This window comes from Streptomyces sp. PTL18 (assembly GCF_059510295.1).
Genome location: NZ_JCAJZO010000003.1, coordinates 1 through 57,671 on the forward strand (window position 1 = coordinate 1; position 57,671 = coordinate 57,671).

Annotated in this window: 41 protein-coding genes (1 of these 41 running past the window's edge); 19 read left to right on the forward strand and 22 right to left on the reverse strand. The window is 72.1% G+C overall.

What is annotated here, in order from left to right; translation table 11 throughout:
• Nucleotides 1–59: 59 nt before the first annotated feature.
• From AC5WS8_RS07045 to AC5WS8_RS07065, 5 genes are read right to left on the reverse strand one after another with little or no spacing between them, the layout of a single operon-like run.
• Nucleotides 60–1,370: a DUF58 domain-containing protein gene (locus AC5WS8_RS07045; RefSeq protein ID WP_496102428.1), complete on the reverse strand. Its 1,311-nt coding sequence runs from the start codon at nucleotides 1,368–1,370 to the stop codon at nucleotides 60–62.
• Complete coding sequence (locus AC5WS8_RS07050; protein WP_496102429.1) at nucleotides 1,370–2,359, reverse strand: AAA family ATPase; 990 nt, start codon at nucleotides 2,357–2,359, stop codon at nucleotides 1,370–1,372. Before AC5WS8_RS07050 ends, AC5WS8_RS07045 begins: the two co-directional genes overlap by 1 nt.
• Nucleotides 2,359–3,549 (reverse strand): DUF4350 domain-containing protein, encoded by a 1,191-nt coding sequence (locus AC5WS8_RS07055; protein ID WP_496102430.1) that lies wholly within the window; start codon nucleotides 3,547–3,549, stop codon nucleotides 2,359–2,361. Before AC5WS8_RS07055 ends, AC5WS8_RS07050 begins: the two co-directional genes overlap by 1 nt.
• Nucleotides 3,546–4,262: a DUF4129 domain-containing protein gene (locus tag AC5WS8_RS07060; protein WP_496102431.1), complete on the reverse strand. Its 717-nt coding sequence runs from the start codon at nucleotides 4,260–4,262 to the stop codon at nucleotides 3,546–3,548. The genes AC5WS8_RS07055 and AC5WS8_RS07060 overlap by 4 nt, the downstream gene beginning before the upstream one ends.
• A 4-nt stretch (nucleotides 4,263–4,266) precedes the next feature.
• On the reverse strand, nucleotides 4,267–5,589 hold the full coding sequence (locus tag AC5WS8_RS07065) for a glycerophosphoryl diester phosphodiesterase membrane domain-containing protein (protein ID WP_496102432.1): 1,323 nt from the start codon (nucleotides 5,587–5,589) through the stop codon (nucleotides 4,267–4,269).
• A gap of 137 nt (nucleotides 5,590–5,726) precedes the next feature.
• On the opposite strand from AC5WS8_RS07065, the gene mtnA reads away from it, so the two are divergent.
• The 7 genes from mtnA to AC5WS8_RS07100 all read left to right on the forward strand — a co-directional run bounded on the left by mtnA (nucleotide 5,727) and on the right by AC5WS8_RS07100 (nucleotide 14,378).
• Nucleotides 5,727–6,872 (forward strand): S-methyl-5-thioribose-1-phosphate isomerase, encoded by a 1,146-nt coding sequence (gene mtnA / locus AC5WS8_RS07070; protein ID WP_496102433.1) that lies wholly within the window; start codon nucleotides 5,727–5,729, stop codon nucleotides 6,870–6,872.
• A gap of 8 nt (nucleotides 6,873–6,880) precedes the next feature.
• Nucleotides 6,881–7,570, forward strand: coding sequence for a two-component system response regulator MtrA (gene mtrA, locus AC5WS8_RS07075; RefSeq protein ID WP_200417736.1), 690 nt, complete (start codon nucleotides 6,881–6,883; stop codon nucleotides 7,568–7,570).
• 1 nt (nucleotide 7,571) lies between these two features.
• Nucleotides 7,572–9,623, forward strand: coding sequence for an MtrAB system histidine kinase MtrB (gene mtrB / locus AC5WS8_RS07080; protein ID WP_496102434.1), 2,052 nt, complete (start codon nucleotides 7,572–7,574; stop codon nucleotides 9,621–9,623).
• Entirely contained in the window at nucleotides 9,613–11,439 is a 1,827-nt protein-coding gene (locus AC5WS8_RS07085; RefSeq protein ID WP_496102435.1) for an LpqB family beta-propeller domain-containing protein, read from the forward strand. Before mtrB ends, AC5WS8_RS07085 begins: the two co-directional genes overlap by 11 nt.
• 120 nt (nucleotides 11,440–11,559) lie before the next feature.
• The gene (locus AC5WS8_RS07090; RefSeq protein ID WP_496102436.1) at nucleotides 11,560–12,417 is read left to right on the forward strand and encodes a ComF family protein; all 858 of its coding nucleotides are present in this window, start codon (nucleotides 11,560–11,562) and stop codon (nucleotides 12,415–12,417) included.
• Between the two features lie 315 nt (nucleotides 12,418–12,732).
• Entirely contained in the window at nucleotides 12,733–13,425 is a 693-nt protein-coding gene (gene hpf, locus AC5WS8_RS07095) for a ribosome hibernation-promoting factor, HPF/YfiA family (RefSeq protein ID WP_496102437.1), read from the forward strand.
• A 206-nt stretch (nucleotides 13,426–13,631) separates the two neighbouring features.
• On the forward strand, nucleotides 13,632–14,378 hold the full coding sequence (locus AC5WS8_RS07100) for a response regulator (protein ID WP_496102438.1): 747 nt from the start codon (nucleotides 13,632–13,634) through the stop codon (nucleotides 14,376–14,378).
• A gap of 33 nt (nucleotides 14,379–14,411) precedes the next feature.
• On the opposite strand, the gene AC5WS8_RS07105 is transcribed toward AC5WS8_RS07100, so the two are convergent.
• On the reverse strand, nucleotides 14,412–15,614 hold the full coding sequence (locus AC5WS8_RS07105; RefSeq protein WP_496102439.1) for a winged helix-turn-helix domain-containing protein: 1,203 nt from the start codon (nucleotides 15,612–15,614) through the stop codon (nucleotides 14,412–14,414).
• 56 nt (nucleotides 15,615–15,670) lie between these two features.
• Complete coding sequence (locus AC5WS8_RS07110; protein ID WP_496102440.1) at nucleotides 15,671–16,249, reverse strand: GNAT family N-acetyltransferase; 579 nt, start codon at nucleotides 16,247–16,249, stop codon at nucleotides 15,671–15,673.
• A 319-nt stretch (nucleotides 16,250–16,568) separates the two neighbouring features.
• Here AC5WS8_RS07110 and secA point away from each other — a divergent pair, with 319 nt between their 5' ends.
• Nucleotides 16,569–19,379 carry a preprotein translocase subunit SecA gene (secA, locus tag AC5WS8_RS07115; RefSeq protein ID WP_496102441.1) on the forward strand — a complete coding sequence of 937 codons (2,811 nt, stop codon included), beginning with the start codon at nucleotides 16,569–16,571 and terminating at the stop codon, nucleotides 19,377–19,379.
• A gap of 59 nt (nucleotides 19,380–19,438) precedes the next feature.
• On the opposite strand, the gene AC5WS8_RS07120 is transcribed toward secA, so the two are convergent.
• Nucleotides 19,439–20,089 (reverse strand): Rv3235 family protein, encoded by a 651-nt coding sequence (locus tag AC5WS8_RS07120; protein ID WP_496102442.1) that lies wholly within the window; start codon nucleotides 20,087–20,089, stop codon nucleotides 19,439–19,441.
• Between the two features lie 298 nt (nucleotides 20,090–20,387).
• On the opposite strand from AC5WS8_RS07120, the gene AC5WS8_RS07125 reads away from it, so the two are divergent.
• Together AC5WS8_RS07125 and AC5WS8_RS07130 are read left to right on the forward strand one after the other, a co-directional pair.
• Nucleotides 20,388–20,903 carry a DUF6912 family protein gene (locus AC5WS8_RS07125; protein ID WP_496102778.1) on the forward strand — a complete coding sequence of 172 codons (516 nt, stop codon included), beginning with the start codon at nucleotides 20,388–20,390 and terminating at the stop codon, nucleotides 20,901–20,903.
• Nucleotides 20,904–21,025: 122 nt separating this feature from the next.
• Entirely contained in the window at nucleotides 21,026–21,691 is a 666-nt protein-coding gene (locus tag AC5WS8_RS07130) for an HAD family hydrolase (RefSeq protein WP_496102443.1), read from the forward strand.
• 51 nt (nucleotides 21,692–21,742) lie between these two features.
• On the opposite strand, the gene AC5WS8_RS07135 is transcribed toward AC5WS8_RS07130, so the two are convergent.
• Complete coding sequence (locus AC5WS8_RS07135) at nucleotides 21,743–22,309, reverse strand: DJ-1/PfpI family protein (protein ID WP_496102444.1); 567 nt, start codon at nucleotides 22,307–22,309, stop codon at nucleotides 21,743–21,745.
• A 625-nt stretch (nucleotides 22,310–22,934) separates the two neighbouring features.
• Here AC5WS8_RS07135 and AC5WS8_RS07140 point away from each other — a divergent pair.
• From AC5WS8_RS07140 to AC5WS8_RS07150, 3 genes are all read left to right on the forward strand, one after another.
• Nucleotides 22,935–27,875 (forward strand): NAD-glutamate dehydrogenase, encoded by a 4,941-nt coding sequence (locus AC5WS8_RS07140; RefSeq protein WP_496102445.1) that lies wholly within the window; start codon nucleotides 22,935–22,937, stop codon nucleotides 27,873–27,875.
• Between the two features lie 216 nt (nucleotides 27,876–28,091).
• Nucleotides 28,092–28,604, forward strand: coding sequence for a GtrA family protein (locus AC5WS8_RS07145; protein WP_496102446.1), 513 nt, complete (start codon nucleotides 28,092–28,094; stop codon nucleotides 28,602–28,604).
• Nucleotides 28,601–30,175 carry a putative glycosyltransferase family protein gene (locus tag AC5WS8_RS07150; RefSeq protein WP_496102447.1) on the forward strand — a complete coding sequence of 525 codons (1,575 nt, stop codon included), beginning with the start codon at nucleotides 28,601–28,603 and terminating at the stop codon, nucleotides 30,173–30,175. Before AC5WS8_RS07145 ends, AC5WS8_RS07150 begins: the two co-directional genes overlap by 4 nt.
• 152 nt (nucleotides 30,176–30,327) lie before the next feature.
• On the opposite strand, the gene AC5WS8_RS07155 is transcribed toward AC5WS8_RS07150, so the two are convergent.
• The 4 genes from AC5WS8_RS07155 to AC5WS8_RS07170 all read right to left on the reverse strand — a co-directional run bounded on the left by AC5WS8_RS07155 (nucleotide 30,328) and on the right by AC5WS8_RS07170 (nucleotide 36,176).
• On the reverse strand, nucleotides 30,328–32,004 hold the full coding sequence (locus AC5WS8_RS07155; protein WP_496102448.1) for a glycosyltransferase family 2 protein: 1,677 nt from the start codon (nucleotides 32,002–32,004) through the stop codon (nucleotides 30,328–30,330).
• On the reverse strand, nucleotides 32,001–34,232 hold the full coding sequence (locus AC5WS8_RS07160; RefSeq protein ID WP_496102449.1) for a CDP-glycerol glycerophosphotransferase family protein: 2,232 nt from the start codon (nucleotides 34,230–34,232) through the stop codon (nucleotides 32,001–32,003). Before AC5WS8_RS07160 ends, AC5WS8_RS07155 begins: the two co-directional genes overlap by 4 nt.
• Nucleotides 34,233–34,384: 152 nt before the next feature.
• Entirely contained in the window at nucleotides 34,385–35,269 is an 885-nt protein-coding gene (locus AC5WS8_RS07165; protein WP_496102450.1) for an ABC transporter ATP-binding protein, read from the reverse strand.
• Complete coding sequence (locus tag AC5WS8_RS07170) at nucleotides 35,262–36,176, reverse strand: ABC transporter permease (RefSeq protein WP_496102451.1); 915 nt, start codon at nucleotides 36,174–36,176, stop codon at nucleotides 35,262–35,264. Before AC5WS8_RS07170 ends, AC5WS8_RS07165 begins: the two co-directional genes overlap by 8 nt.
• Nucleotides 36,177–36,435: 259 nt before the next feature.
• Here AC5WS8_RS07170 and AC5WS8_RS07175 point away from each other — a divergent pair, with 259 nt between their 5' ends.
• The gene (locus AC5WS8_RS07175) at nucleotides 36,436–37,062 is read left to right on the forward strand and encodes a TetR/AcrR family transcriptional regulator (RefSeq protein ID WP_496102452.1); all 627 of its coding nucleotides are present in this window, start codon (nucleotides 36,436–36,438) and stop codon (nucleotides 37,060–37,062) included.
• 13 nt (nucleotides 37,063–37,075) lie between these two features.
• Here AC5WS8_RS07175 and AC5WS8_RS07180 read toward each other — a convergent pair whose 3' ends face one another.
• Nucleotides 37,076–37,702 carry a TetR/AcrR family transcriptional regulator gene (locus AC5WS8_RS07180; protein ID WP_496102453.1) on the reverse strand — a complete coding sequence of 209 codons (627 nt, stop codon included), beginning with the start codon at nucleotides 37,700–37,702 and terminating at the stop codon, nucleotides 37,076–37,078.
• Nucleotides 37,703–37,801: 99 nt separating this feature from the next.
• On the opposite strand from AC5WS8_RS07180, the gene AC5WS8_RS07185 reads away from it, so the two are divergent.
• Entirely contained in the window at nucleotides 37,802–38,755 is a 954-nt protein-coding gene (locus AC5WS8_RS07185) for an oxidoreductase (protein ID WP_496102454.1), read from the forward strand.
• A gap of 13 nt (nucleotides 38,756–38,768) precedes the next feature.
• Here AC5WS8_RS07185 and galE read toward each other — a convergent pair whose 3' ends face one another.
• From galE to AC5WS8_RS07200, 3 genes are all read right to left on the reverse strand, one after another.
• A complete protein-coding gene (galE, locus tag AC5WS8_RS07190) occupies nucleotides 38,769–39,749 on the reverse strand; it encodes a UDP-glucose 4-epimerase GalE (protein WP_496102455.1) in 981 nt (326 codons plus the stop codon).
• An 86-nt stretch (nucleotides 39,750–39,835) separates the two neighbouring features.
• Nucleotides 39,836–41,440, reverse strand: coding sequence for a glycosyltransferase family 2 protein (locus tag AC5WS8_RS07195; RefSeq protein WP_496102779.1), 1,605 nt, complete (start codon nucleotides 41,438–41,440; stop codon nucleotides 39,836–39,838).
• Between the two features lie 53 nt (nucleotides 41,441–41,493).
• Nucleotides 41,494–42,690 carry a glycosyltransferase 87 family protein gene (locus AC5WS8_RS07200; RefSeq protein WP_496102780.1) on the reverse strand — a complete coding sequence of 399 codons (1,197 nt, stop codon included), beginning with the start codon at nucleotides 42,688–42,690 and terminating at the stop codon, nucleotides 41,494–41,496.
• Between the two features lie 244 nt (nucleotides 42,691–42,934).
• On the opposite strand from AC5WS8_RS07200, the gene AC5WS8_RS07205 reads away from it, so the two are divergent.
• On the forward strand, nucleotides 42,935–44,443 hold the full coding sequence (locus AC5WS8_RS07205) for a glycosyltransferase family 39 protein (protein WP_496102456.1): 1,509 nt from the start codon (nucleotides 42,935–42,937) through the stop codon (nucleotides 44,441–44,443).
• Nucleotides 44,444–44,519: 76 nt separating this feature from the next.
• On the opposite strand, the gene AC5WS8_RS07210 is transcribed toward AC5WS8_RS07205, so the two are convergent.
• A complete protein-coding gene (locus AC5WS8_RS07210; RefSeq protein WP_496102457.1) occupies nucleotides 44,520–45,020 on the reverse strand; it encodes a MarR family winged helix-turn-helix transcriptional regulator in 501 nt (166 codons plus the stop codon).
• Nucleotides 45,021–45,151: 131 nt separating this feature from the next.
• On the opposite strand from AC5WS8_RS07210, the gene AC5WS8_RS07215 reads away from it, so the two are divergent.
• Entirely contained in the window at nucleotides 45,152–45,565 is a 414-nt protein-coding gene (locus tag AC5WS8_RS07215) for an organic hydroperoxide resistance protein (protein WP_496102458.1), read from the forward strand.
• A gap of 73 nt (nucleotides 45,566–45,638) precedes the next feature.
• Here AC5WS8_RS07215 and AC5WS8_RS07220 read toward each other — a convergent pair whose 3' ends face one another.
• From AC5WS8_RS07220 to AC5WS8_RS07230, 3 genes are all read right to left on the reverse strand, one after another.
• Entirely contained in the window at nucleotides 45,639–47,846 is a 2,208-nt protein-coding gene (locus tag AC5WS8_RS07220) for a bifunctional glycosyltransferase/CDP-glycerol:glycerophosphate glycerophosphotransferase (protein WP_496102459.1), read from the reverse strand.
• A gap of 5 nt (nucleotides 47,847–47,851) precedes the next feature.
• The gene (locus AC5WS8_RS07225) at nucleotides 47,852–50,044 is read right to left on the reverse strand and encodes a bifunctional glycosyltransferase/CDP-glycerol:glycerophosphate glycerophosphotransferase (RefSeq protein WP_496102460.1); all 2,193 of its coding nucleotides are present in this window, start codon (nucleotides 50,042–50,044) and stop codon (nucleotides 47,852–47,854) included.
• A gap of 186 nt (nucleotides 50,045–50,230) precedes the next feature.
• The gene (locus AC5WS8_RS07230; RefSeq protein WP_496102461.1) at nucleotides 50,231–52,495 is read right to left on the reverse strand and encodes a bifunctional glycosyltransferase/CDP-glycerol:glycerophosphate glycerophosphotransferase; all 2,265 of its coding nucleotides are present in this window, start codon (nucleotides 52,493–52,495) and stop codon (nucleotides 50,231–50,233) included.
• A gap of 180 nt (nucleotides 52,496–52,675) precedes the next feature.
• Between AC5WS8_RS07230 and AC5WS8_RS07235 the strand changes: the two genes are divergently transcribed.
• The gene (locus AC5WS8_RS07235; RefSeq protein ID WP_496102462.1) at nucleotides 52,676–52,801 is read left to right on the forward strand and encodes a hypothetical protein; all 126 of its coding nucleotides are present in this window, start codon (nucleotides 52,676–52,678) and stop codon (nucleotides 52,799–52,801) included.
• Nucleotides 52,802–52,808: 7 nt separating this feature from the next.
• Here AC5WS8_RS07235 and AC5WS8_RS07240 read toward each other — a convergent pair whose 3' ends face one another.
• Nucleotides 52,809–56,132 (reverse strand): FHA domain-containing protein, encoded by a 3,324-nt coding sequence (locus AC5WS8_RS07240; protein WP_496102781.1) that lies wholly within the window; start codon nucleotides 56,130–56,132, stop codon nucleotides 52,809–52,811.
• 588 nt (nucleotides 56,133–56,720) lie between these two features.
• Between AC5WS8_RS07240 and AC5WS8_RS07245 the strand changes: the two genes are divergently transcribed.
• Nucleotides 56,721–57,671, forward strand: partial view of a serine/threonine-protein kinase gene (locus AC5WS8_RS07245; protein ID WP_496102463.1) — the 5' portion only. Its footprint extends 723 nt past the window's final position; only the first 951 of its 1,674 coding nucleotides appear in the window; the start codon lies at nucleotides 56,721–56,723; its stop codon lies off the right edge, out of view.

Genomic DNA, 57,671 nt, shown 5'->3' on the forward strand with positions numbered 1-57,671 from the left:
CGCACGGGGGTTTTCTGCGTTTAGGGGCGGCCCGACGCCATGACTCAGAGCCGCGTGACTCAGAGCCGCCCCGCTGCCTTCAACGCCAAGTAGGCGTCCGCCAACGCCGGCGCCAGATCCTCCGGCGTCGCGTCCACAACCGTCACCCCATGACGCCGCAGCTTCTCCGCCATCTGTGTCCGCTCCGCATGGGCCTGGGCGGCTGCAGCGGCCTCGTACACCGCGTCCGTGCTGCCCCGCGCCGTCGCCATGCGGGCGACGTGCGGGTCGGCCACCGACGCCAGCAGCACCGTATGGCGCTGAGTGAGCTGGGGCAGCACCGGGAGGAGTCCCTCCTCGATGGGGGCCGTGTCCAGCGTGGTGAGCAGGACGACCAACGACCGTCGGGGCGCCGTACGGAGTGCCGTGGCCGTAAGACCGCGTGCATCCGTTTCCACCAGCACCGGCTCCAGCGCCGCCATCGCGCTGACCAGGGACGGCAGGACATCGCCGGCGGCGCGTCCCTGGACCAGAGCACGCACCCGGCGGTCGTAGGCGAGCAGATCCACGCGGTCTCCCGCACGGCTCGCCAGCGCGCCCAGCAGCAGCGCGGCGTCCATGGAGGCGTCCAGGCGCGGGGAGTCACCGACCCGGCCGGCGGAGGTGCGGCCCGTGTCCAGGACCAGGAGGATGTGGCGGTCGCGTTCCGGACGCCAGGTGCGTACGGCGACGGAGTTCTGCCGTGCCGTGGCGCGCCAGTCGATGGAGCGGGTGTCGTCTCCGGGGACGTACTCGCGCAGGCTGTCGAACTCCGTGCCCTCGCCGCGCGTCAGCACGCTGGTGCGGCCGTCGAGTTCCCGCAGCCGGGCCAGTTTGGCGGGAAGGTGCTTGCGGCTGGTGAAGGGAGGCAGAACCCGGACCGTCCAGGGGACCTTGTGAGTGCCTTGGCGGGAGAAGAGACCGAGCGGTCCGTACGAACGGATCGTGACGCGGTCGGCTCGGCGGTCCCCTCGGCGCGTGGGGCTCAGACGGGTCGTCATACGACGCCGCTCGCCCGGAGGAACCGTCAGGTCGTGGCGCGAGGCGGCCACTTCGGTTCCGGACTGCCAGCTGCTGGGCGGCCAGGCGTCGCGTAGGTGAGCGCGCAGCGGCCGGCCTGACGGGTTGGTGACCGTGAGCGTCACGTCGGCCGTTTCGCCCAGGCGTACGGATGTGTCGCCGGAACGGGTCAGGCCAAGTCGGCGCACCGGCGCGGCCAGTGCGAAGTCGCAGGCGCACGCCAGTGCGAGGGTGCCGTTGACGGCGAGGATTCCCGTCCAGCCGGGATCCCAGATGCCGACGGGGAGGCTGCCGAGTGCCGCGAGGAGCGCGGCGCGTCCGGTGAGCGCCATCAGCGGGGAACGGGGACGTGGGCGAGGATCGCGTTGATGACCGAGTCGGTGGTCACTCCTTCCATCTCCGCCTCGGGGCGGAGCTGGACCCGGTGACGGAGGGCCGGGAGGGCGAGTGCCTTCACGTCGTCGGGAATGACGTAGTCACGGCCCGTCAGCCAGGCCCATGCCCGGGAAGTGGCGAGCAGGGCCGTGGCACCGCGTGGTGACACACCGAGCGCCAGGGACGGAGATTCGCGGGTGGCCCGGCAGAGGTCCACGACGTAGGCGGTGATCTCGGGGGAAACGGTCGTCTTGGCGACGGCGGCGCGTGCGGCCTCGAGGTCCGCGGCGCTCGCCACGGGGCGTACGCCGGCGGCGCGCAGGTCGCGAGGGTCGAAGCCGGCGGCGTGGCGGGTGAGGACGTCGATCTCGTCCTGGCGGGACGGCAGAGGGATCGTCAGTTTGAGGAGGAAGCGGTCCAGTTGTGCCTCGGGGAGGGGGTACGTCCCCTCGTACTCGACCGGGTTCTGTGTCGCGGCGACCAGGAACGGCTCGGGGAGCGGGCGTGGACTGCCGTCGACCGTGACCTGGCGCTCCTCCATGGCCTCCAGGAGGGACGACTGGGTCTTGGGCGGGGTCCGGTTGATCTCGTCCGCGAGGAGGAGGTTGGTGAAGACCGGTCCGGGCTGGAAGGAGAACTCGGCTGTGCGGGCGTCGTAGACGAGAGAACCGGTCACGTCGCTCGGCATCAGGTCCGGCGTGAACTGGACGCGCTTGGTGTCGAGTTCGAGCGCCGAGGCGAGCGCCCGGACGAGCAGGGTCTTGGCGACGCCGGGGACCCCTTCCAGCAGGACGTGTCCACGGCACAGGAGGGCGACGACGAGACCGGTGACGGCGGGGTCCTGGCCGACCACGGCCTTGGCGATCTCGGCGCGCAGCGCCTCCAGGGAGGCGCGGGCTGCGCCCGGATCCCCGGCGGTCCCGGCGTTGTCAGTGGTCGGGTCCATCATGGACGGCGTACCTCTCTTTCGAGGGCGTCGAGTTGGTCGGCGAGGGCGATCAGGGCCGCGTCGTCGCCGGGCGGCGGGCCGAAGAGAAGAGAGTGCAGGGACTGTCCGTCGCCGTGGAGGTGGGCGGACAGCGCGGGGAGCAGGGCCTCGGGCGTGTGCGCCTGGGCGAGGGGGACGCCTGCGAGGGGGGCGAGACGGGTGCGGGTGGTGGAGCGCAGAGCGGCGGCCGCGCGATCGCGGGCGTCGGCCTTGCGGTAGAGGCGGGCGCGGCCTTCGACGGTTTCGGAGGCGCGGATCGCGACGGGGAGTTTTTCGGGGACGAGGGGGCCGAATCGGCGTGCCCGCCACAGGGCGGCCAGGGCCGCGGCGGCGAAAAGCTGGAGCGTACCCCACAGCCAGCCCGAGGGAAGCAGGTCGAGGAGGCTCTGGCCGCCCGAGCCGGTGGCCGAGGTGTCGGAGAGCGAGGGGAGGTACCAGACCAAGTGGGAGCGCGAACCGAGCAGTTGCAGAGCGAGCGAGGCGTTGCCCTGCTCGTCGAGACGGTTGTTGTAGAGGATGTCGGGCGCGCCGAGAACGAGGGTGTCGCCGGTCCCGGATGCGGCCGGGATGCGCACCAGCGTGGGCAGGCCGTCGCTGGGGTAGCAGCTGTCGGCGCGGGTGGCGCCCGTGCGGTAGCGGACCCCGCCGGTGTCGGCGGTGCCCGCCCGCCTGGCCGCGGGAAGTTCACAGACGGGGGCCAGTGTCGATGCGAAGCCGGGGTCGGGGTCGACGGAGACGCCGGGAGCGAGCGTTGCGGTGGACGTCTCGGGGGCGACGAGGATCGTGCGGCCCCCGGAGTTCTGCGTCGCCTGGTGCAGCAGGCTCTGCTGGCGGTGCGTCAACTCGTCCGGTGCGGCGACCAGAAGCGTGGTGTCGGTGCCGACAGCGGTGCGCGCCTGGTCGAGGGTGGTGACCACGCGCGTGGACACGCCCCGGTCGGAGAGGAGCCGGGCGACGGCGTGGCTGCCGGAGGGGTCGGCGGAACGCGGGTCGAGGCGGCCGTGGCGGTCGCCGGACCGGATCACGGCGATCACGACGGCGCCGATCAGCAGGACTACGACGGCGAGCAGGACACCGCGTGTCCGGGTCCACACCTGGCGCACGGTGGGCGAGGCCGACGTGGGCGCGAGTGTCGCCTCGGTGGTCATCCGGCGGCTCCCTGGCGGGTGTCGTGGGCCGCGTGCAGGGCGCTGGTGGCGAGGTGGGGTTTGGCGCGCTCCAGGTCGTCGTCGAGGGCGGCGAGCCGGCGGTACGTTGCTTCGCCCGCGGGGCGGCCGCCGTATGTGACGTCGTCGAAGTCCCGGGCGGCGGCGCGCAGCCGGTCCGCGTGGTCGGGGAGGACGCGGCCGGCCTCGGAGGCCGCCTCGTCGGCGGTCCTGCCCGGGCGGGTGTCCAGGAGGGCGCGTTCCTCCAGGGAGCGGACGACGGCGCGCATGCGTTCCTGGACGGCCTGGTTCCAGTGGCCCTGGGCGGCGTGCGCCTCGGAGGCCGCGCGGTGTTCGGCGGCGCTGCGGGGGCGGTCGTCGAAGAGCGTCGCGGACGAGGTGTGCATGCGGCGGGGGGTGCCCAGACGCCACCACAGGGCCACAACCAGTGCCAGGACCACCACCACGATGACGAGGAGGCCGACGGAGCCGCCGGGCGTCGCGGTGGCGGCCTCGCCGAAGAGCCGGTCGAGCCAGTCCCAGAAGGCGTTCAGGGCGCGCTGCAGCAGGCCCGGATCGTGCTCGTGGTACATCTGTTTGGACAGCTCACGCCGGGCCGCCTCCCGCGCGGGGTCGCGCGGGATCGTGACCGGTGGCCCGTCGTCCGAGCGCCACAGCACCGGTGCGGCTCTCAGTGCTCCCCCCGTCGGCCTCACCCTCTCAGCCCCCCGCGGTGGTGCCGGGGACGTCGGAGCCGTAGCCCTCCAGGCCGGCGGCGCGAGCCAGCTCGAGGTCGAGGGCCTCCCGGCGGATGCGCTGGTCGACGTAGAGCAGCACGGTGACGCCCGCGGTGATCGGGAACGTGATCATGCGCCCGATGACCGAGCCGAGCCCGCTGATGATGAGGAACGCCCAGCCGGGGCTGCCGGTGGAGCCGCCCATGAGGCTGCCGAGGCCGTCACCGCTGAGCACCCCGGCGAGGAAGGCGAAGGGGATCACGACGATCGACGCCACGATGCTCGCGATGAGCTGTCCGAGCAGCTGGATGCCGAAGACCCGCCACCACGATCCGCGCACCAGCTTCGCGGAGCGGCTCATGGCCTTGCGGATGCTCTGCTTCTCCAGCATCAGCGCGGGCGACGCGAGCGAGAAACGGATCATGATCCACAGAGCGACGACACCGGTGCCCAGGCCGCCGAGGACGGCCAGCGACACGCCCGCCGCGGTGGACCCGGACCAGGCGATGAGGACGCCGGGCAGTGTGCCCGCGGCGACGATCGCCATGGCCATGAGCGGCAGCAGGATCGTCAGCCCGCCGAGCCGCGCAAGCTGCGGGCGGGCGTCGCGCCAGGCCTCGGCGGCGGTCACCGGCCTGCCGAGCACCGCCCTGCTGGTGACGGCGGTGAGCAGGGCCGTGGCGACGATGGTGCCGAGCAGTACCAACAGCAGGACCACGGCGGAGCCCAGCAGCGCGTCGCCCAGGGCGCGGCTGACCTCGGTCGCGGAGGCGCCGGGGTCGTTGAAGGTGTTCGTGGCGGTGGTGTCGTTCAGGACGAGGCCCTGCAGCAGGACGACGACGGTCTCCGTGACGACCGCGACGGTCAGCGAGATGCCGAGGACCGTGCGCCAGTAGGTGCGCATCGTGGAGACCGCGCCGTCGAGGATCTCGCCGACGCCGAGCGGGCGCAGCGGGATGACACCGGGCTTCGCCGCGGGCGGCGGACCCCAGGCACCGCCCCAGGTTCCGGAGCCGCCGAAGCCCTGCTGTGGGGCACCCCAGCCGCCGGGAGCAGCGGAGGGGCGGGCACCCCAGCCCGGGCCGGGAGGAGGCGGTGGCGGGACCTGGCCGGGGCCCTGAGGAGGCTGAGGAGCGGTCCACTGTTCGGGCGGGGGCTGCTCCTTGGACCACTTGCCCGGCGGCTGCGGCCGATCGGTACCGCTCCGGTCCGAAGGCGGCTCCGGGGGCTGCGCGCCGGAGGCGCCCGGCTGCTGCCCGTCGGAGGGGGCAGATCCGGGCGAGGCCCAGCCCGGAGTGTCGTTCATCGTCGCTCCTTCACGGTGCCCGTCCGCCGTCGCGGCCGCGGGTTGGCAGACATCGTGCCACGCTGCGTCCGCCGGGGGACCAGGGGTGGTGCGCGCACGCCTTCAATAGTCGGCGCGGTACGGGGCAGACTGACCGCATGGCTGATCAGTACGCGCGATCCGGCGAGGAAGACAAGGCGGCTGGGATACCGGCGATCCGCTGGGACGAGCCGCCCGAAGGCCCCGTACTGGCACTTCTCGACCAGAGAAGGCTGCCGGCGGAGGAGGTGGAGCTCGTGTGCACGGACGCGCCCGCGCTCGTGGACGCGATCCGCACGCTCGCCGTGCGCGGGGCACCGCTGCTCGGCATCGCCGGAGCGTACGGGGTCGCGCTCGCCGCCGCGCGCGGTTTCGACGTGGACGATGCCGCCGCCGCGCTCGCGGGCGCCCGGCCCACCGCGGTGAACCTCGCCGTGGGCGTGCGCAGGGCCCAGGCCGCGTACCGGGCCGCGCTCGCCGACGGCGGCGACCTGCGGCAGGCCGCCGAGGCGGCCCTCGGCGCGGCGCGGGCGCTGCACCGTGAGGATGCCGAGGCCGGCACGCGGATGGCGCGGCACGGCCTGGCGCTGCTGGACGAGCTGCTCCCCGGCGGCGGGCATCGTCTGCTCACGCACTGCAACACCGGCGCGCTGGTGTCCGGCGGGGAGGGCACGGCGTTCGCGGTGGCGCTGGCCGCTCACCGGGTGGGGCGGCTGCGCAGGCTGTGGGTGGACGAGACGCGCCCGTTGCTGCAGGGTGCTCGTCTGACGGCGTACGAGGCGGCTCGCAACGGGATGGCGTACACCTTGCTCACGGACAATGCGGCGGGCTCGCTGTTCGCCGCGGGCGAGGTGGACGCGGTACTCATCGGGGCGGACCGGATCGCGGCCGACGGCTCGGTCGCGAACAAGGTGGGGAGCTACCCGCTCGCTGTGCTGGCCCGGTACCACCACGTGCCGTTCATCGTGGTGGCGCCGGTGACGACGGTGGATCCGGAGACACCGGACGGGGCGTCCATCGAGGTCGAGCAACGGCCCGGACACGAGGTGACGGAGTTCACCGCACCTCAGGTGCCGGTGGCGGGAGCGGAAGCGGGAGGCGGGATACCTGTGGCACCCCTCGGGACCCAGGCGTACAACCCGGCGTTCGACGTGACACCTCCGGAGCTGGTGACGGCGATTGTCACCGAGGAGGGCGTCGCGTCGCCTGTGACGGCCGATTCACTCGCTGCGCTGTGTGACAGGTCACGCCAGGTAACGATTTAGTTAATGGGATGATGTGGTCCATGAAGGGACGAGTCCTTGTCGTCGACGACGACACCGCACTGGCCGAGATGCTCGGCATCGTGCTGCGTGGTGAAGGTTTTGAGCCGTCTTTCGTAGCCGACGGTGACAAGGCGCTGGCCGCCTTCCGTGAGACCAAGCCCGACCTTGTGCTGCTCGACCTGATGCTGCCGGGCCGGGACGGCATCGAGGTCTGCCGTCTGATCAGGGCGGAGTCCGGTGTGCCGATCGTGATGCTCACCGCCAAGAGCGACACCGTGGACGTGGTGGTGGGCCTCGAGTCCGGCGCGGACGACTACATCGTGAAGCCGTTCAAGCCGAAGGAGTTGGTGGCGCGTATCCGGGCGCGGCTGCGCAGGTCGGAGGAGCCGGCGCCGGAGCAGCTCGCCATCGGCGACCTCGTCATCGACGTGGCCGGTCACTCGGTGAAGCGTGACGGGCAGTCGATCGCGCTGACCCCGCTGGAGTTCGACCTGCTGGTGGCGCTGGCGCGCAAGCCGTGGCAGGTGTTCACCCGTGAGGTCCTGCTGGAGCAGGTGTGGGGCTACCGTCACGCGGCGGACACCCGCCTGGTGAACGTGCACGTCCAGCGGCTGCGCTCGAAGGTCGAGAAGGACCCGGAGAAGCCGGAGATCGTGGTGACCGTCCGTGGCGTCGGCTACAAGGCCGGGCCGAGCTGACATGACGCAGGACAGTGCCGCTTCGGCGCCCGGCCGGCCCGGCGCCCGCCCGGGGCGGCCTGTCGGTCGGCGGACGACGCGCTCCGGGTGGGAAGGGTTGTTCGAGGGCGGGCTGCTCCAGGGTGGAGTCCACGGCAGCCCGGTCCTCCGGCTGGTCATGCGCTGGGTGCGCCGCCCGCTGCTGCCGATGATGCGGCTGTGGCGGCGGAACATCCAGCTGCGGATCGTCGTCACGACCCTGCTGATGTCGCTGGGCGTGGTGCTGCTGCTGGGCTTCGTCGTCATCGGGCAGGTCCGCAACGGCCTGCTGGACGCCAAGGTGAAGGCGTCGCAGAGCCAGGCCGTCGGCGGGTTCACCGTCGCCGGGCAGAGGGCCGACAGCGCGGCCAGCGCGAGTGACGGCAACGACAACTCCGGCGCGGGCAACAACCCGGTGCAGAACGTCAGCGGGTGGATGAGCGACCTCGTCGAGTCCCTGTCCAGCGGTGGCCAGGGGGCCTTCGACGTGGTCACGCTCAGCACCACAGCCGCGGACAACGACTACCGCGGCCTCGGGCCGCGCGCGTCGGGCAAGGTGGACCCGAGCCAGAGCGTGCCGGAGGACCTGCGCAAGCGCGTAGACGCCGGCATGGGCGTGGCGCAGAGCTACACCCGCATCGTCTACACCGACGGCGACCGGGCGCCGCAGCCCGCGCTGATCATCGGCAAGCAGGTCAACGACCCGAACGGCGATCCGTACCAGCTGTACTACCTCTTCCCGCTCACCCAGGAGGAGAAGTCCCTCAGCCTGGTCAAGGGAACGCTCGCCACCGCGGGGTTGTTCGTCGTGGTCCTCCTCGGCGCCATCGCCTGGCTCGTGGTTCGCCAGGTCGTCACCCCGGTGCGGATGGCCGCGGGCATCGCCGAACGGCTGTCCGCCGGGCGCCTGCAGGAGCGTATGAAGGTCACCGGTGAGGACGACATCGCGCGCCTGGGCGAGGCCTTCAACAAGATGGCGCAGAACCTGCAGCTGAAGATCCAGCAGCTGGAGGACCTGTCGCGGATGCAGCGGCGGTTCGTGTCGGACGTGTCGCACGAGCTGAGGACGCCGCTGACGACCGTACGGATGGCGGCCGACGTCATCCACGAGGCGCGCGCCGACTTCGACCCGGTGACCGCGCGGTCGGCGGAGCTGCTCGCCGACCAGCTGGACCGGTTCGAGTCGCTGCTCGCGGACCTGCTGGAGATCAGCCGGTTCGACGCGGGCGCGGCGGCGCTGGAGGCCGAGCCGATCGATCTGCGGGACGTCGTGCGCCGGGTGGTGAGCGGGGCCGAGCCGCTCGCCGAGCGCAAGGGCACGCAGATCCGCGTGGTCGGCGACCAGCAGCCGGTCGTGGCCGAGGCGGACGCCCGGCGTGTCGAGCGGGTGCTGCGCAATCTGGTCGTCAACGCGGTGGAGCACGGCGAGGGCAAGGACGTCATCGTCAAGCTCGCCGCGGCGGGCGGCGCGGTCGCGATCGCGGTGCGCGACCACGGCGTGGGGCTCAAGCCCGGAGAGGCGACCCGGGTGTTCAGCCGTTTCTGGCGGGCGGACCCGGCACGCGCGCGTACCACCGGCGGTACGGGCCTGGGGCTGTCGATCGCCCTGGAGGACGCCCGGCTGCACGGCGGGTGGCTGCAGGCGTGGGGCGAGCCGGGCGGGGGTTCGCAGTTCCGGCTGACGCTGCCGCGGACCGCGGACGAGCCGCTCCGGGGCTCTCCGATACCCCTGGAGCCGCTGGACTCACGGCGCAATCGCGGGCTCAGCGACGCCGGACTGCCGCAGGGAAGCTCCGGCAAGCGTGCCACCGTGCCGGCGCAGTCGACCGGGGACAGGGCGGCGGCACGTGACCCGATCGCGTCACGGCCGGCCGTGACACCGGCCGCTGACCCGACCGCGATGCCCGGCAACGGGGCGCGCGTGGTGCCCCGCCCCGCCGGGGCACCGCGCCCGGACGACAGAACACAGGAGCCGCCGCGGGGCGGCGGCGGACCCGACGAGCGTGAGCAAGGGGAGGCGTTTCGTGGGCGCTGAGGGGGGCGGTCGGCGGCGTGCGCTGCTCAAGGGGGTGTACGCCGTCTGTGGTGCCGCACTGCTGGCCGGGTGCGCCTCCATGCCGGACAGCGGGGATCTGCGGGGGGTCGAGTCGACGCCCCGGCAGGACGCGCAGGTCCGTGTCTTCGCGATGCCGCCGCGGGAGAACGCCGGGCCCGCGGAGATCGTGCAGGGCTTCCTTGAGGCGCTGACCAGCGACGATCCGCAGTACGAGACGGCGCACAAGTACCTGACGGCCGCCGCGTCGCGCGGATGGGACCCCGACGCGTCCACCACCGTGCTCTCCGACGGGCCGAACACGGTGCCCGATCACACGAACCGGGAGGCGGGCGACGACTACACGTACACGCTGACCGGCACCAGGCTCGCGACGGTGGACGAGCAGCACGCGTACACACCGGACTCGGGGACGTACAGCGCGACGGTGCACCTGACGCTGGTGAGGAAGACCGGCCAGTGGCGCATCGACGCGCTGCCGCAGGGCGTCGTGATGGGCAAGTCCGACTTCCAGCGCAACTACGTGTCGGTCAACAAGTACTACTACGCGGTGAACGTGCCCGCGGGGGAGGGCGGACAGCAGACCACCGTCGCCGACCCGGTGTACGTCCGCAGCAAGGTGGACCCGGTGACCTCGACGGTCCGGGCGCTGCTGAAGGGCCCCACCCGCTGGCTGGACCCCGTGGCGACATCGAGCTTCCCGGCGGGTACGGCACTGCGGAGGGACGTCACCTCCCTGTCGCCGGACGACCAGAACAGACTGACGGTGCCGCTCAACGACAAGGCCGACCGGGTCGGGGCGACGCAGTGCGACCGGATGGCCGCGCAGCTGCTGTTCACCCTGCAGGACCTGACACCCACGGGCGTGAGCCAGGTGGAGCTGCGCGGGTCGAACGGCGCGAAGCTGTGCGCGCTGAGCGGGGACCGGGTCGAGGCCGTCGCCTCGCACGGCACGGGCCGGGCGCCCGACTACGAGTACTTCATCGACGGCAGGCAGCGGCTGGTCCGTCTGCCCAGCGGCAGCGGCTCCAAGCAGCCCGAACCGGTGCCGGGCGCGTTGGGCGAGGGAGAGAGGTCGCTGCGCGCGGCCGCCGTCTCGCGGGACGAGGACACCGCTGCCGGTGTCTCGGCCGACGGGCGGTACCTGTATGTGGTCTCGCTGGCGTCGGGCGCCCCGCTGGGGAACGCCGTGGTGAGCAGTGGCGGAGCGTCGAAGGACGACCGGCTGACGACTCCGAGCTGGGACGGCGCAGGCGACCTGTGGGTGGCCGACCGTGATCCGGGGCACCCGCGGCTGTTGATGCTGCAGCAGGGCGCGGGTACGCCGGTGGAGGTGCGCACACCGGGGCTCGACGGGCGGATCGACGCCGTCCGGGTGGCGGCCGACGGTGTACGGATCGCGCTGATCGTGGAGAAGGACCACAGGACGTCCCTGCGGATCGGGCACATCGAGCGGGACAGCGGGAACGGGCAGCCTGCCGTGTCGATCCTGGGACTGCACTCGGTGACTCCGCAGCTGGAGGAGGTCACGGCCATGTCGTGGGCCGGTGACAGCCGGCTCGTGGTGGTCGGCAGCGAGGCCGGCGGGGTGCAGCAGATCCGGTACGTGCAGGTCGACGGGTCCACGCCGGCGGGCAACCCGCCCGCCTCGCTCACCGGCGTGAAGCAGATAGCGGCGTCGGAGGACGAGCGGCTGCCGCTGGTGGCGTACTCGGAGGACGGGATCGTGCGGCTGTCGGCCGGGGCGCAGTGGCAGAAGGTGGTCAAGGAGGGGACGGCGCCGGTCTACCCGGGCTGACGCTCCACGCCCCGCGGCCCGCGCGGGCCCTCCAGCCGTTCGACGACTGCCACCCGGTCGTCCACAGGGAGATTTCCACAGGGGTGGCAGGCCGCTGCGGGCGTTGGCACAGTGGTCGCCATGCGGGGATGGTGGCAGGACCTCACCGACCTGGTGCTGCCGGCCGAGTGCGGCGGCTGTGGCAGGCCGCGCACGGTGCTCTGCCCACAGTGCCGGGCGGCACTCCACGGCACCGTGCCACGCCGGGTGCGCCCGGTGCCGGAGCCGGCGGGCCTGCCTCCGGTGCACGCGGCGGCGCCCTACGAGGGTCCGGTCCGCGCCACGCTCCTGTCCCACAAGGAACGGGGCGCGCTGACCCTGGCCGGACCGCTGGGGACGGCTCTGGCGGGGGCGGTGCGGGCCGGCTGTGGTGTGGCGGGCTCCCGCGCCGACGGCGGTCCCAGGCCCGTGCTGCTCGTGCCCGTCCCCTCCGCGCGGCGGGCGGTGCGGGCGCGAGGGCATGATCCGACGCGGCGGATCGCGCTCGCGGCGGCGGGACGTCTGCGCCGGGCCGGGACGGCGGCCGGAGTGGCGTCGGTGCTGCGGCAGCGGCGGATCGTGGCCGACCAGGCAGGGCTCGGCTCCCAGCAGCGGCTGAGCAATCTCGCGGGTGCCCTGGAGGTGGCCGCCGGCAGCGCCCGGCTGCTGGTCGGCGGGCGGATCGTCCTCGTCGACGACCTGATGACGACGGGCGCTTCACTGACGGAGGCGGCACGGGCGGTACGGGCGGCGCTCGCGGCCGCCGGCGGTGCGGAAAGGGAGGTGTATGCGGGAGAGGCAGGGGAAGCAAGGGAGGAACGAAGAGCGATGCGGACGACGGCACCGGCGCACCGGCCCCGGGCGCCGTGGGAGACGGCCGCCGGGAACGGCCTCCAGGACGGCATCCGCGCGGCCGTGGTCGCCGCGTCACCGGAGTCGTTCGAAATGAACCGGAACTGACCGCGAACTTGCTTCGTTGCAGGTAATAAGCAGGTCAATGCACCTGAACGGAGGTACGCCGCAGTAAAGGGTGACGACATCCGTCCGGGCGAGATATGTTCGGTTGAGAGGGAAAGGCGCAGGCCGTCCCTCCCTTGTCCGAGTGCCGTGCTGCGGGTTTTCTGCAATCACCCGTAGCGGTGGGGTGGAGAGCTCGCCCCCGGGGGAGGAGGAGGTGGACGTCACCGAGTCCGAGGTTCCGGTATTCGCCGGAGCCTGGTGCACAAGGGAGATGCTCCGCCGAGGATGCGGAGCGATCCGGGAACGGAGTTCTGCGTGGACATCGTCGTCAAGGGCCGCAAGACCGAGGTGCCCGAGCGGTTCCGGAAGCACGTGGCCGAGAAGCTGAAGCTGGACAAGATCCAGAAGCTGGATGCCAAGGTGATCAGCCTCGATGTCGAGGTGTCCAAGGAGCCCAACCCCCGACAGGCCGACCGCTGCGAACGTGTGGAGATCACCCTCCGCTCCCGAGGCCCGGTGATCCGGGCAGAGGCCGCGGCAAGCGATCCGTATGCGGCCCTCGACCTGGCGGCGGAGAAACTCGAGGCCCGGCTGCGCAAGCAGCACGACAAGCGCCACACCCGCCGCGGGGTCCGCAGGCTCACGGCAGCCGAGGTGCCCGACCACGTCCCGGGTGCCGCGACGCTGAACGGCAACGGCGGCCTGGTACCGGCAGAAGAATCGGACGGCGTACCGACCAAGAAGATCGGATCGCTCGAGGTGAAGGGCGAAGGCCCCCTCGTCGTCCGCGAGAAGACCCACGTCGCGTCTCCGATGTCGCTCGACCAGGCGCTCTACGAGATGGAGTTGGTCGGGCACGACTTCTATCTGTTCGTCGACTCCGAGACCAAGCAACCCAGCGTCGTCTACCGGCGGCACGCCTACGACTACGGGGTCATCCACCTCAGCACCGACCAGATGGTGGCCGAGGCCCGGTCGGCAGACGCGGGCGGGACGCTCGGCGGCTGAGCCCGCCGGGTGATGGCTGAAACCCGGTGCCCCTGGTGAGCCAATGCGCCCCCAGGGGCACCGGTGTGCCACCACTTCACGCCGCGCTCTGTCACCTGACCGGCGCCCGGGCATGGAATCATGGCCGCAACGGCTCAACCGGTGGGCCGGTGCCTTGGGTTGGCGATGGCTCAGGACCACAGGCCACAGCCTTCAGGGGGAGGAACATGGCGGACAGCTTCGGACCGACGCAGGATGAGGATGCCGACGACGGCGCCGCCGACACGGTCCCGGAGGCGGCGTCTGCACGCAAGGAGCCGATCCGCGTTCTCGTCGTGGACGACCACGCCCTCTTCCGCCGCGGACTGGAGATCGTGCTGGCGGCCGAGGAGGACATCCAGGTCGTCGGAGAGGCCGGGGACGGCGCGGAGGCGGTCGACAAGGCGGCCGATCTGCTGCCCGACATCGTGCTGATGGACGTGCGGATGCCCAAGCGGGGCGGCATCGAGGCGTGCACCTCCATCAAGGAGGTGGCACCCAGCGCCAAGATCATCATGTTGACGATCAGCGACGAAGAGGCCGATCTCTACGAGGCGATCAAGGCGGGCGCCACGGGTTACCTCCTCAAGGAGATCTCCACCGACGAGGTGGCCACCGCCATTCGCGCGGTCGCCGACGGGCAGTCGCAGATCAGCCCCTCCATGGCGTCCAAGCTCCTCACCGAGTTCAAGTCGATGATCCAGAAGACCGACGAGCGCCGGCTGGTGCCCGCGCCGCGGCTCACCGACCGGGAGCTGGAGGTCCTCAAGCTCGTCGCCACCGGAATGAACAACCGGGACATCGCCAAGGAGCTGTTCATCTCCGAGAACACCGTGAAGAACCACGTGCGCAACATCCTCGAGAAGCTGCAGCTGCACTCCAGGATGGAGGCCGTGGTCTACGCGATGCGGGAGAAGATCCTCGAGATCCGATAGCGGGACGGCCGAGGGGGCCGGACCGGTCAGGGATCAGTCCAGGGCACGGGCCAGCTCGCGGACGAGCGGCTCGCGCAGTTCCGCGGCGTCCACCCGCTCCACGCGGACGTTAGTGCAGTCCACCCAGCTCGCCGCCTCCCGCAGCGCCTGGGCCACCGACGGGACCGCCTTCGCGTCGCTCAGCGTGACCTGCCTGGCGACCAGCGTGCGGCCCTCGCGCGCGGGGTCCACCCGGCCGACCAGCCGGCCGCCGGCCAGTACCGGCATCGCGAAGTAGCCGTACACCCGCTTGTGCCTGGGGACGTACGCCTCCAGGCGGTGGGTGAAGCCGAAGATCCGCTCCGTGCGCGCCCGCTCCCAGATCAGCGAGTCGAACGGCGACAGCAGCGTCGTCCGGTGGCGGCCGCGCGGCGGGGTCCGCAGCGCCTCCGGGTCCGCCCATGCGGGCTTGCCCCAGCCCTCGACCGTCACCGGGACCAGGCCCGAGTCCGCGATCACGGAATCGACCTGTTCGCCCTTGAGACGGTGGTAGTCCGCGATGTCCGCGCGCGTGCCGACGCCCAGGGAACACCCGGCGAGCCGGACGAGGCGGCGCAGGCACTCGGCGTCGTCCAGCCCGTCGTGCAACAGCGCCTCGGGGACGGCACGCTCGGCCAGGTCGTACACCCGCTTCCAGCCGCGGCGCTCGACGCACACCACCTCTCCGTACATCAGCGCGCGCTCCACCGCGACCTTGGTACCGGACCAGTCCCACCACTCGCTGGTGTTCTTCGCGCCGCCCAGGTCCGTGGCCGTCAGCGGGCCTTCGGCGCGCAGCTGCTTGATGACCTGGTCGTAGACCCCGTCCGGGAGCGTGTGGTTCCAGTGCGGGCGGGAGCGGTAGGCGCGGCGGCGGAAGGCGAAGTGGGGCCACTCCTCGACGGGCAGGACGCAGGCGGCGTGCGACCAGTACTCGAACGCGTGCGGCCCGGCCGTGGACCGGCCGTCGGACGAAGGCGTCCAGTACGCCGAGTCGACCGCCTTGCGGCCTATGGCTCCGAAGCGAGCGTACGGAATGAGTTCGTGCGAGCGGGCCAGGACCGAGATGGTGTCGAGCTGGACGGCGCCGAGCCGGCGCAGCAGGCCACGCACGCCGGCCCTGCGGTCGGGGGCACCGAGGAAGCCCTGTGCCCGCAGGGCGATACGGCGGGCTTCGTCGGCGGTCAGTTCCACGGTGGGGCGGGGGAGACTCGGCATGGTCACACCGTAGGGGGCGGTACTGACAACAGGGGGCGAGCTGCGGAAGACCGCGCCTACGACCCCGGCACCGGCGTCGGCAGATACGCCGCCGTCGACGGCAGGCCCACGTCCGAGGGCAGCAGGGAGCCGACCCAGCAGTCCCGGCGCACCCCCTTGTTGTCGATCGCGGACCGCAGCACGCCCTCGACGGTGAAGCCCGCACGCTCCGCGACCGCCCGCGAGCCCGCGTTGCCGACCTCGGCACGCCACTCCACGCGGTCGACCGACAGGCGGTTGAACGCCCAGTGGGCCGCGCGGAGGGTGGCCTCCGTGATGTAGCCGTTGCCCCGGTGCTCCTTCGCCGTCCAGAAGCCGACCTCGGCGACGCCCGGCGAGCGCATGGTCAGACCGAGCATGCCCACCAGCTCCCCGGAGGGAAGGAAGACGCCGAACGTGAACATGGAGGCGTCCGCCCAGCCGTCCGGTGCGATCCGCTCGACGAACACCTCCGCGTGCTCACGCAGATACGGCGACGGGATCGTGGTCCAGCGCTGGATGTCGGGGTCCTGGGCGGCCGCGTACACCGCGTCGGTGTCCTGGGGGCCCACGGTGCGCAGCAGGAGGCGTTCGGTGGTCAGGGTGACGGGGTCCATCGCTTGATTCTGCTCGGGCCCCCGCCCGGTCGCCATGATTTTTCCGTGTCCGCCGGGTCGCGGCCGCCCGTGTCCGCCGGGTCGCGGCCGCCCGTGTCCGCACCCGCCACGCCGTCGTCCGCTCCTGCCTCGCGGCCCGTGAGCTCCCGGTTACTTTTCGTGGCACGGACGCGGCACCTTCCGGCACGCCCGTCCGTTGTCCTAGTGGCTGTCGGCGGCAGACCTCCCGGTGCGGCGGGGTCCTCGCTTACGATGGCCGTTGCTCAAGCTGTCATTTAACCGACCGTCCCAGGCCCGACCGGCAAGGAGACAAACCCCCGTGTCCGTCCTCTCGAAGATCATGCGTGCAGGCGAAGGCAAGATCCTGCGCAAGCTGCACCGCATCGCGGACCAGGTCAACTCCATCGAAGAGGACTTCGTCGACCTCTCCGACGCCGAGCTGCGGGCCCTCACCGATGAGTACAAGCAGCGGTACGCCGACGGCGAGAGCCTCGACGACCTGCTCCCCGAGGCCTTCGCCACCGTCCGGGAGGCCGCCAAGCGCGTGCTCGGCCAGCGGCACTACGACGTGCAGATGATGGGCGGTGCCGCCCTGCACCTGGGCTATGTGGCCGAGATGAAGACCGGTGAGGGAAAGACCCTGGTCGGCACGCTCCCCGCGTATCTGAACGCCATCTCCGGAGACGGCGTCCACATCGTCACGGTCAACGACTACCTGGCCGAGCGCGACTCCGAGATGATGGGTCGCGTCCACCGGTTCCTGGGCCTCTCCGTCGGCTGCATCCTCGCCAACATGACCCCGGCCCAGCGCCGCGAGCAGTACGCGTGCGACATCACGTACGGCACGAACAACGAGTTCGGCTTCGACTACCTGCGCGACAACATGGCCTGGTCGAAGGACGAGCTGGTCCAGCGCGGCCACAACTTCGCCATTGTGGACGAGGTCGACTCCATCCTCATCGACGAGGCCCGTACGCCGCTGATCATCTCCGGCCCCGCCGACCAGGCCACCAAGTGGTACGGCGACTTCGCCAAGCTGGTGACGCGCCTGAAGCGCGGCGAGGCGGGCAACCCGCTCAAGGGCATCGAGGAGACCGGCGACTACGACGTCGACGAGAAGAAGCGCACGGTCGCCATCCACGAGTCCGGCGTCAGCAAGGTCGAGGACTGGCTGGGCATCGACAACCTGTACGAGTCGGTGAACACCCCGCTGGTGGGCTACCTGAACAACGCCATCAAGGCCAAGGAGCTCTTCAAGCGCGACAAGGACTATGTCGTCATCGACGGCGAGGTCATGATCGTCGACGAGCACACGGGCCGTATCCTCGCCGGCCGCCGCTACAACGAGGGCATGCACCAGGCGATCGAGGCGAAGGAAGGGGTGGACATCAAGGACGAGAACCAGACGCTCGCCACGATCACCCTGCAGAACTTCTTCCGCCTCTACAACAAGCTCTCCGGCATGACCGGTACGGCGATGACCGAGGCCGCCGAGTTCCACCAGATCTACAAGCTCGGCGTGGTCCCGATCCCCACCAACAAGCCGATGATCCGCAAGGACCAGTCGGACCTGATCTACCGCACGGAGGTCGCCAAGTTCGAGGCGGTCGTCGACGACATCGCCGAGAAGCACGAGAAGGGCCAGCCGATCCTGGTCGGCACCACCTCGGTCGAGAAGTCGGAGTACCTCTCGCAGCAGCTCAGCAAGCGGGGCATCCAGCACGAGGTGCTGAACGCCAAGCACCACGAGCGCGAGGCCCAGATCGTCGCCCAGGCGGGCCGCAAGGGCGCCGTGACCGTGGCCACGAACATGGCCGGCCGCGGTACGGACATCAAGCTCGGCGGCAATCCCGAGGACCTCGCCGAGGCCGAGCTGCGCCAGCGCGGGCTCGACCCCGAGGAGCACATCGAGGAGTGGGCCGCGGCGCTGCCGGCCGCCCTGGAGCGGGCCGAGGCGGCGGTCAAGGCCGAGAAGGAAGAGGTCGAGTCGTTCGGCGGGCTGTACGTGCTGGGCACCGAGCGGCACGAGTCCCGCCGTATCGACAACCAGCTGCGCGGTCGTTCCGGCCGTCAGGGCGACCCCGGCGAGTCCCGTTTCTACCTCTCCCTCGGTGACGACCTGATGCGGCTGTTCAAGGCGCAGATGGTCGAGCGCGTGATGTCGATGGCGAACGTCCCGGACGACGTGCCGATCGAGAACAAGATGGTCACGCGCGCGATCGCGTCCGCCCAGTCCCAGGTCGAGACGCAGAACTTCGAGACCCGCAAGAACGTCCTGAAGTACGACGAGGTCCTCAACCGGCAGCGCGAGGTCATCTACGGCGAGCGGCGCCGCGTCCTGGAGGGCGAGGACCTGCACGAGCAGGTCAGGCACTTCATGGACGACACGATCGACGCCTACGTCGCCGCGGAGACCGAGGAGGGCTTCCCGGAGGACTGGGACCTGGACCGGCTGTGGGGTGCCTTCAAGCAGCTCTACCCGGTGAAGGTCACCATCGAGGAGCTGGAGGAGGCGGCCGGTGACCGGGCCGGTCTGACCGCCGAGTTCATCGCCGAGTCCATCAAGGGCGACATCCACGAGCAGTACCAGCAGCGTGAGGCGCAGCTCGGCGACGAGATCATGCGTGAGCTGGAGCGCCGGGTCGTGCTGTCGGTCCTGGACCGCAAGTGGCGCGAGCACCTCTACGAGATGGACTACCTCCAGGAGGGCATCGGCCTGCGCGCCATGGCGCAGAAGGACCCGCTGGTCGAGTACCAGCGCGAGGGCTTCGACATGTTCCAGGCCATGATGGACGGCATCAAGGAGGAGTCCGTCGGCTACCTGTTCAACCTGGAGGTCCAGGTCGAGCAGCAGGTCGAGGAGGTCCCCGTCGAGGACGCCCAGCCTTCCCTGGAGAAGGAGGAGGCCGTGGCGGCCCAGGCGGCCCGCCCGGAGATCCGCGCCAAGGGCCTGGAGGCCCCGCAGCGCCGCGAGCGGCTGCACTTCTCCGCACCGACCGTGGACGGTGAGGGTGGCATCGTCGAGGGCGACTTCACCAGCGACGACGAGTCGGTCCGCTCGGAGTCGGACGGCCTGACCCGTGCCGAGCGCCGCAAGCAGGCGAAGGGCGGACGGCGCCGCAAGAAGTAGCAGCGTCCCGTGGTGAGGGGCCGGGCACCCGTGGGTGTCCGGCCCCTCCTGTTCGTGCGTCACGCGTCCTCTCCGCGCGGTGTCCGCGGCCCGCCCAGTTCCACCGCCGTGCAGCGCCAGCGGTGATCCCGGCCGCATTCCAGGCGGAAGGCCATCGCGCGGAGCTGGTCTCCCGCGCCGATCCGGGCGAAGGCCTCGACGGCGCCGGGGCGCGGGACGTAGTAGCCGATGTCGCGGACGACCGGACGGGTGCCGCGGGTGCGCAGCGGGCCCCGTTCGGCGAGCCGGGCCAGGTCGTCGTAGGCCCGGCCGACGGTGTGCCGGAGCATGCTGTGCACCGGGCGCTGACCGCTCAGCACGGACAGCAGACGCTCGGCGAAGACGTCCGTGGGGCGGACGTGCGGCACGGGCCTGAGCGGCCCGTGGGCGGGCTGCCCGGGCGGCGATACGGCGGCCGCCGACGTGGCCTCCGGCGTGGCACCCGCTGCCGTGGCACCCGCTGCCGCGGCACCACCCGGCGTCGCGGACGGCCGCTGGAGCGTCCTCGTCCGCGACGGGCCCTGGCCCGGTGCCGCACGGCGCGGCGCGCGGCCCGGGCGGCGCGTGTCGTGGCGGACCGGCGGACGGGCGCCCGGGGCGGGCGCCCTCCTGGACATCGCCTGGTTCCCGCTGATCGCCTGGTTCCCGTCGATCGCCTGGTTCCTGGTCATCACCTTGTGCATGGCGGATCCCCGTTTCACGAAGCCGGTGAGTACCGGTCGGTAACTTCTCGGGGATCTTGTACGGGGCGGGCGACCGGCTCGCAACGATGCCGGGAGCCCGAGGGCCGGACCGGAGAGTTCACCTATCAAGGTGAAAGGTGGATCGAAGTCCCGGGGGCTGCACGGGTTCACAGGGTGAGCCGCGCCGGTCCCGGTTGACGTCGCCAAGGGGCGCCGGCGGGACCCGAAGGGGGACGCCCGCACGTATCCTGAGGTGACCTCTGACCGACTACGAAAGCGGCTCGTCATGCGCGTCTACGTCCCCCTGACCCTCCCCGGTCTCGCCGAGGCGTACAAGACGGGCGAGCTGTGCGCCGGAGAGACCGTCGCCTACGCCGTCACACCGGCGCTGCGCGAGTGGTACCTCTCCGACGACATCGAGGAACTGGAATACGCGGCGCTGAGCCGGGCCGCGCTCGCCTCGCTGCGCCTGCTGGCGGCCGACCGGGGGGCGGCGCGGCGACGGGTCGTGGTCGCGGCCGACGTCCCCGACGGCGCGGCGATCACGGATCCCGACCGCGGCCTCGACCCGGCGGCGCTCGGCGAGGTGCGCGTCGCCGGGCCCGTGCCGCTGGCCAAGGCGGCCGCCGTGCACATCGACGCCTCCGACGCGGAGCCGGACGTGACCGCGGCGGCGGAGGCACTCGAGGCGGCCGATCGCGGGGACGACGACGCGCAGTTCGTCGTGGACGGCGCCGAGGACCACGAGCTGCTCTGGTACGCCACGCAGGAGATCCCGAACCTGCTCGGTTCCACGGACTGACCTCGTTCCAGGAACCGAACTCGTTCCGCGGACTGACCGACTTCCGGAGACCTCGCGGGCGTTCTGCCGGCCACCGGGTGCGGGCACGGTGAGTGTCAGTGCCGCCGGGTACTTTTCATGGCATGGGGACGTACGGAAGCGCGCACATCGTGTGGGACTGGAACGGGACGCTGTTCCACGACAACGACGCGATCATCGGGGCGACGAACGCGGCGTTCGCCGAGCTGGGTCTGGAGCCGATCACGCTGGAGCAGTACCGGGCGCTGTACTGCGTGCCGGTCCCGAGGTTCTACGAGCGGCTGATGGGGCGGCTGCCGACGGACACCGAGTGGCAGCTGATGGACCAGGTGTTCCACCGGTACTACGCGGAGCACCGCGTCCGCTGCGGGCTCACCGAGGGTGTGGTGGAACTGCTCGCGGGATGGCGGTCGGCGGGCCGTAGCCAGTCGCTGCTGAGCATGTACGGGCATGAGGAACTGGTCCCGATGGTCCGGGCGCTCGGGATCGAGGCGCACTTCGTACGGGTGCAGGGACGCACGGGACCGTCCGGTGGCAGCAAGGCGGAGCACATGGTCCGGCACATACGGGCGCTCGGCGGCGTGGACCCGGCGCGCACGGTGGTGATCGGTGACGCCGCCGACGACGCGGTCGCCGCCCGCCACGTCGGGGCGCGGGCCGTGCTGTACACCGGGGGCTCCCACAGCCGCGCCAGCCTCGAGCAGGTCGGCGTGCCGGTGGTCGACACGCTTCACGAGGCGGTCGCGGAGGCGGAGCGCCTGGCGGCCTGACCGCCCGCGCGGGTGCGGTGCCCCCGGCGGGCACCGCACCGGGGGGCGGGTTCAGGTCACCGGCGCCTTGGCGCGCAGGACGGTCAGGAACTCCCGCATCCAGCCGGGGTGGTCGGGCCAGGCCCGGGACGAGACGAGCGTGCCGTCGACGACCGCCTCGGTGTCCTGGAAGTCGGCCCCGGCCGCCTGCATGTCCGGCTCCAGAGCCGGATAGGCGGTGACGCGCCGTCCGCGCAGGGCGTCCACCGCTGCGGTGAGCAGGGGGCCGTGGCAGATCTGGGCGACCGGCTTGTCCGTGTCGAAGAACGACTTGAGGATCTTGCGGAGTTCGGGATCGTTGCGGAGGTACTCCGGGGCGCGCCCACCCGGGATCACGAGGGCGATGTAGTCCCCGGGGTCGACCTCCGAGAAGGCGAGGTCGGCGGGCCAGGTGTAGCCGGGTTTCTCGGTGTAGGTGTCGAAGCCGGGTTCGAAGTCGTGCACGACGAAGCGGAGCTGCTTGCGCGTCGGGGCCGCGATGTGGACCTCGTAGCCCTCTTCGCGCAGGCGCTGGTACGGGTAGAGGACCTCCAGTGATTCCGCCGCGTCGCCGGTGACGATCAGGATCTTCTCCGTCATGGTGGTCGCGCTCCCCTCGGTGGTGCGGACGGCTGGGTGGGGTTGCTTCTGGCAACGTGCCGCTGCCGGGGGCGCTTGCCAAGGGGGCGCGCACGGCCCGGCACTGCTCCGTGACGGGGTCACACAGCCGGTACAGCCATGCTCGCACCGCGCGCCCTGCACGGCATCGCCCCTCGTGCCCCTGTGCAGAACGTCAAAGTTCGGCCCCCTGTTTTGTACACATACGGCTCATGACGTGCCCCCCACGGGGAGCGATAGCCTTGTGGCGTGATCAGCGCGATAGTTCGCGGGGACATCGCCGTCCCTGCCCTGCGCCCGGTGAGCACGGACCACCTCCGTGACCGGGCGACGGTCGCTGGTCTTCGCAGGCGGGGCCGGCCGGACAGGGCGCCGCAGGCGCCCGACGGGGCAACCGGGGCGCCGGGGACGCGGAAGGCGCCGAGCGCGCCGAGAGCAGCGTCACAGTCGCCACGGAAGCCGGAAACGGCCGATATCCCCCCGCACATCTCTCCAAGCGGCATAGCGTCGAAGCAGACCGGACACCCCGCGTCGCGGCGTTACGTCGGAGAAGAGACCGTACTTCCTTCTACGTCACGCAACGGCGCGCGACAGGAGCCAGAGGACAATGCAGACCAAGCTGGACGAAGCCAAGGCCGAGCTGCTCGAGAGGGCCGCCCGGGTAGCTGAGAACAGTCCGGTCGGGGGGCACCTACCGACCGGGACGACGGGCGAGGGCACCCCGGACCGGGAGACCGTGCTCGCGTTCCTCCAGCGCTACTACCTGCACACCGCCCCCGAAGACCTGACCGACCGCGACCCGGTGGACGTCTTCGGCGCCGCCTTCTCGCACTACCGGCTGGCCGAGACGCGCCCGCAGGGCACGGCGAACGTGCGCGTGCACACCCCGACCGTGGAGGAGAACGGCTGGACCTGCAGCCACTCCGTCGTCGAGGTCGTCACCGACGACATGCCCTTCCTCGTCGACTCCGTGACGAACGAGCTGTCCCGCCAGGGCCGCGGCATCCACGTCGTGATCCACCCGCAGTTCGTCGTCCGCCGCGACCTGACGGGCAGGCTCCTCGAGGTGCTGCCCGACGCCCCCGGCGGCGACCTGCCGCACGACGCGCACATCGAGTCCTGGATCCACGTCGAGATCGACCGCGAGACCGACCGCTCCGACCTCAAGCAGATCACGGCCGACCTGCTGCGCGTCCTGTCCGACGTCCGCGAGGCCGTCGAGGACTGGGAGAAGATGCGCGACTGCGCGCTGCGCATCGCCGAGAGTCTCCAGAAGGAGCCCGTCCCCGACGACCTGCCTCAGGCGCAGATCGAGGAGGCCGGCGAGCTGCTGCGCTGGCTGGCCGCCGACCACTTCACCTTCCTCGGCTACCGCGAGTACCAGCTGCGGGACGACGACACGCTGGCCGCCGTGCCCGGCACCGGGCTCGGCATACTGCGAGCGGACCCGCATCACGCGGCCGAGGACAAGCACCCGGTCAGCCCGTCCTTCGAGCGGCTGCCCGCCGACGCCCGCGCCAAGGCGCGGGAGCACAAGCTGCTCGTCCTCACCAAGGCGAACAGCCGTGCCACCGTGCACCGCCCGTCGTACCTGGACTACGTCGGCGTGAAGAGGTTCGACGAGAACGGCAACGTCGTCGGCGAGCGCCGCTTCCTCGGCCTGTTCTCGTCCGCCGCCTACACCGAGTCCGTGCTGCGTGTGCCGGTCGTCCGGCGCAAGGTCGACGAGGTCCTCACCGGCGCCGGGTTCTCGCCCAACAGCCACGACGGCCGCGACCTGCTCCAGATCATGGAGACCTACCCGCGCGACGAGCTGTTCCAGACCCCGGCCGACGAACTGCGCTCCATCGTCACCTCCGTCCTCTACCTGCAGGAGCGCCGCCGCCTCAGGCTCTACCTGCGCCAGGACGAGTACGGGCGCTACTACTCGGCCCTCGTCTACCTGCCGCGCGACCGGTACACCACCGGTGTCCGGCTGCGCATCATCGACATCCTGAAGGAGGAGCTCGGCGGTACCAGCGTCGACTTCACCGCCTGGAACACCGAGTCGATCCTGTCCCGGCTGCACTTCGTGGTCCGCGTCCCGCAGGGCACCGAGCTGCCGGAGCTGTCCGACGCCGACAAGGAGCGCATCGAGGCCCGGCTGGTGGAGGCCGTCCGCTCCTGGACCGACGCCTTCAACGAGGCCCTGACCGCCGAGCTCGGCGAGGAACGCTCCGCGGAGCTCCAGCGCCGCTACAGCAACGCCTTCCCCGAGGGCTACAAGGCCGACCACACCCCGCGCGCCGCTGTCGCCGACCTCGTCCACCTCGAACAGCTCACCGACGAGGAGGGCGGCAAGGACTTCGCGCTCAGCCTGTACGAGCCGGTCGGTACCGGCCCCGGAGAGCGCCGCTTCAAGATCTACCGCAGGGGCGGCTCCGTCTCGCTGTCCGCCGTGCTGCCGGTGCTCCAGCGGATCGGCGTCGAGGTCATCGACGAGCGGCCGTACGAGCTGCGCTGCCAGGACCGTACGACCGCGTGGATCTACGACTTCGGTCTCCGGCTCCCCAAGGAGGTAACCGGCAACGGCGACTACCTCGGCGACGACGGCCGCGAGCGGTTCCAGGACGCGTTCGCCGCCGTGTGGACCGGGCAGGCCGAGAACGACGGGTTCAACGCGCTCGTACTGAGCGCCGGGCTGACCTGGCGGCAGGCGATGGTGCTGCGCGCCTACGCCAAGTACCTGCGCCAGGCCGGTTCGACCTTCAGCCAGGACTACATGGAGGACACCCTCCGCAACAACGTCCACACCACCCGGCTGCTGGTCTCCCTGTTCGAGGCGCGGATGTCGCCGGAGCGGCAGCGCGCCGGCCTGGAACTGACCGACGCGCTCCTCGAGGAGCTGGACCTCGCCCTGGACCAGGTCGCCTCGCTCGACGAGGACCGCATCCTGCGCTCCTTCCTCACCGTCATCAAGGCGACGCTGCGGACCAACTTCTTCCAGGAGGCGCACGGCGGCAAGCCGCACGACTACGTCTCCATGAAGTTCGATCCGCAGGCCATCCCGGACCTGCCGGCGCCGCGCCCGGCCTACGAGATCTGGGTGTACTCGCCGCGCGTCGAGGGCGTGCACCTGCGCTTCGGCAAGGTCGCGCGCGGCGGCCTGCGCTGGTCCGACCGGCGTGAGGACTTCCGCACCGAGATCCTCGGCCTGGTCAAGGCCCAGATGGTGAAGAACACCGTCATCGTGCCGGTCGGCGCCAAGGGCGGGTTCGTCGCCAAGCAGCTGCCGGACCCCGCCAAGGACCGTGACGCCTGGCTCGCGGAGGGCATCCGCAGCTACCGCACCTTCATCTCCGCCCTGCTCGACATCACCGACAACATGGTGGCCGGCGAGGTCGTGCCGCCGATCGACGTGGTGCGCCACGACGGCGACGACACCTATCTGGTGGTCGCGGCCGACAAGGGCACGGCGACGTTCTCCGACATCGCCAACGAGGTCGCCGAGAAGTACAACTTCTGGCTCGGCGACGCCTTCGCCTCCGGTGGCTCGGCGGGCTACGACCACAAGAAGATGGGCATCACCGCCCGCGGCGCCTGGGAGTCCGTCAAGCGGCACTTCCGCGAGCTGGACGTGGACACCCAGTCGGAGGACTTCACGGTCGTCGGCATCGGTGACATGTCCGGTGACGTGTTCGGCAACGGCATGCTGCTCAGCGAGCACATCCGCCTGGTCGCGGCCTTCGACCACCGGCACATCTTCGTCGACCCCGACCCGGACGCGGCGGCCTCCTACGCCGAGCGCCGCCGCCTGTTCGAGCTGCCGCGCTCGTCCTGGGCGGACTACAACACCGAGCTGCTGTCGGCAGGCGGCGGTGTGTTCCCGCGCACGGCCAAGTCGATCCAGGTCAACGCGCACATCCGCGAGGCACTCGGCATCGAGGGCCATGTCACCAAGATGACCCCGGCCGACCTGATGCGGGCCATCCTCAAGGCGCCGGTCGACCTGCTGTGGAACGGTGGCATCGGCACCTACGTCAAGGCCTCCACGGAGTCGAACGCGGACGTCGGCGACAAGGCCAACGACGCCATCCGCGTCGACGGCCGCGACCTGCGGGTCAAGGTCGTCGGTGAGGGCGGCAACCTGGGCCTGACCCAGCTCGGCCGCATCGAGTTCGCCCAGCACGGCGGCAAGATCAACACCGACGCGATCGACAACAGCGCGGGCGTGGACACCTCCGACCACGAGGTGAACATCAAGATCCTGCTCAACTCGGTGGTCTCCAACGGCGACCTGACCGTCAAGCAGCGCAACCAGCTGCTCGCCGAGATGACCGACGAGGTCGGCGCCCTGGTGCTGCGCAACAACTACGCGCAGAACGTCGCGATCGCCAACGCCCTGTTCCAGTCGAAGGACATGCTGCACGCGCAGCAGCGGTTCATCCGCTACCTGGTGCGCGAGGGCCACCTCGACCGGGCGCTGGAGTTCCTGCCCACCGACCGGCAGATCCGCGAGCGGCTCACCGCCGGAGCGGGCCTGACCGGTCCGGAGACGGCCGTCCTGCTGGCGTACACGAAGATCACGGTCGCCCGGGAGCTGCTGGACACGCCGCTGCCCGACGACCCGTACCTGCGCAGCCTGCTGCACGCGTACTTCCCGACCGCGCTGCGCGAGAAGTTCCCCGAGCAGATCGACAACCACGCACTGCGCCGCGAGCTCGTGACGACCGTCCTGGTCAACGACACGGTCAACACCGGTGGTACGACCTACCTGCACCGTCTGCGCGAGGAGACCGGCGCCTCGCTGGAGGAGATCGTCCGGGCGCAGACCGCGGCCCGCGCGATCTTCCGTTCCGCGCCGGTGTGGGACGCGGTCGAGGACCTGGACAACAAGGTCGACGCCGCCGTGCAGACCCGTATCCGGCTGCACTCCCGCCGGCTGGTCGAGCGCGGCACGCGCTGGCTGCTGAACAACCGGCCGCAGCCGTTGCAGATCACCGAGACGGTCGCGTTCTTCGCCGAGCGCGTCGAGCAGGTCTGGGGCGAACTGCCGAAGCTGGTGCGCGGTGCGGACCTGGAGTGGTGGCAGAAGATCTACGACGAGCTGACGGGCGTCGGTGTGCCGGACGAGCTCGCCACGCGTGTGGCCGGGTTCTCCTCCGCCTTCCCGGCGCTCGACATCGTCTCGGTGGCCGACCGCATGGGCAAGGACCCCATGGACGTCGCCGAGGTCTACTACGACCTCGCCGACCGGCTCAAGATCACCCAGCTCATGGACCGCATCATCGAACTGCCGCGCGCCGACCGGTGGCAGTCCATGGCCCGCGCGGCGATCCGCGAGGACCTGTACGCGGCCCACGCGGCACTGACCGCCGAGGTCCTGGCGGCGGGCAACGGCACCTCGACGCCCGAGCAGCGCTTCGAGGCCTGGCAGGAGAAGAACGCGCCGATCCTCGCCCGGGCGCGCACGACGCTCGACGAGATCTCGAACTCGGACTCGTTCGACCTCGCGAACCTGTCGGTGGCGATGCGCACGATGCGGACCCTGCTGAGGACGCACAGCTAGGACCCGCTACGACGACGGGGGCGTCCCTCGGTGAGGGGCGCCCCCTGTGCGTGCGTATCCCGGCATCATGCCCGCACGGGTTCGTCGGCTAACCTAGTCTGACGCTTTCTTGCCAAGACCTGGGGGAACCCCACCCTTCGTTTCACTCGCCCCTGTCGGACGGGACGTGTGGAACGGGTCTGGCCTGATCGTCGGACGAGTGGAGGACCCGTACCCGTGTCTGTGAACCTCACCGAGCAGCGGCCCCAGGTCGCTCGCCCGGTCGCCGAGACCGTCCCTCCCGCCCCCGTCCCGGCGCGTTCCCGGGTCCGGCGGCTGGCGGCCGAGGTGATCAAATTCGGGGTCGTCGGCGGCAGCGGTGTCGTGGTCAACATCCTCGTCTTCAACGCCCTCCTGCACGGCCTGTCGTGGGCCCCGATGACGGCGACCGTGCTCGCCAGCGTCATCGCCATGGGCACCAACTACCTCGGCTTCCGCTTCTACGCCTACCGCGACCGGGCCTCGCGCACCCGGCAGCAGGTCGTGCTGTTCTTCGTCTTCAGCGGCGTCGGCGTGGCGATGGAGAGCATCCTGTTCTACGTCGGCTACCACGGCTTCGGCATGAACGGGCCGATCGGCTCCAATGCGGCGAAGGCGCTGTCGATCGTGCTGGCGTCGGCCTTCCGCTTCCTGGTGTACCGGACGTGGGTGTTCCAGCACACGGCGAAGCAGGGTGCCGGAGCACGATGAGCGTCACAGCGGAGGGGACCGGAGGGGCCGACGGGGCTCGGGGCCGGGCCGGCGGCAAGCGGACGGGGCGGTTCTGGGGCCCGCTCGCGGCCGTGAGGACGCCGCACGGCGCGGTCGGCGCGGCGCTGTGGGCGGTGGTGGCACTGCTCGTGGTGCTGATGCTGCTCGTCATCGTGCGGCTGCCGTGGGTCGGCGACCTGGGCATGCACGCGGCGACCGTGGAACGGCTGCGGCACCGGCTGCTGGACCCGGGCAACCCGCTGGTCGACGAGAACACTCCGAGCCCGTACTACTCGCCGTGGATGGTCTTCCTCGGCGTGGTGGCCCGGGTGACCGGCCTCTCCGTCTGGGTGGTCCTGCGCGTCGGCGCGCTGATCAGCCTGGCGCTGCTGGTGACGGGCGTGTGGCGGTACGCCCGCACGCTGAGCGCGCACCGTCTCGCGCCGCCGCTCGCCCTGCTGTGCCTGGTGCTCCTGTGGGGCACGCAGGTGTTCAACTGGAGCGGCTTCATCGGGCTGAACTCGCTGGCGCTGACGGTGGCGTATCCGAGTGTGTTCGCGCTGGGGCTCAGCTTCCACTTCTGGGCGCTGCTGACGCGGACCCTGAGGAACGAGGGCGGCTGGGTGGCGTTCCTCGGCCTCGGTGCGCTGTGGGCGCTGATCCTGCTCAGCCACCAGTTCACCGGTGTGGTCGCGACGCTGGGCGCGCTGGCGACGGTGATCGGGGCGCGGGCCGGGCTCAGGACGTGGCTGCGCCTTGGCGCCGGGCTGGTCCTGGGCGCCGTGATCCTCGCGCTCTGGCCTTACTACGACTTCTTCGCGCTGTTCGGGGTGGGCGGCCTCGAGGAGATCCACCGCCCGCTGTACGAGGACCTGTTCCCGCGGTTCGGCCTGGTACTGCTCGGAGTGGTGGCGCTCGCGGTACGGGCGCGGCGGGATCGTCTGGACCCCCTCGTGCTGTTCTTCGCCCTGGGCGTGCTGGTGTTCGCCCTGGGCGGCCTGACGGGCCACTACTCCTGGGGCCGGGCGCTGCCGGCGGTGCTGATCCCGGCGCAGCTGGCGGCGGCCCTGGAGGTGGCCGGGGCGGCGCGGGGCGCACTGCGGAACGTGGCGGCCGGGGTGCTGGCCGCGGCGCTGGCCGTGGGGGCGTGGACGCAGATCCAGACGGTCGGGTACGTGACGGGGCGGAGTGCGCTGCCCGAGGTGGTCGCGGAGAAGTACCGGGACCCGTGGGTGGGGTACCACTGGATCACGCCCTGGGTGCGGTACGGGGACGTGGTCATGGCGAAGACGAACCCCTCGCGGCAGATCCCGGCGTACGGCGCCTACACGGTGGCGCCGGGCTATCCGGACTTCTTCCTGCCGGACGAGGCGCGGCGGGATGCGGCGGTACGGACGTACTTCGCGGCCGGGTCGTCGCGGGCCGAGCGGCTGGGGGTGCTGCGGAAGTACGGGGTGCGGTGGGTTGTCCAGTGGCGGTCGGACGGGGGCCTGCCGGCCGGGGACGGGGCACTGCGGAAGGTGACCTCGGGGCCTCGGGGCCAGGTCCTGTACGAGGTGGTGGCACGCTAGGGGGTTTCTCTCGCCCCCGCCGCCCCTCCCCGTCCCGTACCTGGGGCTGCCGCCCTCAGCCCCCGCTGTCGGCCCGAACGGCCATCCCGGCCGGGGCTGGAAACCAAGGCGGGGGCTGAGCAAACCCTTGCTCAGCCCCCGCCGCCCACCTGTCAGCGCAACGCGCTCCGGACCAGCCGCGCAGCCCGCCGCACCCGCGGCCCCGCGACCCGCCGGACCACCGGACCGACCTTCGCCGTGACCCCCACCGGCCGCCACCGCACCTGCAGGCGCCCGGCCCCGCGGCCCTCCGGCTCCACGGTCACCTCGTGCGGCAGCGTGCCGACCTGTGTCGCCGTCAGCACCGGGAACGTCAGCGGCGCCAGCAGCACGCCCGTGTTGAACAGGCCCTGGTGCTCCAGGCGCAGCATGGGATGGCGGATGCCCTCGAATCCCTGCATCGGCAGCTGCGCCGCCGCCAGGTCCACCCGCACCCGGCCCTCGAAGACACCGGGACGCACCGGGTCCAGGCGGAACGCCGTCACCAGGCGGCGCCGCCCCGGCGCGACCACGATGCTCGCCCGCTGCGGGCCCACGGGGAGTCGCAGGCCCGGGTCGTAGGTCCGGATCGACAGGTTCACCGACGCACCCGGGCCCGGCTCCACCGAGGTGATCTCGTGGCGGAACAGCGCGCCCGGGAACGGCCGGTACTCCAGCTCCAGGTCGGAGACGTCCAGTTCGCCTCGTGCCCACGACGACGCCGGCAGCTGCGAGCCCCAGTACACCGTCCCCGACTCGTCCGTGGACGTCGTCCGGGGACCCACCCCGTGGCCGAGCCCACGCGCCGCCTCCTGCGCCTCCGTCAGCCGACGGTCGCGGATCAGCTGGATCACCACGCGTTCCACACGCGGCAGCCGGGCGTAGGCGCTGTCAGCGAGCCCGTCCAGATACGGGGTCACGATGTCCGCGAAACCGGCCAGCCACTCCTCGTCGCGGTAGGGCAGGTCACCGGCGTACATCCGGAAGTCGTGCTTGAGGAACTTGTAGTCCTTGTGCTCGCGCAGCCCCTCGTGCCCGCTCTCCGTCAGGAACTCGTCGATCAGCGTCTGCACGTAGATGCGGTCACTGACGTTCGACAGCTTGTGCCGCTGGTTGGAGATCGACGCCGCCTCGGCCGCCACGAACGGCGCTATGTACCAGCGGTACACGTGCTCCGGGATGATCGTGAAGGACCGGGCGAGACAGTACGCCTGCGCCGAGAAGAGCTGGTCCTCGTAGTGGATCCCCTCGGGGAAGCGCAGCTCGTGCCGGTCCAGGAACTCCCGCCGGTACATCTTGCTCGTCGACAGGTGCTCGAAGAGCAGTTCCGGCTCGGCGTCGATGCCCTCCACCGTGCGCCGCTCGGCGACGAGGTGGGCCATCCAGGTGGAGCGCCGTCCGGTGTCGACGCGGACCCGCTCGACCGCGCCCATCGCGAAGTCCACCTCCCGCTCGCGGTGTGCCGCCAGCAGCAGCTCGACCGCGTTCTCGGGCAGTTCGTCGTCGCTGTCGAGGAACATCAGGTACGGCCCCCGGGCGATCTCCAGGGCCCGGTTGCGCGGTGCGCTGCACCCGCCGCTGTTCTCCGGCAGGCGCAGATAACGCACCCGCTCGTCCTGGGCGGCGAGCCGTCGCGCCACCGACGGCGTGTCGTCCGTCGAGTGGTCGTCGCTGATGATCACCTCGATGTTGGAGTGCGTCTGCCGCAGCAGCGACTCCACCGCGCGCGGAAGGCGTTCCGCGTCGTTGTAGACGATGACCGTGATCGTCACATCGGGGGTTCGGGTCTCGGCGGTCACGGCCGTCGTCACGCGTTCGCCTCCTTGGGGGTCGGGGCCGGGGTGCGTTCGTCCACGGGGATCACCGGCGGCAGCGATTCCTCACTCTCGCCCAGGAACACCCGGCGTACCACCCGTTCCGCGGCGCGCCCGTCGTCGAACTCGCAGAACCGGCGCCGGAAGGCGGTCAGCGACTTCCGCGCGGCCTCGTCCCGCCACGCCTCCGTCTCGAACACGGCCGCCAGCTGCTCCTGGGTGCGCGCCACCTGGCCGGGCGCCTCCGCCATCAGGTCGAAGTAGACGCCGCGCGTCTTCGCGTATGTCTCCCAGTCGTCGGCGTAGATCACGATCGGGCGGTTGAGGTTGGCGTAGTCGAACATGATGGACGAGTAGTCCGTGACCAGCGCGTCCGCCGCCAGGCACAGGTCCTCGACGGGGTCGTACGACGACACGTCGATCACCCGTCCCGAGCGGCGCAGACCGGTCAGCGGGGAGGCGCCGCCGCCGTAGAAGTAGTGGCCGCGGACCAGCAGCACCGTGTCCTCGCCGAGCCGGTCGGCGAGGGAGGCGAGGTCGAGGCGCGGGGTCCAGCCGGCCTCGTAGTCGCGGTGGGTGGGCGCGTACAGGATGGCCCGGCGGCCCGGGGCGATACCCAGGCGCTCGCGGATCGCGCGGATGTCCTCGGCCGTCGCCGAGTAGAAGACGTCGTTGCGCGGGTAGCCGTAGTCCAGCTTCGTGTACCGCGACGGGTACGCCCGCTCCCACATCCGGGTGGAGTGGCTGTTGGACGACAGGCTGTAGTCCCACTTGTCGATACGGGCCAGCAACGCGTCGAAGTCCAGGCCCTTGGAGGCGGCCGGGAAGTCGAGCTGGTCCAGGCCCATGCGCTTGAGCGGGGTGCCGTGGTGGGTCTGGAGGTGGATCGCGTCCGGGCGCTTGACCACCGGGTTCGGGAAGTTGACGTTGTTGACGAGGTACTTGGCCCGCGCCATCACGTCCCAGTAGCGGCGGGTGCCCGCGATGATGTGGTCGGTGCCCGGCGGCAGCAGCGCCGCCTTGGCGCGGGCGACCACCCAGACCTGGTGGATGTGCGGGGCGAGCTCGGAGAGCTTCGCGGCGATCGCGGCCGGGTTGCAGGCCACGCCCCGGTCCCAGTACGCCGAGAAGACGGCCAGGTTCGGGTCGACGGGCTCGCTCAGGGCGCGCCGGTAGCGGTGGTCGCGCAGCTTCGCACCCACCTCGCGCTTGCCGGTGGCCACCACCGACTTCACCTCGCGCCGCTTCTGGTTGGCGGCCTGGAAGGCGCGGTAGCGGGTGTAGGCGTGCTCCTCCAGGAGCTGGTGGCGGATGCCCTCGAAGCCGCCGGGGCGCTGGTGGTGCTCCGGCCGCCAGCGCACGGCGGCCCGGGACGCACGGGCGAAGAACTCCCGGGCCACGGGGTCGGGCATCCTGCTGCGCGCGAACGTGCGCAGCAGGTCGCGGACCATGACGTCGTAGAGCACGGCGCGCGGTCCCTCGGGGGCGCCCTGCTCGGCCAGGACACGGTGCAGCCGCTCGTACCGCTCTATCACGGCGTACCGCTGGGCCGCAGTCACCTGCGGGAGGCTTTCCTCGCGCAGCTCCCTTATCTCGTACGCGGCGTGGTCGAGGGCGGCGATCCGGTCGGCGTGCAGGAGCACGGCGAGAGCGGTGTACGCCTCGTCGTCACGGAAGTCATCGCCCGCGATATTCGCGATGTCCTGGTTTCGCCAGAAATCGGCGCGTATAACGCGGTTGCCCAGTACCGGGGTCAGCCGCAGCAGTTGCGGGAAGTCGGCGAGCGGGACGCCGCGGCGGCTCGCCCGGGCCAGGAAGCGGCCGTCTCCGCTGGGCTCCCCGGCGGTCTGCCAGGTGGACCGCACATGATCCACGACCAGCACGTCCGCCGAGTCCCCGAGTTCCGCGGTGCGGTCGGCGACCGTGCGCACGGCGCCCACGGGCAGCCCGTCCTTGGCGTGCGCGAAGTGCAGCCAACTGCCGGTGGCCCGCTCGGCGCCCGCGGCCCGGGCCGCGGCGTCGCTCGTGCCCTCGGGCAGCGGCAACACCACCATCCGGGGGTCGTCGGCGGCATGCCGCTCGGCCTCCTGTCGGGCCCAGTCGCCGACGGCCGCGATCACCACCTCGACCTCGGCGAAAGGCTGGGTCGCGAGGGCGTCCAGAAGTTCGCCCAGGTGGCCTTGGGTTTCGGGGCCGTGAACGATCACGCTCAGCCCTGGTTGCACGTGGTCTCCCTGCTCTTCAGACGCCCACGGCGGCACTGCTGCTGATGGCACAACTGATGGCACAACATGGACAAGGCGTATACGAGATAGTAAGAGACACATACGAGAGGGGAACAAACCGCTCTCGTTTCGCGCCTCGATGAAGGAAAATGCTACTTCGCTCCGGTGGGTGCCTTCTTCTGGGCGCCCGCCTGCGCTGCGCCACCGGCGCCCTTGGCCTTGTCGGCGCCGCCCGTGAACGCCTCGTAGGCCTCGAGGACCTCCTCGGTCGGGCCGTCCATGCGCAGCACACCGCGCTCCAGCCACAGCACCCGGTCGCACGTGTCCCGGATGGACTTGTTGTTGTGGCTGACCAGGAAGACGGTGCCCGCGTGCCGGCGCAGCTCGCGGATGCGTTCCTCCGACCGCCTCTGGAAGGCGCGGTCACCGGTGGCGAGCGCCTCGTCGATCAGCAGGACGTCGTGGTCCTTGGCGGCGGCGATGGAGAAGCGCAGTCGGGCGGCCATGCCGGAGGAGTACGTGCGCATGGGCAGTGTGATGAAGTCGCCCTTCTCGTTGATGCCGGAGAAGTCGACGATGTCCTGGTAGCGCTCCTTGATCTGCTCCCGGGACATGCCCATGGCGAGACCGCCCAGGTAGACGTTGCGCTCGCCGGTCAGGTCGTTCATCAGGGCCGCGTTGACGCCCAGGAGGGACGGCTGGCCGTTGGTGTAGATCTTGCCGTTCTCCACCGGGAGCAGCCCGGCGATGGCCTTGAGCAACGTGGACTTGCCGGAGCCGTTGGTCCCGATCAGACCGATGGCCTCGCCCTTGTACGCGGTGAAGGACACGTTCTTCACCGCGTGCACCCGCCGCACGCCCGCCGCCTTCTCCGCCTGCTTGCGGCGCAGGATGCGGTTGAGCGCGGCGGTCGCGGAGCCGCGGCCCGCGCCGGTGCCGTTGACGCGGTAGACGATGTCGACGCCGTCACAGATGACCGTGGGGACCGCTTCGTCGTTCGGCCCGTCGGTCACCCTGTCGTTCACGAGATCAGCCACGGCCGTACGTCTCCTCAGCCTTCCAGAAGTAGATGAAGCCGCCGACGCCGGCGAGCAGGGCCCAGCCCGTCGCGTACGCCCACACGTGGGGTGGGAGCTGGTGCGCCTTGAAGCTGTCGATCAGCGCGAAGCGCATGAGGTCGATGTAGACGGCCGCCGGGTTCGACTCCAGCAGCAGCTTCGCCCAGTGTGACATGCCGCTGTGCTTGAGCGTCTTGCCGATGCTCCACATGACGCCCGAGACGTACATCCAGGTGCGCAGGAGGAAGGGCATCAGCTGCGCGATGTCCGGCGTCTTGGCGCCCATCCGGGCCACGATCATCGACACCCCGGCGTTGAACATGAACTGCAGGACCAGGACCGGGACCGCGAGGACCCAGGAGGCGGCCACGGGAACGCCGAAGCAGAGCAGGATCACGACCAGGGCGGCCATCGAGAACAGCAGTTGCTGGAGCTGCTGGAGGCAGAAGGAGAGGGGCAGCGCGGCGCGCGGGAAGTGCAGGGCGCGCACCAGTCCGAGGTTGCCGGAGATCGCGCGGGTGCCCGCCAGGATCGAGCTCTGCGTGAAGGTCCAGACGAACACGCCGGTGACCAGGAAGGGGATGTAGTCGGGCACGCCGTGCTTGGTGCCGAGGAGTACACCGAAGATGAAGTAGTACACCGCCGCGTTCAGCAGCGGGTTCGCGACCTGCCAGATCTGGCCGAGCTTCGCCTCGCTGTACTGCGCGGTGAGCTTCGCGGTGGCGAAGGCCGTGATGAAGTGGCGGCGCGCCCACAGCTGGCGGACGTACTCCGGCAGGGAGGGGCGGGCACCGCTGACCGCGAGGCCGTACCGGGCGGCGAGCTGCGCCGGCGTCCCGGCCGGGTCGGTGGCCGTGGGAGGCGGTGTGTGGAGGACCTGGCTCACATCCGCTGCTTTCGCTCGGGGGGTCGGTTGCGCAACCGGTACCGAGTGTTCCGCCGCGTTGCCCCCGCTGGTACCGCCGCCCTGCGTTTCTCACGTTTCTTGCCGGGGTCTTGCTCGGCTCTAGGGCTCTTGTACCGTTCTCGGGGCGTCGGACTGCCGTCCTTTACGTCGGAACGGGACCGTATCGTCGCAACGGGAGGGTAAGCCGATTCGACGTCGCAACGCAACCGTTTCGTCGTCACGCCCTATGCTGGTCCGCATGACGACGAACGCCGACACTCCCCAGGTGAAGCGGCGCCGCAGGGCGCCCGCGGGTGCGGCCGTCCTCCGTGAGGACGTGACCGAAGCCATCCGCGCGGCGGTCTTCGAGGAGCTGGCGTCCGTCGGCTACGCCCGGATGTCCATCGAGGGGATCGCGCGCCGGGCCGGTGTCGGCAAGACGGCGGTGTACCGCCGGTGGCGCTCGAAACTGCACCTGGTGCTCGACCTGGTCTCGGCGATCGCGGTCCAGGGCCTGCCCGCCCCGGACACAGGATCCCTCGAAGGGGACCTCCGTCTCCTGTACGAGGTCACGTCCCGAGCCCTGCGCCACCCGGTGGCCGGCCAGATCATCCCGGACCTCCAGGCGGAGGCGGCCCGCAACCCCGACATCGCCGAGGCCATGCAGAAGGCGCTGCGCGAGGGTCAGGAGAGTGTGGCGAGCGGCATCGTCGCGGCGGCGGTCGCCCGCGGCGAGATCGGTGCGACGATCGACACGGACCTGGCCCTGGACCTGATCTCCGGCCCGCTGTACTGGCGAGCGGTGGTGGTACGGGGGCCGAAGCTGCCGAAGGGGTATCTCGCGGGGCTGGCCCGGGCCACCGCGGGGGCGCTCAGGGCGCTGTGACAGGCCGCCGGCCCTAGGAGTCCGCCGACCGTCGAGGTCGGGATCCCTCCGGGGCGCACCCGCGCAGGATGTACTCGACCAGGTCGTCCAGGCCCTGTGCGCGCACCTCCGGCGGCAGGTGATCGCTCGCCGCGAGTGAGGCGTAGCCGTGCAGGCTGGAGAAGACGCCGATGCCCACGCTCTCCGGGGAGCCGCCGCGCACCTCGCCGCGGCGCTGGGCCTCGGCGATCAGGCTCTCCATCTGTTCGATCCACCGCTGCGACGCGGCGCTGAGGTCCTCGGAGGCTTCGGGGGCGTGCTTGATCGCGTACATGAGGTCGATCAGCTCGGCGTTGGCGACGGCGAAGTCCACGTAGGCGCGCGCCCCGGCGCGCAGCCGTTCGGCGAACGACTCGCCCGCCTCCTGAAGTGCCGCCGTCATCGCCTGCACGAGCCGGTCGAAGCCGGCCAGCGCGAGGGCGTCGAGCAGCGCCTGCTTGTCCCTGAAGTGGCGGCTCGGCGCGGCGTGGCTCACGCCCAGGTCGCGGGCGAGTTCGCGGAGGGACAGTGCGGCCGGTCCCCTCTCCCGGAGTGTCTCCTCGGCCCGGGCGAGCAGCGCGGCGCGGAGGTCTCCGTGGTGGTAACGGCGTCGAGTGTGCATACCGGTCAGTGTAGCCAGCATGTGGTCGACGCCTACTTTGTTGACGATGTCACTATTGTTGTCATTGACAGCATTGTTGTCGACGCCTACTTTGGCTGCATGCCCACGACGCAGAGCCCCCAGAGCAAGAAGCAGACCAAGTGGAGCGTCGGCGACATCGCCGACCAGACCGGCCGCACCGCCGTCGTCACCGGCGCCAACAGTGGCCTCGGCCTCGCCACCGTCGAGGCCCTCGCCCGGGCCGGCGCCCGTGTGGTGCTCGCCGTACGCGATCCCCGGCGCGGCGAGGCGGCCGCCGCCGGCGTGCGCGGTGCGAAGGGCCGCCTCGAGGTGCGCCGGCTCGACCTGGCCGACCTGTCGTCCATACGGGAGTTCGCCGGCGAGTGGCAGGGCGGCATCGACGTGCTCGTCAACAACGCCGGTGTCATGAACGTCCCCGAGGGTGCCACCAAGGACGGCTTCGAAACCCAGTTCGGCACCAACCACCTGGGTCACTTCGCGCTGACGAACCTGCTGCTGCCGCACATCGGGGACCGGGTGGTCACGGTGGCGTCGGGCATGCACCGGTACGGGGGTGCGCGCATCCACTTCGAGAACCTCAACCTGACCGGCGAGTACTCCCCGATGGCGGCCTACGCCCAGTCCAAGCTGGCCAACCTGCTGTTCACCCTGGAGCTGCAGCGCCGCCTGGCCGAGGCGGGCTCACGGGTGCGGGCGCTGGCCGCGCACCCGGGCTGGGCCGCGACCAATCTCCAGGGCCATGACGCGAGCGCCCTGCGCCGGATCGCGATGAAGGCCGGCGGCCGTCTGTTCGCCCAGACCGACAAGGCGGGCGCGCTGCCCACTCTCTACGCCGCGACGCAGGACCTGCCCGGCGCGAGCTACGTCGGCCCCGACGGGCTGGGTGAGATGCGCGGCGCCCCGGCCCTGGTCGGCCGCTCCCACGCGGCAGGGGACCCGGAGACGGCCCGCCGTCTGTGGACCGTCTCCGAGGAGCTGACCGGTGTCACGTTCCCGGAACTGCCCGAGCTCTCGCGGAACGCGACACGCTGAGTCTCCGACGGCTCTACGGCCGCGCCGCCTCCGGGTGCCTGCGCACCCAGCCCTCCCACGCCGAGGCGATCATGTCCTCCACGTCGCGCTTCGCCGTCCAGCCCAGTTCCCGGGCGATCCGGTCGGCCGAGGCGACGACGCGGGCCGGGTCGCCCGCGCGGCGCGGGGTGACCGCCGCAGGGATGTCGTAGCCGGTGATCGCGTTGATGCGGTCGATCATCTCGCGGACCGACACGCCCTCCCCGCGGCCGATGTTGAGGGTGAGGTCCGTGCCGGGGGAGGCCTGGAGCGCGCGGGCGGCGGCGACGTGGGCCTCCGCCAGGTCGGCGACATGGATGTAGTCGCGGATGCAGGTGCCGTCGGGGGTCGGGTAGTCGTCGCCGAAGATGCGCGGGGCCGCGTTCCGGGTCAGCTTCTCGAAGACCATCGGGACCAGGTTGAAGACGCCCACGTCCGCCAGTTCGGGGCTCGCGGCGCCCGCCACGTTGAAGTAGCGCAGGGACGCCGTGGACAGACCGGTCGCCCTTCCCGCCGCCCGGACCAGCCACTCACCGGCGAGCTTGGTCTCGCCGTAGGGCGACATCGGGACGCACGGCGTCTCCTCCGTCACCAGGTCCACGTCGGGCATGCCGTACACGGCGGCGGACGAGGAGAACACGAAGGACGCGACCTTGGACTCCGTCACCGCCTCCAGCAGGACGCGCAGCCCCTCCACGTTCTCCCGGTAGTAGTGCAGCGGCAGCTCCACCGACTCGCCCACCTGCTTCTTCGCCGCCAGGTGCACGACCCCGGTGACCGCGTGCTCAGCCAGCGTGCGGCGCAGCAGCTCACCGTCCAGGGTGGAACCCTCCACCAGTGGCACCTGAGCGGGCACGCGTTCGGCGATGCCCGTGGACAGGTCGTCGTACACCACGGCACGCTCGCCCGCCTCGGTCATCGCACGGACGACGTGCGCCCCGATGTAACCGGCACCGCCGGTGATCAGCCAGGTCATGATGCGGCCGTCTCCTCGCTCGTTGGCCTGTCGTGTTCTTGCTGCCGCTTCGGTGAGGCAGGTGGGCAGGTGGACGTTCCCGCCCGTCACCTCAAGTGAAGCAGGCGCCGGAGCCTGCGCCGCGCGACCGATGTCACACCCCGGACTCCCGACGCGACCCTCAGCGCCAGCGCCCCCGAGTGCGTAGCGTACGGCTGCACCAGTAGCACGCCGTGCTTCAGGCTCGGCACCGCCTGGCGGCGCAGCAGGTCGGCGCCCGCGACGGCGTGCGGCGCGGTCTCGCGGCTCGTTCCGTCATCGAAGTGGAGCGTCAGCTTCAGGTCCCAGGTGCCGCCGCCGAGCGCCGCCAGGTCCACCGGTGTCTCGGCCGTCCAGTCGGCGGAGTCCGGGTCCTTCCGGAGCGTGGCCGTGGTGGACAGCCCCACTCGCTTCTCGTCCTCCCGGAGCACGAACCGCACGTCCACCCGGGCCGGACGGGCGTTCCCCACCCGCCCGTACAGCTCGTGCACGCGCAGCCGCAGCCGGCCGGCACCCGCGCGGGGGAGCAGTTCCGCCTCGACGGCGACCGGCAGGTGCCGCATGGGGCGGTGCAGCAGGTGCTCCAGCTGGACCTCGGGCAGGTCGTCGGACCAGACGGGGGTGCCGTCGGCCGTCCTCGCGTACGGCGGCATCAGCCGCCCCGGACGGGCCGCGAGCTCCTTGAGCCGGTGCAGGTCGCGCGGCTGTTCGCAGGCGAGCACCACCTGTGCGAGGACCCGTCCCGGCACGGACGCCTGCGCGTAGTCGGCCGCATCGAAGTCCTCGAGGTACGCGCGCGTGAGCCGCCACCACTGCGTGCGGTACTCCTCGTCGCGCAACGGCAGTTCCCGCACGTACATGCGCAGACCCCGGTCCAGGAAGGTGGTGCGCGCCGCCCGCGCCAGCTGTTTCTCACCGGTGCCCAGCAGGATCTCGTACGACTGCCGGTGCGCCAGCATGCGCGCCTTCCAGTTCTCGATGTCGGCGCGGGCCAGCGAGATGGACAGGCGCTGGGCGGAGCGGCGCACGTGCCAGACGTACACGGTGTCGGGGATCACGGCGATGCTCGGACCGGCGGCCAGCACGCGCGCGCTGAAGACGAAGTCCTCGTAGTGGAAGCGGCCGTCGGGGAAGCGGATGCCGTGCTCGCGCAGGAAGTCGGTGCGGTACAGCTTGTTGACGCACAGCGTGTCGTGGGCCAGGCGGGGGCGCCGGGAGGGGTGGGAGACCACCGCGGCCCGCTCGTACAGCTCCGGCTGCCAGGGCACCTCGCGGCCCGAGGGCAGCTCGCGCCGCACACACAGCCCGGCGGCGACCTGGGCGCCGTGCGCGACGGCCGCCATGAGCAGCGCGTCCACCGCGCCGGGCGGCAGCACGTCGTCGCTGTCGAGGAACATCAGGTACGGGGCGGTCGCCGCCTCGATCCCGTCGTTGCGCGGGGTGCCGCAGCCGCCGCTGTTGACGGTCCGGCTGATCACCTTGACGCGCGGCTCCTCGGCCGCCAGGGCACGCAGCAGCTCGGCGCTGCCGTCCGACGAGCAGTCGTCGACCGCGATCACCTCGCGGACGACCCCGCCCTGCGCGAGGGCCGAACGGACCGCGTCTGTCACATGGGCGGCGTCGTCGTATCCGATGACGACGACGCTGACCTGTGCGTCTTGAGGGTGACCCATCGCTTCCACGGACCGAGAATACGGACGGCTGGTAATTATCTGTTAAGAGACCCTCAGCTTCGTGCGGAGGAGAGGGCCGCGATCCGCTCCTGGCGACCGGCGGGGGCACCCGCGTTCTCCCGCTGCGGAACCGCGCGCCCGGAACGCCACAGGCGGGTGAAGGACACGATCGCCGCGGTGGCCAGCAGTCCGTTGCGGACCAGCATGAGCAGACAGCCCTGCCAGGTGGAACTGATCACATAGCCGTAGCAGGCGGGGTACACCACGGCGCTGATCGCGGTCGCCGCCAGGATGAGCCAGGCCACCGGGCGCTGTGTGGTGTGCCGTGTGGTCAGGCAGACCGCGGCCAGCCCGACCAGCCAGATCATGTACTGGGGGCTGATCACCCGGCTCGTCACCGTGAACAGCAGCACGGCCGTCAGCGCCGCGTCGTACGGGGTCGCCGGCGTCCAGCGGCGGGCGCGCAGCCGCCACAGCAGCAGCAGGGCGAAGGCGACCGCGGTCAGTGCCAGCGAGCAGTCGGCGACCGCGTGCACATGCGGGCCGACGAACTCCACGGCGCCGTACTGGTAGCGGGTGGTGCCGGACCAGCCGGCATGGCGCGCGAACATCAGCACCGTGCCGCCCAGCGACTCGATCTGCACGCCCCGGCCGCCCTGCTGGCGCAGGAAGTCGAACGGGTTGCGGAACAGGACCGCGACCACGGCGAGCAGCGTGACCACGGTCGTCACCGCAGCCGTCCACGCCTGGCGGGTGCCGCGGCCCCGCGGCGTGCCGATGAGCGCCAGCGCCGGCCACACCTTCACCAGGGCGCCGAGGGCGGCGAACACACCGCCCACGCGTGCGGAGCGTGACATCGTGAGCAGCGCGATGACCGCGAAGGCGGTGACCTGGATGTCGTACCGGACCAGCGGGATGTGCCACAGCAGCGGCAGACCGGCGATCCACAGCGCCGCGCCGCGCAGTGAGCGGCCCCGGCGGGTGCCGGCGTACGCGAGGACGAGGGTGATCACGGCGTCCGTGAACAACGTGAGCACCACGAACGCCTGAAAGTACGTCAGCCCCGGCAGGAGCGCGGGTGACACGAGCACCGCGCCGGCGCCGGGTGGGTACTGCCACAGGTGGTCCCCGGAGGGGAAGGTGCCGTGCCGGAGGACGCCGTACCAGTGGAAGTAGAGCTTCCAGACTTCCTTCGCGACCCCGCCGCGGCCGAGCAGGGCGTACTGGTCGTGGGCGAGCAGCCAGAGCATCAGGGCACGGGTGGCGAGCCAGCCGACAGCGAGCAGAAGCAACCGTTGTGTCCGGCGCACCCTCTTCCAAAAGGGCGGCGGGAACAAGGGTGCCGGTCTGGTCGCCGGGCGTTCCAGGGCAGTCTTCAAGGCACTCATCAAGGCCGGATGGTAGGCCGTCTGTGTGGCGCTTGTGGTGGATAAGACGTCAACACAGGGCAAAAGTTATTTAATAGTACGAAACCTGTGCATGTTGAATGCGGACATGAGCCGGTCACCGATGTGGCACAGGGAGCGCGTCGCCGTCATCGCCGTCCTCGTGCCCGTTGCGGTCATGTTCGCGCTCGGGCTGTGGGGGCTGGACCGGGACGGCATGTGGCGTGACGAGGCGGCCACGTTCGAGGTGGCGCGCCGTTCGCTGCCGCAGATCTGGCATCTGCTGCGGAACGTGGACGCGGTGCACGGCCTCTACTACCTGCTGATGCATCCGGTCCTGGCGCTCCATCCCGGCGAGGTGCTGCTGCGGCTGCCCTCGGTGTGCGGGGCGGCCGCGGTGGCGGGTCTGGTCGCCGCGCTGGGAGTGCGGCTGGCGCGGCCACGGGTCGGGCTGTGGGCGGGGCTGCTCTACGCGGTCACGCCGATGGTGGGCCACTACGCCCAGGAAGGGCGCTCCTACGCGCTGGTCGCGGCCGGGGTGGCGGGGGCGACGCTGCTGTTCGTGCGGGCCGTGGAGGACGGGAGGTGGTGGCCGTACGGGGTGGTCGCCGCCGTCACGTGTGTCCTGCACGAGTTCGCGGTGCTGGTGCTGCCGGCGCACGCCTGCACGTTGGCGCTGGCGCGGGTGCCGCGGCGCGTATGGCGGGGGTGGGGGAGTGCGGCCGGGGTGGCGGTGGTGGTGCTGTTGCCGCTGGTGCTGGTGTCCCGGGGACAGGCGGAACAGGTGGCGTGGCTGACGGCGCCGGACGGGCGGAGCGTGGAGAGGCTGGTGGGGCGGTTCTTCGGGCCGTCCCCGCGGGTGCTTGCGCCGTGCCTGGCGCTCGTGGTGCTCGGGGCGCTGGGGCCGTGGCCGCGGAGGGTCTCTTTGGTGGGGGTCGCCGGGCCCCTCCTGCTGATTCCGCCGGCGGTGCTGATGGGCGTGTCGCAGTTCCGGCCGTTGTACGACGACCGGTATGTGCTGTATTCGCTGGCCGGGGTGCCGTTGCTGGCGGCGGCCGGAGCCGATCGGGTGGCCGCGGCGGTGGGACGGACGCGGCTGCGGATGCGGCCGGGCGGTCGGCGTGTGCCCGGCACCGGTGCCGCCCCGCTCGGCGTCGTCGCCGTCTGTTGTGTCTTCCTCGTGCAGTTGCCCCTGCTGCGGGCCGATCGTCTGGCCGCGCACCGGCCCGACGACCTCGGGGCCGTGTCCGCGGCCGTGGCGCGGCGGGTGCGGGCCGGGGACCCCGTGCTGTTCCTGCCCTCGCTGGAGCGGCGGTCGGCGCTCGCCTATCCGGCCGGGTTCCGGGGCGTCCGGGACGTGGCGCTGGCCGTGCCGGCCGCCGAGAGCGGGACGCTGTACGGACGGGAGGTCGGGCCCGAGGAACTGCGGCGGCGGCTTCAGGGCCTCGGATACGTCTGGGTGGTCAGCGAGCACTATGCGCTGGCGCCCTCCTGGATCCCCTGGAACGCGACGGAACGCGCCAAAATCGCGGTCGTGAAGCGGGACTTCGTCACCCGCGAGGAGTATGTGCGGCCGCATCTCACACTCCGGCTCTACGTACGCCGCGGCAGGTCCTAGCCAGTGCCGCGACGTACGCCGCGGCAGGTCCTAGCTAGTGCCGCGACGGGGCGAACGTTGCCTGGTGCGGCGCCGGCTAGGCGCAGCCGGGGGGCTCGTCCAGCGCCGCCGCGTCCAGGGCGCGGGTCAGCCGGTCGATGCGGTCCTGGAGCTCGGTGATCTCCGCCAGGTCGAAGCCCGTCGCCGCGGCGATCCGGCGCGGCACCAGCAGCGCACGCTCCTTCAGCGCCGTGCCCTCGTCCGTGAGGTGGATGTGCACGGACCGCTCGTCCCGTGTACTGCGCTCCCGTCGCACCAGGCCCGCCGCCTCCAGCCGCTTCAGCAGCGGGGAGAGCGTCCCGGAGTCCAGCCGCAGGTGCTCGCCGAGCTTCTTCACCGGCAGCTCTCCGTGCTCCCACAGCACGAGCATCACCAGGTACTGCGGGTACGTGAGCCCGAGGTCCTTCAGGGCGACGCGGTAGACGCCGTTGAAGGCGCGCGACGCGGCGTGCAGCGAGAAGCAGATCTGCCGGTCGAGGCGCAGGTACTCCTCGGCCGCGGAGGTCGCCTCCGTACGGGGGGTCGGCGTGGTCGTCATGTGGACAGGGTAGCTCCTGTTCGCCATTTAGTTGTGCACAACTGAATTGTGTGCTCTACTTATCTGCGTGAGGCGGCCCCGGGTCCGAACAGGGAGCGGCCGCCGTGTGACTTCGAGAGGGATGGTTTTCCATGAACGCGCTGTACACCGCTGTCGCCACCGCCACCCACGGCCGCGACGGGCGTGCCGTCACCTCCGACGGCACGCTCGACCTCGGGCTGTCCCTGCCGGTGGAGCTGGGCGGCGACGGCAAGGGCACGAACCCCGAGCAGCTGTTCGCCGCCGGTTACGCCGCCTGCTTCGGCAGCGCGCTCGGTCTCGTCGGCCGGGCGGCCAAGGTGGACGTCAGCGACGCCGCGGTGACCGCCGAGGTCGGCATCGGCAAGCAGGGCGAGGGCTTCGCGCTCGCGGTGACCCTGCGCGTCGAGCTGCCGGACACCGTGGACCAGGAGACCGGCCGCAAGCTGGTCGAGCAGGCCCACCAGGTCTGCCCCTACTCCAACGCCACGCGCGGCAACGTCCCGGTCGAGCTCGTCATCGAGTAACACCCGCCCGGCTGACATTCCCCCTGCTCACAGCCTCGTACGCACCTTCCCCGGCGTACGAGGCCGCGGGCGTTCACGGCGACGGCGCCAGCGCCTCGCTGTCGCCCGCCGCCGGTGCCGGCACCGACGCCCGGACGTCCGGTTCGCCCAGCATCAGCGTGCGCACCACCCGCTCGGCAGCCCGCCCGTCGTCGAACGTGCAGAACCGCGCCCGGAATCCCGCCCGCAGCCGCGCCGAGTCCTCGTCCCGCCAGCACCCGGAGGCGAACAGCCACGCCAGCTCCCGGTACGAGCGCGAGACGTGCCCCGGCGCCTCCTGCGTGATGTCGAAGTAGGCGCCCCGGCTCGCCCGGAAGGCACCCCAGTCGTCGGCGTGCAGCACGATCGGCCGGTCCAGGTTGGCGTAGTCGAACATCAGGGCCGAGTAGTCGGTCACCAGGGCGTCCGAGGCCAGCATCACCTCCTCGACGTGCGGCTCGTCGGTGGCGTCGATCAGCACGCCCCGCCGGTGCAGCTCGGCCAGGCCCATCCCGCGCGCCGGACCGTCCGCGAGCGAGGGGTGCAGCCGTACGACGAGGGTGTGGCCCTCGCCCAGATCCTCGGCGAACCGGCCCACGTCGAAGCGGTCGATGTGACCGCCGCGGACGTGGTCGCGGCGGGTCGGCGCGTACAGCACCACCGCGTGGTCCTCGGGGATGCCGTGCCGGAACCGGAACGCGGCCCCGTCGCCGGGCTTGGCGTCCACGAGGACGTCGTTGCGGGGACTGCCGCTGCGCACCGAGGTGAAGTCGCAGGGGTAGGCGCGGTCCCACACCAGTTCCGAGTGGTGGTTGGCGACCAGGCTGTAGTCCCAGCGGTCGGCGCGCCGCAGCATCTGCGGCACGTCGAGACCCAGCCGGGCGCCCGGCTTGTCCCGCAGGTCCGCCCCCATGTACTTCAGCGGGGTGCCCCGGTGGGTGTGGATGTGGATGCTTCCGGGGCGCTTGGCCAGGGTGCTGGGCCAGTTCACGTTGTTGACGAAGTACGTGGCCCGTGCGGTGACCCGCAGATAGCCGAGGGAACCCGGGAGCACGTACTCGATGTCCGGCGGCAGGTGCTCCGCCTGGTCGGCGCGCACCACCCACACGCCGCGGATGTGCGGGGCGAGGTCGCGTGCCGCGCGGTGGATCGCGGCCGGATCGCCGAGGACGCCGCGGTGGGAGAACGCCGAGTAGACGGCCAGGTTCGGATCCAGCGGCCGCCGCTCCTGAGCCCAGGACCAGCCGCGCTTGACCCGCCCGGCCGCGACCGCGCGTGCCTGCCGGCGCCGCCGGCCGAGCGCGCCGCCGATGTCGGCGGCCCGCTGCCGGAGCAGGTAGCCGGCGTAACCGCCCTCCAGCACGCGCAATTCCGGCGGGACCGGTTCCCCCGTGCCGTGGATGCGGAACAGGTCGGCCGTACGGCGGAAGAACTCGCCCTTGTCGCGGGCGGGCAGCCGGTCCGGCTTGGCGAGGATGTCCAGACAGTGCCCGCCCATCTTGCGGTGCAGGTACGGCCGCCAGGAGGCCAGCTCCGGACGGGCGTCGACGTACGCGAAGACCCGCTCGTACTGGTCGTGGACGTCGAAGTGCTTGCGGCTGGTGGTGGACAGGATGTTGCCCTGGCGGCGCTGCCGGTAGCTGACGCAGATCCGGTCGAGGGTCGCGATCCGCCGGGCGCTGAGCAGGGCGGGGAAGGTCCAGGGCGTGTCCTCGTAGTAGCCCGGCGGGAAGGCGAAGCCGTGCTCGGTCACGAAGTCCCGGCGGTACGCCTTGTTCCACACCACCATCAGCAGTTCGAGGATCTCGGGTCGTTCGGCCGCGGTGAAGGTGCCCTCGCCGCACTCGGCGAGGACCCGGGCCAGCACGTTGCGGCGGACGCCGCCCCACCAGTAGGTGCGGGCGTAGTCGAAGACCAGCACGTCCGGGTCCCGGACCTCCTCCAGCCGGTCGGCGATCGCGCGCAGCGCGCCCGGGGTGAGCGTGTCGTCGCTGTCGAGGAAGAGCAGGAAGTCCCCGGTCGCGTGCGGCAGCCCGGCGTTGCGGGCCCGGCCGAGGCCGACGTTCTCCGGCAGGTGCAGCACCCGCACGCGCGGGTCGTGGGCGGCGTACTCGTCGAGGATCGCACCGCAGCCGTCGGGGGAGCGGTCGTCGACGGCGATCACCTCGAAGTCGGGGTACGACTGGGTGAGGACCGAGTCCAGGCACTCCCGCAGGAAGCCCTGCACCTTGAAGACGGGCACGACGATGCTGAAGCGGGGCACGGCGGTCAGCTCCTCACCAGGGCAGGGGCCGGGGCCGGGACGCGCTCGGCGAGCGGGACCACGGGCGGGATCGACGCGGGCGGCTCGCCCAGCAGCACCCGGCGCACGACGCGTTCGGCGGCGCGCCCGTCGTCGAACTGGCAGAAGCGCCGCCGGAAGGCGGCCCGCAGGGTTCCGGCCTCCGCGTCCGCGAACGAGCCGTCGCGGAAGACGGCCGCGAGCTCCTCCTCGGTGCGCACCACCCGGCCCGGTGGCGCCTCCATCAGGTCGAAGTAGACGCCCCTGACCTCCCGGTAGACGTCCCAGTCGTCGGCGTACACGACGATCGGCCGGTCCAGGTTGGCGTAGTCGAACATGATCGACGAGTAGTCGGTGACCAGCGCGTCGGCGGCCAGGCAGACGTCCTCCGAGGAGCGGTGCCGGGTGACGTCGATGACGCGGCCGGAGGCCCGGGCGGAGCCCCGGTCGTAGAAGTAGTGGGCGCGCAGCAGCACCACGAAGTCGTCGCCGATCGCGTCGCAGAACGCCTCCAGGTCGAGCCCCGCGTCGAAGCCGGCGCTGTGGTCGCGGTGCGTCGGCGCGTAGAGGACGGCCGTCTTTCCGTCCGGGACGCCCAGGTCGCGACGGACGCGGGTCACGTCCTCGGCCGTCGCCGTGTAGTAGACGTCGTTGCGCGGATAGCCGTACTCCAGCGTCTCGTACGAGCCCGGGAAGGCGCGCTCCCACATCTCGGTGGAGTGCCGGTTGGCGGAGAGGTTGTAGTCCCAGCGGTCCACGCGCGCCAGCAGTTTGGCGAAGCTGCCGGTCGACGCCGCCACCACGGGGTACGCCGACTGGTCGACGCCCATCTTCTTCAGCGGGGTGCCGTGCTGGGTCTGCAGGTGCACGCTGCCGGGCCGCTTGACGACGCCGTCGGCGAAGTTCGCGTTGTTGATCAGGTACTTGGCGCGGGCCAGCACGTCCCAGGCGGCACGGCTGCCGAGCACCGCGTACTCCACGTCCTTCGGCACGCCGCCCACCGCGTCCGGTTCGACCAGGAACACCGAGCGGATGTGCGGGGCGAGCCGGCGGGCCCCGGCGTGGATCGCGGCCGGGTTGCAGGCGTAGCCGCGGCCCCAGTAGGCGCAGTACACGGCGAGGTTCTCGTCGAGCGGGCGGTGCAGCTGGAGGGTGTAGCGGGCGCGGGTGCGCGGCATGTGCGGCAGCGGTGCCTTCCTGGTCGCCTTCGCCGCGCCCTGGTTGGCGGCCCGCAGCACCCGGAACGCGCCGTGGACGCCGGACGCGAGCAGCCGGTGCTGCACACCGAGACTGCCCGAGGGCGGCCGGAACCCGGCCGGGCGGTGGCGGCGGTGGAGGCGGCCCGCCCGCCGGAAGAACGCCCGGCGGCGGTGCGCGGGCAGCAGCTCCGGATGCGCGGCCGTCCGCAGTACCGCGGAGAACAGCTGCTCGAACAGCGGTCTGGCCCGGTCGGCGGGGAGGCGGAGTTCGGCGGCCCGTACCAGGACGCGCTCCACCTGATCGAGGAGGTCGAACTGGTGCTCGCCGGGGGTGTGCGGCCGATCGCCCTGCCGGCGCAGCAGATGCCGTACGCACACCGTGCGCAGCACCGCCAGGCGCTCCGCGGCGAGCGTGACCAGGCCGCCCCAGCCGACATCGGCGAAGTGGCCGGCGGGGAAGGCGAGCCGGTGCCCGGTGACGAACGCCCGCCGGTACGCGGCGCTCCACACGGGGACGGCCACCCCCGTCAGCTCGGGCGCCTGCCCGGGAGCGAACGCCCCCTCCGGCGCCCGGCCCAGCGGCGGCGCGGAGGTCTCGGGGTCCCACCAGTGCGCCCGTTCGTGGGCGAAGTACAGGACGTCCACGTCGCCGGTCGCCCGCAGGCGCGCGTCGATCGCCGCCAGCGCTCCGGGCAGCAGGACGTCGTCGCCGTCCAGGAACAGCAGATACGTTCCCGTCGCCGCCCCCATCCCAGCGGTGCGGCCCCCGCCCGGACCGCCGGAGGGCGACGCGGTCAGCGGGGTCACCCTGCTGTGCCGCTCGGCGTACGCGGCGGCGACCGTCCCGGCCGGTGAGTCGGGCGCGTCGCAGACCGGGATCAGTTCGAAGTCGCCGAAGGACTGCTCGAGGACCGAGTCCAGTGCCTGGGACAGACGGCCGGCGACACCGGAGGCGGGGACGATGATGCTGAAGCGGGGCATTCTGCTCTTTCTCTCGGGCCGGAACCTGCCGTGCGCCGGTGCGCCGGGTGTACGGGGCGTCAGCGCTCCGGCCGTCCGGCGGGACGCCGGGTGACGATGGGGGTCCCCCTTGTCCGAGCGAAGTCGGGAACTCGGGGGAGGGCCGGGGTGGGCGCGCGCGGCACGGGGGACTCCGTGGTCGGGGGATCAGAGGCGTTCGGTGACCGGTACGCCGGGGCCGGGCACCGGGACCGAGGCGAGCGGCGGGGCCGACAGGCCCGCGGCGGCGGACGGGACCGGGTGGCGGTGCGCCGGCGGTAGGACGGCCGGCTGCCAGGCGTTCTCCCCGAGCACCACCCGGCGCACGATCCGCTCGGCGGCGCGTCCGTCGTCGTAGGGGCAGAACCGCTCGCGGAACGCGGCCCGCCGCTGCTCCGAGCGTGAGCCGCACCAGTGGCCGGTCGCGAAGATGTCGATCAGGTCGTCCTCGTCGTGGGCGACCGGGCCCGGTGGGAAGGCGCGGACGTCGAAGTAGGTGCCGCGAGCCGCCTCGTACGCCTCCCAGTCGTCCGCGTACACGATGATCGGCCGGTCCAGATTGGCGTAGTCGAACATCAGCGCGGAGAAGTCGGTGACCAGGGCGTCCGAGGCCAGGCAGACCGACTCCACGCTCGGGTGGCCGGTGACGTCGACGACCCGCCCCTCGACCGTGCGCGCCAGCGGCTCGCGGCAGGCGGGGTGCGCGCGGGTCAGCAGTACGAACCGCGGCCCGAGCCGGCGCAGGACGCGCTCCAGGTCCAGGGAGGGCCGGTGGCCACGGCGGTAGTCGCGGTACGTCGGCGCGTACAGGATCGCCACCGAGCCCTCGGGGATGCCGAACGTCTGGCGCAGCCGGGCCACGTCCGCCGAGGTGGCGCGGGCGAAGACGTCGTTGCGGGGCTGGCCGTACTCCAGCGTGGTGAAGCCGGAGGGGAACACACGCTCCCAGACGAGGGTGGAGTGGCGGTTGGCGGAGACGACGTAGTCCCAGGTGTCGGCGGTGCCCAGCATCCGGGCGAAGTCCGTGTCGCGCGCGGCGGCCGGACGGTCCTGGAGGTCCAGGCCCATGCGCTTGAGCGGGGTGCCCTGCCGGGTCTGGACGAGGATCTGACCCGGACGCTTGACCACGCGGGGGCCGAAGTCGGCGTTGTGGACCAGGTACTTGGAACGGGCCAGCGCCGACCAGTACGCGGCCGAGCCGGGCCGCAGCCGGCGGGTGGCCACCGGAACGGTGTGGTGGTGCTCGGGGCGGGCGATCCACGCGGTGCGGATCTGCGGGACCAGGTTGCGGAACGCCGACTCCAGGGCGGCCGGGTTGCAGCCGTAGGGGCCGCCCGCGTCCCGGGTGAAGACGGCCCGGTCGGCGCGCACGGGCAGGCGGAGCTGGATGCGGTAGTGCGCCAGCAGCGCGACGCCGAGCAGGCGGCGGCTCGACCTGGCGACCGTGCGCCGCACCCCGCGCGCCAGGCGGGCGGCCAGGGACAGCAGACGGTGGGTGCGGTGGCTGCCGAAGCGGATCAGCAGGTGGCGCAGCCGGAACGGGGCGCCCGGGACGCGGTGGCGGCGGTAGTGGTCGCGCGCCAGGCGCAGGAACTCGGCGCGGCAGCCGCCCGTCAGCCGGCCGCGCGCGGCGAGGATCGCGGCCAGGTGGTCGGCCATGCGGTGGAACAGCACCCGCCGCCAGCGGGCCTGTTCCGGGTGCGCGTCGAGGAACGCGAAGACCCGGTCGTACTGGGCGAAGACGTCGAAGTGGCGGCGGCTGCCGAGGCCCGGCCCGGTGGACACGCCGCTCCGGCGGCGCCGGCGGTGGTGGACGCAGACCCGGTCGAGGGTGGCGATCGTCTCCGCGGTCAGCAGCACCGGGAACGTCCACGGCGTGTCCGCGTAGTGGCCGGGCGGGAACGTGAAGCCCTCCCGCTCGACGAACTCCCGGCGGTACGCCTTGCTCCACGCCGCCACCGGCAGCGACAGCAGACCGGGGCGGTCCTGCAGGCGGAAGGGGGCCGGGCCCTGTTCGGTGAGCAGACCGGCGTGCTGGTTGCGGACGGTCTTCCCGGTCCAGTACGTGCGGGCGTGGTCGAGGACCAGAACGTCCGGGTCGGAGGTCTCCTTCAGCCGGTCGGCGATGTCCCTCAACGCGTGCGGGGTCAGGGTGTCGTCACCGTCCAGGAAGAGGACGTAGTCGCCCGTCGCCTGCTTCAGTCCCGCGTTGCGGGCGGGCCCGGGACCCCCGTTCCGGGGCAGGTGCACGGGCCGTACGCGGGCGTCACGGGCGGCGAACTCGTCGATGATCGCCCCGCACGCGTCGGGGGAGCCGTCGTCGACGGCGATCACCTCGACGTCGGTGAACGACTGCTCCAGCACGGATGTGAGGCATTCCTCCAGGTACGCCTGAACCTTGTACGCGGGGACGATGACACTGAACCTGGGCAAGGGGCATCCATGGGGGTCGGCGCGGACAACCTGCCCGGAAACGTCCGATGGAGTGGTTTGGTTACGCGCCGTGCGGCAAGTGGGGGATTGTCACGGGGGCCAACGGGCCCTGGGACGGGCCGCACTGCGGACCCACCCCGCGAACCCCCGTACGGACCGCCCTACTTCACCGCGGCGGCCGTGACTCCGCACACGAAGTGCCGCTGGAACGTGAAGAAAACGGCCGGCGGTAAGGAGGGAGCCGTCGCCGTCACGTACCGCAAGGTGGAGTCGTCCCTGCTGGGCGGCAGTCACCGGGACCGGTGAAAAGGCGTCACAGGAGTGAAGGCACCTCCGCCGCCGACACCGACCGTGCCGCCCGCTCCAGCGCGCTCGCCAGCAACGCCAGGTCCGTCGGTCCGTTGCCCAGTTCCCGCACCGGACGCCGGGCCGGCGGATCGCCCATGCGGTGCCACTCCAGCGGTACGACCGTCGGCCGCACGGTCGCCGTCCGGGGAATCCGCCCCGTGATCCGCCCGCCCTGGAACGGCGTCGCCCTGCCGTCCGCCCGTGTCAACCGCCCACGCCCCGGCCCCGGTTCGCCCGTGCCCGCGGTCGTCTCCTCCAGGCCGATCCGCAGCGACGCCGCCCGGGCGGGCTCCCACTGAGCCGTCCGCCCACCGGGTCCCGCCGCGGCCACCAGGTGCACACCCAGTCGTTCCCCGTCCCGGGCCACCGCCTCCAGCGCCCGTACGACCGACCCGGCCGCCGGACGTCCCGGTGAGCCGAGCGCAGGGGACAGCAGCGCGTCCAGGTCGTCGACCAGCACCACCAGCCGCGGCAACGGCACAGGTGCCTCCGCCCGCTGCCGCGCCGCCGTCGGCCGCAGCCGCAGCGTGACACTCGGCGGGGTGTCGAGGTCACCCGACTCCGTGCTTCCCGACCGCTGCGGCCCGATCCGCCCCGACACCCCCTGCCGCGTGTGCCACTCCGCGAAACCGAGCCGCCCGAGCAGCTCCGCCCGCCGTTTCAGCTCGGCGCTCAGCGACTGCGCGAACTCGCGCATGCGCACCGGGTCGTTGGCCGCCAGATACGTCGTGACATGCGGCAGGTCCGTGCAGACCCGCAGGCCGTCCCCGCTGGTGCCGCCGTGCGTCGCGCAGTCGCGGCCGTCGACGAGGACGATGCCCAGCCGGTCCGGGCGCTCCGCCGACGCGAGCGAGGCGGCGACGGCGCGCAGCAGTTCCGTACGGCCGCTGCCGGGCGGACCCTCGACGAGCAGATGCGGCCCCTCCGCGGCGAGGTCCACGGTCACCGGACCGCGCGGACCGGCGCCGAGCACCGCCCAGGCGCGCCCGCCCGGTGAGGCGGTGTCGTCCGCCGCGTCCGCCCAACGCGCCATCAGCGACGCCGGAGTGGCCCGGGCCAGTCCCAACTCGTCCAGCAGCCGCGCCGCCTGGGGCAACGGGGCCGACACGCGCGCGTGGCGCTCACCGCCGCCGTCCGTCCGCAGCGGGGCGAGCGCCCGCGCGAACCGCTCCGCCCACGCAGCCGACACCGCGTCCACGGCGGCGACCGTGCCGTGCCCCACGGGTGCGCGCGTGGCGTCAGGTCCCTGCCCCGGTGCCACCCGCAGCAGCCGCAGCGCCGTCGCCACGTCACCGCTCAGCAGCGCGACGGCCCCGCACTCCCGGAACACCGGCGAGACCGCGCAGGCCGCCTCGTACGTCTTTGCCACCGGCGACGCGGGCGACGCGGCCGGCGCCTCGGCCAGACACACCACATGGACCCCGGCCCGCGCCCCCTCCCGGGCCAGCCGCGCCACGGCAGCCCGCACATCGGCGCCACCGGGGTCACCGTCCACGACCACCACCGAGTACGGCCCCTCGTAGGCGTCCTCCCGTGCCCAGGAGGGGCGGTGGGCGGCTCCCCGCGGCGAAGGGTCCTGCGGTGCGGCGGGCAGCGGGCCGTCCTGGTCCGCCAGATGGTCCTCCAGACGGCGCAGCAACTCCTGGGTGCGGGCGGTCGCCTGGTCGCGGTCGTAGGCCAGCAGCAGGCGGCAGTCCTGGCCGTGGGCCGGGCGCAGGTGGGGCAGCCAGCCCAGCCAGGACCAGTCGGCGGTGCGCTCCTGCAGCGGGCGCGTGCGGTCGGCGCTGATCAGGACCAGCTCCAGGACGTCCGGGGAGTGCAGCGCGGCCAGCTGCGCCACCACCGCGCGCGCCAGCCCCGCCAGCCGGGCGCGCGGCCCCGCGAGCCCCAGCGCACCGACCTCGCGCAGCCCCGAGGTCACCGGCACCGCCGGCAGCAGTCCCGAACCGTCCGACGCCGCCCGGTCCGCCGTGCCCAGCCGCACGGTGAGCGCCTCCGGGTGCCCCGGGCCGCGCTCCCACACCCGCGGCCCCGGGCCGAGCGCGGTGAGCAGCAGTGCCGCCGGGTCCGGCCACTTCTCGGGCGCCCTGGCCGCGGGCGGCGCGGAGGTGCCCCCGCCCTCCTCCCGGGCGTCCCGTCCGGTGCCGCCCTGCTCGCTCCGGCCCCCGGTCAGCCGGCGTGCCCACGCCGTCAACCCGCCGCGCCTGCGCAGCCCGGGCGGCACGTCCGTCCCGCGCAGCGGGGTGCCCTTGCGCGTGCTCTCCTCCGCCGCGCCCCGCCCCGGTGCGGCCTGCCCCGGAAGGGACGGCTCCACGTCATCGTGTTCCTGCGCCCCGGGAGCCACTCCACCGGAGGCGCCCCACCCGGTGACGCCGAAGCCGTGGTGCGTGTCACCCTCCAGGGAGGGGCGCCCGTCCCGGGCAGCGGGCCCCGGGCCGTGTCCGCCCGGTGAGGGACCGCCGACGGGGGCGTCCCCGGCGGTGCGGTCGTCCCCGGCGGTGCGGTCCTCGCCGGCGGTGCGGTCGTCCCCGGCCGGGGCGCTCTCCACGCGCGTGTGCCCCTCGGCCGCCGCCCGCGCCGGATCCGTGGGCTCCCCCGGTCCCTCGGCCCGCCGCAGCCGTACCTGCCCCTCGCCGTCCGGCGCCGTCCCCACGGACCGCACCTCCCGGGGCGGGACCAGTCGCAGGGCCGACTCGCCGACCCGCAGCAGCGCGCCCGGGGAGAACCGCACCGGGAGGTCGGTCACCCGGCGGCCGTCCAGCACCGTGCCGTTCGTGGAGCCCAGGTCGGCGACCGAGACACGGCCCTCCGGGGCGACCGTGACCGCGCAGTGCAGCCGGGAGACGTCCGGGTCGTCCAGCGGGACGTCGGCGTCGGCGGAGCGGCCGATGCGGATCACCCCGCCGTGCAGCAGATGGACACCGCCCGCGTCCGGTCCCGCGACCACGTGCAGCTGGGCCGCGCCCTCGTCCGGCTCCGGGCCCGGCTCCGCCGGCGCTCCCAGGGTCAGCACCGCGCCGTCCAGCAGCGGCGGCTCGCCCAGCGTGCAGCGCTGCGGGTCGAGCCGATCCGTGCCCGCGTACAGCACCACGGTGCCCGTCCCGGACTCCCGGCCCCGCTCGGGCGGGGAGGCGCATCCCTCCCCGCCGACCGCCGCGGCCAGGCCCGATGCCACCGCGGCCAGTGCCGTCCCGGCGGGCGCGGTGACCAGCACGTCACCGCCCGCGGCGGAGGCCCGCGACTCCCCGGGCGGGGCAGGCGGGGCTACGACCGTCAGCCGGATCTGCATCGCCGTCAGCGGTCCCTTCTGTCTGCGTCCGCGGTCGCCCACGAGGCGCACGAGCCGGTGTCGGGACCGCGACCGTGCCCGGTCCTCGGGGACCCGCGCGCTCTCCCAGGCTCTTCGAGCAGGGAGGACCCCAGCCCCCTCGACACCGACGCGCCCCTTCGGCTCCCGCGCGTGCGGGGCCCGAGGACGGCGAGAGAGCCGTGCCACGGTCCCCCACCGCGGACTCCCCCACCGCACACGAGCACATCGGCCAGTACGGAATGCATCCTCGCACCTGCCACTGACAGCGCGCCCGCCCTCCACCGTCGAATGATCTTGATTGGTCGGCTCTGCCCGTAAAAGTGCCTGACCAGTGCCCTGCTGGTGCCCGCTTGAGATCGGTCACGCCCGGATCGGGCAACCGACCGAACCGAACCGAGCGTCTTGTCATCGAACAGGTGCGGGAGCCGGATACGTACCTCGTCCATGCACGGCATGTGACCCCACAGGCCGTCGACAGCTCGGTGCCGGGTACCTCGGCACTACAGTGGGCCGGACACCGGTAGCGCGGTGGACGACCGGAGAAGCAAGCAACAGGGAGCGCATGACGTGCGGCCGGTAGGGAGCAAGTACCTCCTTGAGGAGCCGCTGGGGCGCGGCGCCACAGGCACCGTCTGGCGAGCCCGCCAGCGGGAGACCGCGGGTGCCGAGGCGGCCGTCGCGGGCCGGCCCGGCGAGACCGTGGCGATCAAGGTCCTCAAGGAGGAGCTGGCGAGTGACCCCGATGTCGTGATGCGGTTCCTGCGGGAGCGGTCCGTCCTGCTCCGGCTGACCCATCCGAACATCGTGCGGGTGCGCGACCTCGTGGTCGAGGGCGATCTGCTGGCCCTGGTCATGGACCTCGTCGACGGTCCCGACCTGCACCGCTACCTCCGCGAGGACGGCCCCTTCACCCCTGTCGCCGCCGCCCTGCTCACCGCCCAGATCGCCGACGCGCTGGCCGCGAGCCACGCCGACGGCGTCGTGCACCGAGACCTGAAGCCGGCCAACGTCCTGCTCGCGCAGCACGACGGCCGGATGCACCCGATGCTGACCGACTTCGGCATCGCCCGGCTGGCCGACTCGCCCGGCCTCACGCGCACGAGCGAGTTCGTGGGCACGCCCGCGTATGTCGCCCCCGAGTCGGCCGAGGGCCGTCCGCAGACCTCCGCGGTCGACGTCTACGGCGCCGGGATCCTGCTGTACGAGCTGGTCACCGGGCGTCCGCCGTTCTCCGGCGACTCGGCCCTGGAGGTGCTGCACCAGCACCTGAGCGCCGAGCCGCGCCGCCCGTCCACCGTGCCCGACCCGTTGTGGACGGTGATAGAGCGCTGCCTGCGCAAGAACCCGGACGACCGGCCGAGCGCCGAGAACCTGGCGCGGGCGCTGCGGGTGGTCGCCGAGGGCGTCGGCGTGCACGCGAACTCCGCGCAGATCGCCGCCGCCGAGGGCGTGGCCGCCCTGCTTCGCCCCGACCCCTCCCCGGCGGCCGTCCCGGGCTCCGCGGACCCCACGCAGGTG

Coding starts and splice junctions, on each gene's coding strand:
- AC5WS8_RS07045 (WP_496102428.1), bottom strand. CDS start 1,370: ATGGCGCTCACCGGACGCGCCGCGCTCCTCGCGGCACTCGGCAGCCTC.
- AC5WS8_RS07050 (WP_496102429.1), bottom strand. CDS start 2,359: ATGGACCCGACCACTGACAACGCCGGGACCGCCGGGGATCCGGGCGCA.
- AC5WS8_RS07055 (WP_496102430.1), bottom strand. CDS start 3,549: ATGACCACCGAGGCGACACTCGCGCCCACGTCGGCCTCGCCCACCGTG.
- AC5WS8_RS07065 (WP_496102432.1), bottom strand. CDS start 5,589: ATGAACGACACTCCGGGCTGGGCCTCGCCCGGATCTGCCCCCTCCGAC.
- mtnA (WP_496102433.1), top strand. CDS start 5,727: ATGGCTGATCAGTACGCGCGATCCGGCGAGGAAGACAAGGCGGCTGGG.
- mtrA (WP_200417736.1), top strand. CDS start 6,881: ATGATGTGGTCCATGAAGGGACGAGTCCTTGTCGTCGACGACGACACC.
- mtrB (WP_496102434.1), top strand. CDS start 7,572: ATGACGCAGGACAGTGCCGCTTCGGCGCCCGGCCGGCCCGGCGCCCGC.
- AC5WS8_RS07090 (WP_496102436.1), top strand. CDS start 11,560: ATGCGGGGATGGTGGCAGGACCTCACCGACCTGGTGCTGCCGGCCGAG.
- AC5WS8_RS07100 (WP_496102438.1), top strand. CDS start 13,632: ATGGCGGACAGCTTCGGACCGACGCAGGATGAGGATGCCGACGACGGC.
- AC5WS8_RS07105 (WP_496102439.1), bottom strand. CDS start 15,614: ATGCCGAGTCTCCCCCGCCCCACCGTGGAACTGACCGCCGACGAAGCC.
- AC5WS8_RS07110 (WP_496102440.1), bottom strand. CDS start 16,249: ATGGACCCCGTCACCCTGACCACCGAACGCCTCCTGCTGCGCACCGTG.
- AC5WS8_RS07120 (WP_496102442.1), bottom strand. CDS start 20,089: ATGACCAGGAACCAGGCGATCGACGGGAACCAGGCGATCAGCGGGAAC.
- AC5WS8_RS07125 (WP_496102778.1), top strand. CDS start 20,388: ATGCGCGTCTACGTCCCCCTGACCCTCCCCGGTCTCGCCGAGGCGTAC.
- AC5WS8_RS07130 (WP_496102443.1), top strand. CDS start 21,026: ATGGGGACGTACGGAAGCGCGCACATCGTGTGGGACTGGAACGGGACG.
- AC5WS8_RS07135 (WP_496102444.1), bottom strand. CDS start 22,309: ATGACGGAGAAGATCCTGATCGTCACCGGCGACGCGGCGGAATCACTG.
- AC5WS8_RS07140 (WP_496102445.1), top strand. CDS start 22,935: ATGCAGACCAAGCTGGACGAAGCCAAGGCCGAGCTGCTCGAGAGGGCC.
- AC5WS8_RS07150 (WP_496102447.1), top strand. CDS start 28,601: ATGAGCGTCACAGCGGAGGGGACCGGAGGGGCCGACGGGGCTCGGGGC.
- AC5WS8_RS07175 (WP_496102452.1), top strand. CDS start 36,436: ATGACGACGAACGCCGACACTCCCCAGGTGAAGCGGCGCCGCAGGGCG.
- AC5WS8_RS07180 (WP_496102453.1), bottom strand. CDS start 37,702: ATGCACACTCGACGCCGTTACCACCACGGAGACCTCCGCGCCGCGCTG.
- AC5WS8_RS07185 (WP_496102454.1), top strand. CDS start 37,802: ATGCCCACGACGCAGAGCCCCCAGAGCAAGAAGCAGACCAAGTGGAGC.
- galE (WP_496102455.1), bottom strand. CDS start 39,749: ATGACCTGGCTGATCACCGGCGGTGCCGGTTACATCGGGGCGCACGTC.
- AC5WS8_RS07195 (WP_496102779.1), bottom strand. CDS start 41,440: ATGGGTCACCCTCAAGACGCACAGGTCAGCGTCGTCGTCATCGGATAC.
- AC5WS8_RS07200 (WP_496102780.1), bottom strand. CDS start 42,690: ATGCTCTGGCTGCTCGCCCACGACCAGTACGCCCTGCTCGGCCGCGGC.
- AC5WS8_RS07205 (WP_496102456.1), top strand. CDS start 42,935: ATGAGCCGGTCACCGATGTGGCACAGGGAGCGCGTCGCCGTCATCGCC.
- AC5WS8_RS07210 (WP_496102457.1), bottom strand. CDS start 45,020: ATGACGACCACGCCGACCCCCCGTACGGAGGCGACCTCCGCGGCCGAG.
- AC5WS8_RS07215 (WP_496102458.1), top strand. CDS start 45,152: ATGAACGCGCTGTACACCGCTGTCGCCACCGCCACCCACGGCCGCGAC.
- AC5WS8_RS07225 (WP_496102460.1), bottom strand. CDS start 50,044: ATGCCCCGCTTCAGCATCATCGTCCCCGCCTCCGGTGTCGCCGGCCGT.
- AC5WS8_RS07240 (WP_496102781.1), bottom strand. CDS start 56,132: ATGCAGATCCGGCTGACGGTCGTAGCCCCGCCTGCCCCGCCCGGGGAG.